49 protein-coding genes, 1 pseudogene and 1 riboswitch (1 of these 51 running past the window's edge) are annotated in these 57,230 nt (G+C 62.3%); of the genes and pseudogenes, 30 read left to right on the top strand and 20 right to left on the bottom strand.

Features of this window, described 5'->3' with window-relative positions:
• The 9 genes from SIN04_RS01255 to SIN04_RS01215 all read left to right on the top strand — a co-directional run.
• Positions 1-223, top strand: partial view of an efflux RND transporter permease subunit gene (locus SIN04_RS01255; RefSeq protein WP_322847422.1) — the 3' end only. The gene continues 3,041 nt to the left of window position 1, outside the view; the window shows 223 of its 3,264 coding nt (coding positions 3,042-3,264); its start codon lies beyond the left edge, outside the window; it ends in the stop codon at positions 221-223.
• 116 nt (positions 224-339) lie between these two features.
• Positions 340-645, top strand: a complete 306-nt coding sequence (locus SIN04_RS01250; protein ID WP_134493161.1) for an ArsR/SmtB family transcription factor — start codon at positions 340-342, stop codon at positions 643-645.
• Between the two features lie 16 nt (positions 646-661).
• A complete protein-coding gene (locus SIN04_RS01245; RefSeq protein WP_134493159.1) occupies positions 662-865 on the top strand; it encodes a YgaP family membrane protein in 204 nt (67 codons plus the stop codon).
• An 82-nt stretch (positions 866-947) separates the two neighbouring features.
• The gene (locus SIN04_RS01240) at positions 948-2,255 is read left to right on the top strand and encodes an NAD(P)/FAD-dependent oxidoreductase (protein WP_134493157.1); all 1,308 of its coding nucleotides are present in this window, start codon (positions 948-950) and stop codon (positions 2,253-2,255) included.
• A 148-nt stretch (positions 2,256-2,403) separates the two neighbouring features.
• A complete protein-coding gene (locus SIN04_RS01235) occupies positions 2,404-2,595 on the top strand; it encodes a YgaP family membrane protein (protein WP_134493155.1) in 192 nt (63 codons plus the stop codon).
• Between the two features lie 57 nt (positions 2,596-2,652).
• Complete coding sequence (locus SIN04_RS01230) at positions 2,653-3,039, top strand: DUF302 domain-containing protein (protein WP_134493153.1); 387 nt, start codon at positions 2,653-2,655, stop codon at positions 3,037-3,039.
• A gap of 245 nt (positions 3,040-3,284) precedes the next feature.
• Complete coding sequence (locus SIN04_RS01225) at positions 3,285-3,947, top strand: DsbA family protein (protein ID WP_322847421.1); 663 nt, start codon at positions 3,285-3,287, stop codon at positions 3,945-3,947.
• Between the two features lie 104 nt (positions 3,948-4,051).
• Entirely contained in the window at positions 4,052-4,846 is a 795-nt protein-coding gene (locus tag SIN04_RS01220) for a transcriptional initiation protein Tat (protein WP_322847420.1), read from the top strand.
• 170 nt (positions 4,847-5,016) lie between these two features.
• The gene (locus tag SIN04_RS01215; RefSeq protein ID WP_134493149.1) at positions 5,017-5,679 is read left to right on the top strand and encodes a class I SAM-dependent methyltransferase; all 663 of its coding nucleotides are present in this window, start codon (positions 5,017-5,019) and stop codon (positions 5,677-5,679) included.
• 25 nt (positions 5,680-5,704) lie between these two features.
• Here the strand turns inward: SIN04_RS01215 and modD are convergent, their stop codons facing one another.
• Positions 5,705-6,562, bottom strand: a complete 858-nt coding sequence (gene modD, locus SIN04_RS01210) for a ModD protein (protein ID WP_134493147.1) — start codon at positions 6,560-6,562, stop codon at positions 5,705-5,707.
• 271 nt (positions 6,563-6,833) lie between these two features.
• Positions 6,834-6,894: riboswitch (Fluoride riboswitch) on the top strand.
• Between the two features lie 386 nt (positions 6,895-7,280).
• On the opposite strand from modD, the gene crcB reads away from it, so the two are divergent.
• The 3 genes from crcB (at position 7,281) to eno (SIN04_RS01195) (ending at position 9,965) form a co-directional block, all read left to right on the top strand.
• The gene (gene crcB / locus SIN04_RS01205; protein ID WP_134493145.1) at positions 7,281-7,685 is read left to right on the top strand and encodes a fluoride efflux transporter CrcB; all 405 of its coding nucleotides are present in this window, start codon (positions 7,281-7,283) and stop codon (positions 7,683-7,685) included.
• Positions 7,686-7,711: 26 nt separating this feature from the next.
• Complete coding sequence (locus SIN04_RS01200) at positions 7,712-8,551, top strand: universal stress protein (protein WP_134493143.1); 840 nt, start codon at positions 7,712-7,714, stop codon at positions 8,549-8,551.
• Positions 8,552-8,669: 118 nt separating this feature from the next.
• Positions 8,670-9,965 (top strand): phosphopyruvate hydratase, encoded by a 1,296-nt coding sequence (gene eno, locus SIN04_RS01195; protein WP_134493141.1) that lies wholly within the window; start codon positions 8,670-8,672, stop codon positions 9,963-9,965.
• A gap of 47 nt (positions 9,966-10,012) precedes the next feature.
• Here the strand turns inward: eno (SIN04_RS01195) and SIN04_RS01190 are convergent, their stop codons facing one another.
• The 4 genes from SIN04_RS01190 to SIN04_RS01175 all read right to left on the bottom strand — a co-directional run bounded on the left by SIN04_RS01190 (position 10,013) and on the right by SIN04_RS01175 (position 18,415).
• Positions 10,013-11,635: an ABC-F family ATP-binding cassette domain-containing protein gene (locus SIN04_RS01190; RefSeq protein ID WP_134493139.1), complete on the bottom strand. Its 1,623-nt coding sequence runs from the start codon at positions 11,633-11,635 to the stop codon at positions 10,013-10,015.
• 248 nt (positions 11,636-11,883) lie between these two features.
• Positions 11,884-12,405, bottom strand: coding sequence for a (2Fe-2S)-binding protein (locus tag SIN04_RS01185; RefSeq protein ID WP_134493137.1), 522 nt, complete (start codon positions 12,403-12,405; stop codon positions 11,884-11,886).
• A complete protein-coding gene (locus SIN04_RS01180; RefSeq protein ID WP_322847419.1) occupies positions 12,402-15,143 on the bottom strand; it encodes a xanthine dehydrogenase family protein molybdopterin-binding subunit in 2,742 nt (913 codons plus the stop codon). The genes SIN04_RS01185 and SIN04_RS01180 overlap by 4 nt, the downstream gene beginning before the upstream one ends.
• A gap of 101 nt (positions 15,144-15,244) precedes the next feature.
• Complete coding sequence (locus SIN04_RS01175; protein ID WP_134493131.1) at positions 15,245-18,415, bottom strand: multicopper oxidase domain-containing protein; 3,171 nt, start codon at positions 18,413-18,415, stop codon at positions 15,245-15,247.
• Positions 18,416-18,716: 301 nt separating this feature from the next.
• Here SIN04_RS01175 and eno (SIN04_RS01170) point away from each other — a divergent pair.
• Positions 18,717-18,996 (top strand): annotated as a pseudogene (gene eno / locus SIN04_RS01170) (phosphopyruvate hydratase); the annotation flags it as partial.
• 1,447 nt (positions 18,997-20,443) lie between these two features.
• Here the strand turns inward: eno (SIN04_RS01170) and SIN04_RS01165 are convergent.
• Positions 20,444-21,043 carry a HupE/UreJ family protein gene (locus SIN04_RS01165; protein WP_134493217.1) on the bottom strand — a complete coding sequence of 200 codons (600 nt, stop codon included), beginning with the start codon at positions 21,041-21,043 and terminating at the stop codon, positions 20,444-20,446.
• Between the two features lie 502 nt (positions 21,044-21,545).
• Here SIN04_RS01165 and SIN04_RS01160 point away from each other — a divergent pair.
• Positions 21,546-21,740: a hypothetical protein gene (locus SIN04_RS01160; RefSeq protein WP_134493129.1), complete on the top strand. Its 195-nt coding sequence runs from the start codon at positions 21,546-21,548 to the stop codon at positions 21,738-21,740.
• 97 nt (positions 21,741-21,837) lie between these two features.
• Here the strand turns inward: SIN04_RS01160 and cysG are convergent, their stop codons facing one another.
• The 7 genes from cysG to SIN04_RS01125 all read right to left on the bottom strand — a co-directional run bounded on the left by cysG (position 21,838) and on the right by SIN04_RS01125 (position 31,542).
• The gene (cysG, locus tag SIN04_RS01155) at positions 21,838-23,328 is read right to left on the bottom strand and encodes a siroheme synthase CysG (protein ID WP_134493127.1); all 1,491 of its coding nucleotides are present in this window, start codon (positions 23,326-23,328) and stop codon (positions 21,838-21,840) included.
• Positions 23,300-25,972 (bottom strand): nitrate reductase, encoded by a 2,673-nt coding sequence (locus tag SIN04_RS01150; RefSeq protein ID WP_134493125.1) that lies wholly within the window; start codon positions 25,970-25,972, stop codon positions 23,300-23,302. Before SIN04_RS01150 ends, cysG begins: the two co-directional genes overlap by 29 nt.
• A gap of 1 nt (position 25,973) precedes the next feature.
• A complete protein-coding gene (gene nirD / locus SIN04_RS01145; protein ID WP_134493123.1) occupies positions 25,974-26,303 on the bottom strand; it encodes a nitrite reductase small subunit NirD in 330 nt (109 codons plus the stop codon).
• 5 nt (positions 26,304-26,308) lie between these two features.
• Positions 26,309-28,759, bottom strand: coding sequence for a nitrite reductase large subunit NirB (nirB, locus tag SIN04_RS01140; RefSeq protein WP_322847418.1), 2,451 nt, complete (start codon positions 28,757-28,759; stop codon positions 26,309-26,311).
• Positions 28,760-29,146: 387 nt separating this feature from the next.
• On the bottom strand, positions 29,147-30,379 hold the full coding sequence (locus SIN04_RS01135; RefSeq protein ID WP_134493121.1) for a CmpA/NrtA family ABC transporter substrate-binding protein: 1,233 nt from the start codon (positions 30,377-30,379) through the stop codon (positions 29,147-29,149).
• Complete coding sequence (locus SIN04_RS01130) at positions 30,376-30,978, bottom strand: ANTAR domain-containing response regulator (RefSeq protein ID WP_134493119.1); 603 nt, start codon at positions 30,976-30,978, stop codon at positions 30,376-30,378. The genes SIN04_RS01135 and SIN04_RS01130 overlap by 4 nt, the downstream gene beginning before the upstream one ends.
• 225 nt (positions 30,979-31,203) lie before the next feature.
• A complete protein-coding gene (locus tag SIN04_RS01125; protein WP_134493117.1) occupies positions 31,204-31,542 on the bottom strand; it encodes a hypothetical protein in 339 nt (112 codons plus the stop codon).
• A gap of 114 nt (positions 31,543-31,656) precedes the next feature.
• On the opposite strand from SIN04_RS01125, the gene SIN04_RS01120 reads away from it, so the two are divergent.
• Together SIN04_RS01120 and SIN04_RS01115 are read left to right on the top strand one after the other, a co-directional pair.
• Positions 31,657-32,604, top strand: coding sequence for a LysR family transcriptional regulator (locus tag SIN04_RS01120; RefSeq protein WP_134493115.1), 948 nt, complete (start codon positions 31,657-31,659; stop codon positions 32,602-32,604).
• Between the two features lie 115 nt (positions 32,605-32,719).
• The gene (locus SIN04_RS01115) at positions 32,720-32,896 is read left to right on the top strand and encodes a hypothetical protein (protein ID WP_166796068.1); all 177 of its coding nucleotides are present in this window, start codon (positions 32,720-32,722) and stop codon (positions 32,894-32,896) included.
• Between the two features lie 144 nt (positions 32,897-33,040).
• Here SIN04_RS01115 and SIN04_RS01110 read toward each other — a convergent pair whose 3' ends face one another.
• Entirely contained in the window at positions 33,041-33,265 is a 225-nt protein-coding gene (locus SIN04_RS01110; RefSeq protein WP_134493215.1) for an alkylphosphonate utilization protein, read from the bottom strand.
• Positions 33,266-33,622: 357 nt separating this feature from the next.
• On the opposite strand from SIN04_RS01110, the gene SIN04_RS01105 reads away from it, so the two are divergent.
• The gene (locus tag SIN04_RS01105) at positions 33,623-34,570 is read left to right on the top strand and encodes a transporter (RefSeq protein ID WP_134493113.1); all 948 of its coding nucleotides are present in this window, start codon (positions 33,623-33,625) and stop codon (positions 34,568-34,570) included.
• 46 nt (positions 34,571-34,616) lie between these two features.
• On the opposite strand, the gene SIN04_RS01100 is transcribed toward SIN04_RS01105, so the two are convergent.
• Positions 34,617-34,766, bottom strand: a complete 150-nt coding sequence (locus tag SIN04_RS01100) for a hypothetical protein (RefSeq protein WP_341263910.1) — start codon at positions 34,764-34,766, stop codon at positions 34,617-34,619.
• On the opposite strand from SIN04_RS01100, the gene SIN04_RS01095 reads away from it, so the two are divergent.
• From SIN04_RS01095 to SIN04_RS01075, 5 genes are all read left to right on the top strand, one after another.
• Positions 34,765-35,097 carry a cupredoxin domain-containing protein gene (locus SIN04_RS01095; protein WP_134493111.1) on the top strand — a complete coding sequence of 111 codons (333 nt, stop codon included), beginning with the start codon at positions 34,765-34,767 and terminating at the stop codon, positions 35,095-35,097. The genes SIN04_RS01100 and SIN04_RS01095 overlap by 2 nt on opposite strands.
• Before the next feature lie 10 nt (positions 35,098-35,107).
• Positions 35,108-35,941, top strand: coding sequence for an FTR1 family iron permease (locus SIN04_RS01090; RefSeq protein ID WP_134493109.1), 834 nt, complete (start codon positions 35,108-35,110; stop codon positions 35,939-35,941).
• Positions 35,942-36,295: 354 nt separating this feature from the next.
• On the top strand, positions 36,296-36,691 hold the full coding sequence (locus SIN04_RS01085; RefSeq protein ID WP_134493107.1) for a cupin domain-containing protein: 396 nt from the start codon (positions 36,296-36,298) through the stop codon (positions 36,689-36,691).
• A 431-nt stretch (positions 36,692-37,122) separates the two neighbouring features.
• A complete protein-coding gene (locus tag SIN04_RS01080) occupies positions 37,123-39,813 on the top strand; it encodes a lipase family protein (RefSeq protein ID WP_134493105.1) in 2,691 nt (896 codons plus the stop codon).
• 100 nt (positions 39,814-39,913) lie between these two features.
• A complete protein-coding gene (locus SIN04_RS01075) occupies positions 39,914-40,975 on the top strand; it encodes a patatin-like phospholipase family protein (RefSeq protein WP_134493103.1) in 1,062 nt (353 codons plus the stop codon).
• A gap of 11 nt (positions 40,976-40,986) precedes the next feature.
• Here the strand turns inward: SIN04_RS01075 and SIN04_RS01070 are convergent, their stop codons facing one another.
• The gene (locus SIN04_RS01070; protein ID WP_134493101.1) at positions 40,987-42,684 is read right to left on the bottom strand and encodes a SulP family inorganic anion transporter; all 1,698 of its coding nucleotides are present in this window, start codon (positions 42,682-42,684) and stop codon (positions 40,987-40,989) included.
• Positions 42,685-43,015: 331 nt separating this feature from the next.
• Between SIN04_RS01070 and SIN04_RS01065 the strand changes: the two genes are divergently transcribed.
• The 8 genes from SIN04_RS01065 to SIN04_RS01030 all read left to right on the top strand — a co-directional run bounded on the left by SIN04_RS01065 (position 43,016) and on the right by SIN04_RS01030 (position 52,827).
• Positions 43,016-44,188, top strand: a complete 1,173-nt coding sequence (locus SIN04_RS01065) for an isovaleryl-CoA dehydrogenase (RefSeq protein ID WP_134493099.1) — start codon at positions 43,016-43,018, stop codon at positions 44,186-44,188.
• A gap of 52 nt (positions 44,189-44,240) precedes the next feature.
• Positions 44,241-45,848, top strand: a complete 1,608-nt coding sequence (locus SIN04_RS01060; RefSeq protein ID WP_134493097.1) for a carboxyl transferase domain-containing protein — start codon at positions 44,241-44,243, stop codon at positions 45,846-45,848.
• Positions 45,849-45,854: 6 nt separating this feature from the next.
• Positions 45,855-46,661, top strand: coding sequence for an enoyl-CoA hydratase-related protein (locus SIN04_RS01055; protein WP_134493095.1), 807 nt, complete (start codon positions 45,855-45,857; stop codon positions 46,659-46,661).
• Complete coding sequence (locus SIN04_RS01050; protein WP_134493093.1) at positions 46,651-48,663, top strand: acetyl/propionyl/methylcrotonyl-CoA carboxylase subunit alpha; 2,013 nt, start codon at positions 46,651-46,653, stop codon at positions 48,661-48,663. The genes SIN04_RS01055 and SIN04_RS01050 overlap by 11 nt, the downstream gene beginning before the upstream one ends.
• The gene (locus tag SIN04_RS01045) at positions 48,660-49,595 is read left to right on the top strand and encodes a hydroxymethylglutaryl-CoA lyase (protein WP_134493091.1); all 936 of its coding nucleotides are present in this window, start codon (positions 48,660-48,662) and stop codon (positions 49,593-49,595) included. Before SIN04_RS01050 ends, SIN04_RS01045 begins: the two co-directional genes overlap by 4 nt.
• Positions 49,596-49,668: 73 nt before the next feature.
• A complete protein-coding gene (pdhA, locus tag SIN04_RS01040; RefSeq protein WP_134493089.1) occupies positions 49,669-50,751 on the top strand; it encodes a pyruvate dehydrogenase (acetyl-transferring) E1 component subunit alpha in 1,083 nt (360 codons plus the stop codon).
• Positions 50,744-51,724: an alpha-ketoacid dehydrogenase subunit beta gene (locus SIN04_RS01035; protein ID WP_322847416.1), complete on the top strand. Its 981-nt coding sequence runs from the start codon at positions 50,744-50,746 to the stop codon at positions 51,722-51,724. The genes pdhA and SIN04_RS01035 overlap by 8 nt, the downstream gene beginning before the upstream one ends.
• Positions 51,721-52,827, top strand: coding sequence for a dihydrolipoamide acetyltransferase family protein (locus tag SIN04_RS01030; protein ID WP_134493085.1), 1,107 nt, complete (start codon positions 51,721-51,723; stop codon positions 52,825-52,827). Before SIN04_RS01035 ends, SIN04_RS01030 begins: the two co-directional genes overlap by 4 nt.
• Positions 52,828-52,953: 126 nt before the next feature.
• On the opposite strand, the gene SIN04_RS01025 is transcribed toward SIN04_RS01030, so the two are convergent.
• From SIN04_RS01025 to repA, 4 genes are all read right to left on the bottom strand, one after another.
• Positions 52,954-53,247, bottom strand: coding sequence for a GYD domain-containing protein (locus SIN04_RS01025; RefSeq protein WP_134493083.1), 294 nt, complete (start codon positions 53,245-53,247; stop codon positions 52,954-52,956).
• A 275-nt stretch (positions 53,248-53,522) separates the two neighbouring features.
• Positions 53,523-54,755, bottom strand: coding sequence for a plasmid replication protein RepC (gene repC / locus SIN04_RS01020; RefSeq protein WP_134493081.1), 1,233 nt, complete (start codon positions 54,753-54,755; stop codon positions 53,523-53,525).
• A 202-nt stretch (positions 54,756-54,957) separates the two neighbouring features.
• Positions 54,958-56,019 carry a plasmid partitioning protein RepB gene (gene repB / locus SIN04_RS01015; RefSeq protein ID WP_134493079.1) on the bottom strand — a complete coding sequence of 354 codons (1,062 nt, stop codon included), beginning with the start codon at positions 56,017-56,019 and terminating at the stop codon, positions 54,958-54,960.
• Complete coding sequence (repA, locus tag SIN04_RS01010; RefSeq protein ID WP_134493077.1) at positions 56,016-57,230, bottom strand: plasmid partitioning protein RepA; 1,215 nt, start codon at positions 57,228-57,230, stop codon at positions 56,016-56,018. The genes repB and repA overlap by 4 nt, the downstream gene beginning before the upstream one ends.

The following is a 57,230-nucleotide window of genomic DNA, read 5'->3' as shown; positions in this document are numbered from 1 at the left end:
TTTCCTTACCGCGGCGGCGGCCATGATCGGCGCTGCGTTCATCTTGAACGACCCGATCTTTCAGGGCCTCGCCATTTCCCTCGTCTTCGGGCTCGCCTCATCGACGGCGCTGACTGTGCTCGTCATCCCGGCGATCTACGTCTGGCTGAGGGAGGATGGAAAAGGCTTCGGCGACGAACCGATGACGCCAGGCGTTCAAACTTCAAAAGAGGCGACACATTGATGAGAGCGAACCCCGCGGACTGCGCGAGAGAGCTTCCGGTCGCCCCACAGCCTTGAAAGTATTTGCGCGAAAGAGAACGCTTGACACATAAAACAGATAAACCTAATTTAGTAAAAATGAATTTAGATGAATTCGCATCGCGGGCCGGCAACGCCGAGACCTTTCTCAAGGCCCTCGCCAATCGTCATCGGCTGATGATCCTTTGCGAGCTGCACAAGGGCGAACAGTCTGTCGGCGTGCTGCATGAGGCGATCGGCCTCAGCCAGTCCGCCCTGTCGCAGCATCTTGCCCGGCTGCGCGAGGATGACCTCGTCAGGACCCGCCGCGAGTCCCAGACGATCTATTATTCGCTGGCGAGCGAGGAAGCGCAGCAGGTGATCGCCCTGCTCTACAACTTGTTCTGCTCGCCGGGATGCAAATGATGAGAGGACCAAAACCATGTCGATTGATCGAGCCGTCTTAGCGTTCGCGGGGACGGTCATTCTTTTGAGCCTTGCGCTGTCGCAATGGCACAGCCCCTACTGGTTGCTGCTCACTGCTTTCGTCGGCGCCAATCTTCTGCAGTCGGCTTTCACCGGCTTTTGCCCGCTCGCGATCATCCTGAAGCGGTTCGGCTTTAGACCGGGATGCGCGTTCGAATAGAGTTGAAGCACAGCGTCGCCCAAAGAGGCGGCCTGAAAAAACAATCCAACAACAAAAAATAGAACCACAAGAAGGAAACGCTATGCCGAAGGTTGTCATCATAGGCGCCGGAATCGCCGGAATTCCGGCGGCGTTCGAGCTGCGCGACTTGCTCGGACGCTCGGCCGACATAACCGTCGTGTCCGATCGCGACTATTTCCAGTTCGTGCCGTCAAATCCCTGGGTCGCCGTTGGATGGCGCCGCCCCGAGGATATCAAGATTTCCTTGCCGGAGGTCTTTGCAAACAGGCGCATCACCTTTTCCTCCGCCGGAGCCAAACGGGTCGTTCCTGACGAGAACAAGATCCTTCTGGGCGATGAAACTTCGCTCGATTATGACTATCTCGTCGTCGCGACCGGTCCGAAACTCGCCTTCGACGAGGTGGAGGGGCTTGGGCCGGAAGGCCACGCCCATTCGATCTGCGCTGTCGATCACGCCGAGGCGGCAGCGAAACGATGGGAGGCCTTTTGCCGCGACCCTGGGCCCATGGTCGTCGGCGCCGTTCAGGGCGCCTCCTGCTTCGGTCCGGCTTACGAATACGCCCTGTGCGCCGTCTCTGAGCTGCGCAAGCGCAAGATCCGGGACAAAGCGCCCATGACCTTCGTGACCTCCGAGCCCTATATCGGACATCTGGGACTGGGCGGCGTCGGCGACACGAAAGGACTGCTGGAATCGGTTCTGCGCGACCGCGACATCAAGTGGATCACCAATTGCAAGATCGAGCGAGTGACTGCCGATGGGGTTGAGGCGACCGAGGTCAACGAGGACGGCAGCGTCAAGCGCACGCACAAGCTCGCTTCAAAGTTCTCGATGTTCCTGCCGTCATTCCGCGGTGTCGACTGCTTCCGGACCGCTGACGGCGGATGGATCGAGGGACTGACCAACCCGCGCGGCTTTATCCTCATTGACAAACATCAACGCAACCCGAAATACCCCAACATCTTCGCCGCTGGCGTCTGCGCCGCCATCCCGCCGGTCGAGCAGACCCCGGTCGCGACAGGAACGCCCAAGACGGGCTACATGATCGAATCCATGGTGACCGCCACAGCGCGCAATATCGCGGATCTCATCGCCAACCGGGAGCCAACGCATGAAGCGACCTGGAATGCCGTCTGTCTCGCCGACTTCGGCGACAGCGGCGTCGCATTCGTGGCCCTGCCGCAGATCCCGCCGCGAAACGTTAACTGGTCGAGCCAGGGCTACTGGGTGCATCTGGCGAAGGTCGGCTTCGAAAAGTACTTCCTGCGCAAGATCCGCACCGGCTCGAGCGAGCCGGGCTACGAGCGCTTCGTCATGAAAACGCTGGGAATCGAGCGATTGAAGCCGGTGGCCTGCCGCCGCGCCTCCTGATGGCGTTATTAAGCGCTAATGAGAAGAATGCCGGCTGGCGGCCCAAGAAGGTCGCGCTACGCGTGATATGCGAATAAGATCCAAGACCATCGCAGCGCCGATTGCGCAATATAGAAGCAGGCTTTGCTTCTCATTCTAGGAGATCCTGATGAATGCGAACGTTGGAACAATTGATCGCACGCTCCGTGTTCTTGTCGGCGCGGTCTTGATCGGTCTTGCCGCCACCGGCACGGTTGGCCTCTGGGGCTACATCGGTGTCATACCGGTCCTGACCGGCCTGTTCAGCTTCTGCCCGGCCTATGCGCTGCTTGGGCTCAACACCTGCGGCCTGAAGAAATAGGACAGCGCGGCCTGCAAACGCTTGCCGGACCGCCTGCTGAACGGAGCGAAGAATATCATGAAATACTACATCAGCCGCAATATCACGGGCACATTTGAGGACGCAATCGGCCGAGTGACCGAGGGACTGAAAGCCGAGGGCTTCGGCATTCTCAGCGATATTGACGTCAGCCAGACGATGAAGGCAAAAATAGGCGTCGACTTCAGACCTTACCGGATTCTTGGCGCGTGCAACCCATCGCTCGCCCATCGAGCGCTCTCGATGGAAGACAAGATCGGGGTCATGCTGCCGTGCAACGTCATCGTACAGCAACACGAAAACGGCGCCGTCGAAGTCGCGGCGATTGATCCTGCGGTATCGATGGAAAGCATAGGCAACCCCGCCCTGACAGAACTTGCAACGCTCGTGCGCGAAAAGCTCGAGCGCGTTGTTTCGGGGCTTTGAGACGTCGCTTCCGCGTTCGCGTCTTCGCTGCGCGTCGCACTGCCCGGCCCGCGCATAGGGCCAAGGCGCGGGCCAGCCGAATTCATTATGATGAGGCGCAATTGCGAAGGCGTATCAACGCCCTGAAGATCAGTTCTCGAGGAGACCCTTCTCCGTCTCGTCGGCTTCACAAGAACTTCAATTGCTTTTTACCCAGAACAGACCGTTTTGGCGGCAGCCGATTTTAACGCCCCGGGATCTGTGGCATGATGCAACAAGCTGGACGCCTGATCGTCGCCATGCTCCTGGCCGGATTCGCCAGCCTGCCGCTCTCTCTTGCTGGGCCAGCCTTCGCGCAAGCAAAGCCTGGCTTGCAGGACATGCTGTTCGATGACCCCGATGCGCCGGTCGCAGGCAATCCGCGCGGGGACATCACGATTGTGGCCTTTTTGGATTACAATTGCCCGTTTTGCCGGCGCTCCACGGCCGACCTCGACAGATATGTCGCCAGCGATCCCAACATCCGCGTCGTCTACAAGGATTGGCCAATCCTTGCGCCTTCATCGGTTGTCGCCGCGCGGGTCGCGCTTGCGGCGAAATGGCAGGATAAATATGTCGAAGTTCATAACGCGCTCATGCGCATGAAGGGCCGCCCCGCGACCCAGAACGAAATCAATCAGGCCGTTCATGCGGCGGGCGCTGATATCGACCGGCTGAACAGGGACCTGGAAGCGCATGCTGATGAGATCGCGGCTCTGCTGAAGCGCAATCTCGCGGAGGCCGACGCCCTGCAATTGGAGGGCACGCCCGTGTTTTTGATCGGACCTTTCAAAGAGCCACAGGCGCTTGACTTCGAAGGGTTCAAACAGGTCGTCTCTGACGCCCGCGATTATTTGAAATCAAAGCCCGCGGCAGGCGCCGGAAAATAGCCTGGCTTATCCAAGGCGCCGCCCCGCTGCGGGCCGGAGGATGTCGCCAATCATGCAATTTCATTCTCAAATTCATAACTCTCGCCCGCGAAGGAAACGGCCTCATGAATAACACGAGCAATCGCCGGGAGGCGCTCATGCTAATGGGCGCCGCTTCCGGGCTCGGACTGGCGGCGATGGGCTCAGCTCCGGTCGAGGCTGAAGCCGCTGCCGGAAATACGCCGGCCGCGCCCGAAGGAACGATGCTGCGCGAATTTGGCGAGCGGCTCGCAAGGGCGCCGCGACGGCGTGATTTCAAGACCGTTCCGATGATCCTCACCGAAGAAGACCAATGGGATCATGACGCCTTGAAGGAGGTCATCAGCTACGGTGGAGCGCGCCGGCAGGTTTGGGACAACACCGACCTCGGAGGACCGTGGCTCAACGTGATGCGCAATTCGCTCAACGCCCAGGTCTGGTCGTTCAAGCACGCAGATTTCCTTGTCGTCTCGGCGACACATGGCAGCGCTCACCTTGCCCTGTTCGAGCAGGAGATGTGGGACAAGTACAAGCTTGCCGATCTGACGGGCGGCAAGTTCAAGACCAACACACTTATCAAGGACAGATCCGCGGCTTTGGCTGACGGCAACGCCTATGAGAATGCGAACGGCGTCTTCTCGGCGGCTAACAATTCTATACCGGCGCTGCAACGGCGCGGCGTCGTTTTCCTCGCCTGCCACAACTCCATCTGGGAGATCGCGGGAAGACTCGTCGAGGCGACGATCAATCCCGACGCGCTGTCTCAGGAAGCCCTCGCCGCGGAGCTCACGAACCACCTTATCTCCGGCGTGGTGGTGACGCCAGGGGCGGCGGCCACGCTTCCAGAGTTGCAAGCGGCTGGATTTCATTACGCCAAATAGGCAGGCCGTCAGGCAAATCATTTCCGCGGCCGGGTTCATAGATCCAGCCCCGGCACAGCCTATCGCCTGCTCATTTGGCGATTTCCTTGGTGCTGGCTTCCTCCGATGATACAACAGCGGCTAATGGTCGTGTTATCGAGCATTTGCCGCTCTCACCAATGCGATTGGCCATGAATTTCTACGAACGCTGGGTTCTCCCGCCGCTTCTCGATCTGACGATGCGCCAGCGCCAGCTCGGGAAGTATCGCCGCGAGCTGGTCTCGCAAGCGCGCGGCCGCGTGCTTGAAATTGGCGTCGGCTCCGGACTGAATCTGCCGTTCTATGGTGGCGGGGCCGAATCGATCATAGGCCTTGATCCCTCGGAACCGCTCCTGGCGATGGCGCACCGCCGAACGGCCGAAGCTGGCGCGCGGGCGGATCTTGTTCTGGCGTCGGCGACAAGCATCCCGCTGCCGAACGCCAGCGTTGACACGCTTGTGATGACCTGGACGCTTTGCTCGATTCCGGATCCACTTGCCGCGCTGCGCGAGATGCATCGGGTGTTGAAACCGGGCGGCGCGTTGCTCTTTGTCGAGCATGGTCTGTCGCCTGACCCGGCGGTCGGACGCTGGCAACGACGATTGACGCCGGTCTGGGGACACGTCTCCGGGGGCTGTCACCTCGACCGGAAAGTCGATGATCTCATTCGCGCGGCCGGTTTCGAGATTTCGGAACTGCGAACAGAATACGCCGCCGGTCCGCGCCTGATGACATACATGTATGCGGGCCGGGCATCGCCCGTGGCGTCGGTTCCGTACCCCGGCTCACGAGGGGACGGCGCGAAAGCTGTGTGAGAGTCCTCGAAATGCCAGAACGGATTTAAGCCGGCGCGGCAGGCGTCCGGGCTATCCGCACTTGCACGTCACGCGGGCGCGCCATGTAGGGCGATGAGGTGACAAGGACGTCGGCTCCCGCCGCGGCATAGGCGGCGGCGTTCCCGACGTTGACGCCCCCGGCGGCCGCGATCACGGGCCGACGTTGCGCCTTCGCAAGCCTTGCAACGAGCGCCGCGATCTCCGCCGGCGCGAACTTTTCAGCCTGGATTACGTCAAAGCCCGCGTCCGCCGCGGCAATCGCAGCTGCGATGGTCGGCGCCTCGATCACCAGCTTCTTCTCCGGCGCCGCAAGTCGTAGGCGCACGAGCGACGCGGCGAGCGGTTCCTCGAGAAAAGCGAGATGCTCTGGAAACACGAGCACTGTCTCCGAAAGACTGAGGCGATGCATCGCCGCGCCGCCGGCCCTGACCGCCGCGGCGGCGAAGCGCTTCGCGCCAGGCGTGTTCTTGCGCGTGCAGGCGATCGTTATATGCGGCGACGCCGTTTTCGCCGCATCAACCATCTCGCGCGCGGCCGTCGCGACCCCGGACCAGATCTCGATCAAAGTCTGGGCTACCTTCCAGCTCCGCAAAATCCCTGCGGCCGGGCCGCGCGCCATGAGGATAGGCGCGCCAGCTTGCAGCGCGTCGCCCGAAGACGCGAAAAGCTCAGCCCTGCACCCGGTGAGTTCGATGATCGCCGCCGCGTCCTCGGCAAGCGCGAGCGTCATTGCGTCGCGAGCCGCAAACCTCATCTCGCCCAAAGCCGCCCCGATGCCCAACGCGTCGGTCGTAAGATCCCCGTGGGGCGCATCGTCGGCAAGCAGGCTTTCCAGTTCAGTTCGGGTCGCTGCGGTCAGCATCAGGGCGTTCCTGCTCTTGTGGTCAGGACGAGAAGGGAGAAGCCGCGTGGCTCTCGCGGTCCCTTCAGGCCATATCGTTTGGCGCAAACAGCGTCCGGTTGGGCCTCGAACGAGCGCCAAAAGCGCCGTTCTCAAGCTCCGCTTTGATGGAGGCGGCATCGCTCGCGTGTCAACCATTGGCCGATCTCCGCACCGTCTCTTTGAAAGGCGCCAGCAGCTCACAAGCGGAATTTCCAGCCTTGCCAACGCTTGTTTCTTGAATACAATTGCCGAATTCGATGGGGATGGGGTTCCCCGAAATCGCCGAAGAGGCTGATGACTCCTGCCGCGCCGCCATAGCGGGAGGAGTTCTTTGTGCATTTTCCCAATATCACGGTCGGGACGACCTGCTTTCGTGGCTGTTTGCGCCCGGAAGGACGCCTATTCCAGTCGCGGCCGCCGCGGACGCGTTCTGGAGCCTCAATGGTCCCGCCAGCGCCGGAATGAATCGTGATCGCCGTTTGGGCGCTCGCAGCGCCATGGCTGGCTCTTGCATTGATCGCGAGCCTGTTCTCGATTCCGGTTCCTGATCTCAACGGCACGCCAAGCAGAGGGGCGCCCAACCGACTTCGGCAAGCGCAAGCCGCTGGCGACGCCAGGCGGCGCTGCGACCGGGAAAAGGGAAGGCAAGGCGGGAAGCCGCATCGGGTTCGATTCTGCTTTTGGAGACATCTATCACATGATCTTTTCGTATTTATGGGTCGCCCTCGGGAGCGCACTCGGGGGAATGGCCCGCTTCTGGTTCGCCTCCTTCGTCGCAAGCCTCACGGGGCCGACGTTCCCCTGGGGCACTTTGCTGATCAACATTGGCGGCTCATTTTTCATTGGATTGTTCGCCAATCTCACCGGCGCGGATGGACGCTTTTCTGTATCGCCGGAGATCCGCACTTTCGTCATGGTCGGCATTTGCGGAGGGTTCACGACCTTTTCGTCCTTCAGTCTCCAAACCTTGGAGCTGGCTCAATCGGGTGAACTCATCCGCGCCAGCGCCTATGTCATTTTTTCGGTTTTTCTCTGTCTGCTCTTTGTCTGGCTCGGCTATCTTCTCGCGACGGGCGTCAATCTGCGGTCAACCCATTTTTGAGGTCGGATAGGGCCGGAAGGAGAAAAATGACGCATGGCATTCTTGCAATTCTGACGCATGAGCGCTCCGCCGCCGCCACTCTGGCGATGGCCGACAGGGCGGCGAATGTCGAGCAGGCGGACCGGATCGACGTGCTTCACGTCAGGGTCGACCCGCTAGCGACCATTATTGTCGGGGAAGAAATCCTCTCCGATGCGCGTCGCGAGGAAATTGAAAACGTCAACAAGCACGAAGCCGCTGCGGTTAAAGCGATCTTCGATGCATGGTTGGCTGATCGCAAAGACTCCGATTACGCGGCTGCGACATGGCTCGACGTCCTCGGAGATCTGCGCGGCGAGGTCGCCGATCTCGGCAGGAACGCAAACCTGATCGTTCTTGGGAAGCCAGATCCAGCGCGGCGCCCTCATCATACCGCCGATGGCCGGGAGGCGCTGCACGCAGCGATCTTCGATACGGGTCGCCCTTTCCTGCTGACGCCGGAAAACGGCCAGGCGCCAAACAACCCGCGCATCGCCATCGCCTGGAAAGAGGGGCAGCCGGCAGCGCGGGCGGTGCTGGCGGCTTTGCCCTGGCTGGCGCACGCAAAAGCAATCTCGATCGTCGTGGTCGCAGAGGATGACGGCTCCGGCGAGGCGCAGGGCGCCAAGGCGCTTCTGCTGGAGCATGGCCTCGACGCCGTCGTCCTCAGTGTGAAGCAGAATCATCAAAATGTCGGCGATTGTATTTTATCCGCGGCAACCGAGCTCGGAGCCGATCTTCTCGTGATGGGCGTTTATCGTCGAAACAGATTGCTGGAGTGGGTTTTGGGTGGCGCCACTTCGCGAATATTGGAGGCGACCGCCATTCCGGTTTTGATGTGTCACTGACTGGAAACAGCAATGTCGGCCAACCGATCATTCTCTGGCTCAACGAATAAATGCACGATCGATGTCCGCCGTCCCGCGCGTTCGGCGCCGATGCCGACTGCCACCAAGGAGGTCCGCCATGAGTAGGATTTCTTCGATCACCGCCCATGAGATTCTCGACTCGCGGGGGAATCCGACCCTGCGCGTGCATGTGGGGCTCGATAACGACATCAGAGTGTCCGCTTCTGTGCCATCGGGGGCGTCAACCGGCGCGAATGAAGCGGTCGAATTACGCGACGCCGACAAATCCCGCTATGGCGGCAAAGGCGTCCTTAAGGCCGTGGCAAACGTCAACACACTGATCGCCCCGGAGCTTGTTGGCCGTGACCCGGTCCGGCAGGCTGAGATCGACGCCCTTCTCCTTGCGCTCGACGGCACGCCCAACAAGGCGAGGCTCGGCGCCAACGCCATCTTAGGCGTTTCGATGGCCGTGGCGCGGGCTGCGGCCGAAACCTCGCGGCTGCCCCTTTATGCCTATCTCGGCGGTCCCGGCGCGACACGGCTGCCTGTGCCGATGATGAACATTCTCAACGGCGGCAAGCACGCCGATAACAGCGTGGATTTTCAGGAATTCATGGTGATGCCGGTTGGCGCCCCGAGCTTTGCCGAGGCGTTGCGCTATGGCGCTGAAACCTTCCACATGCTGGCCAAGATTCTGACCAAGAAGGGCTACGCCACGTCGGTCGGCGACGAGGGCGGCTTCGCGCCCGACCTCAAGAGCAACGAAGAAGCCTGCGAACTCATCGTCGAGGCTATCGAAGCCGCGGGCTTTGCGCCCGGCAAGGATATCGCCATCGCCCTCGACCCGGCGGCCAGCTCTTTTTATGCGGATGGCGCCTACCATCTCGCCAAATCCGGCCAAGGCCGCAAATCGAGCGACGACATGATCGCGCTGTACCAACGCTGGATCGACGCCTATCCCATCGTCTCTATCGAGGATGGGTTCGATGAGAATGATTGGGGAGGCTTCGCCAAACAAACGGCAACGCAAGGCGGCCGCATCCAGATCGTCGGCGACGACATCTTTGTGACCAATCCCGTCTTCATTCAAAGAGGCATTACTGAGAAGACAGCGAATGCGGTGCTGATCAAGCTGAACCAGATCGGCACGGTCAGCGAGACGATCCAGGCCATCGGCCTATGCCACGAGGCCGGATGGCGCTACGTCATCTCGCACCGGTCCGGCGAAACCGAGGATACCTTCATGGCGGATTTTGCCGTCGCCATGGGGGGCGGCCAAATCAAGACCGGCTCCGCTTGCCGCAGCGAGCGCATCGCCAAGTACAACCGGCTGCTGGAGATCGAAGGGGAACTGGGAGCAGGCGCCGTCTTTAAATCTCCCTTCGAGCTGCCGGATCGCCGTCAGCTCAGCTGACAGTCTCGCCCGGCGGGTGATCGTCCGGCCGGGCGCCGTCGCCGGCCTCAGCTTCGTAGCCCTGGAGCCTCCTGGCCTGTCCGCGCAACATACTCCGTGTAGCCGCCCCCATACTGGTGAATGCCCTCCGGCGTCAGTTCGAGCACCCGATTGGACAGCGCCGCCAGGAAGTGCCGGTCGTGTGAGACGAACAGCATGGTGCCTTCGTACTCCGACAGCGCCGTGATCAGCATCTCCTTTGTAACGATGTCCAGATGGTTGGTGGGCTCGTCCAGCACCAGGAAGTTCGGCGGATCGTAGAGCATTTTGGCCATGACCAGCCGGGCCTTTTCGCCGCCCGACAGAACCCGGCATTTCTTCTCCACGTCGTCGCCGGAAAATCCGAAGCAGCCGGCCAGCGCCCGCAGCGAGCCTTGCCCCGCCTGCGGGAACGAATCCTCCAGCGACTGGAACACCGTGCGCTCGCCGTCGAGCAGATCCATGGCGTGCTGGGCGAAATAGCCCATCTTGACGCTTCCACCCAAGGCCACCGTGCCGTTGTCCGGCTGTGCGGAGCCGGCCACCAGTTTCAGCAGCGTGGACTTGCCGGCGCCGTTGACGCCCATCACGCACCAGCGCTCCTTGCGGCTCACCACGAAGTCAAGACCCTCATAGATGCTCCGATTGCCGTAACGCTTGTGCACGTTTTTCAAGCTCACCACGTCATCGCCGGAGCGCGGCGCCGGCGGGAACTCGAAGGCGACCGACTGGCGGCGCTTGGGCGGCTCCACCCGTTCGATCTTGTCCAGCTTCTTCACCCGGCTTTGCACCTGCGCGGCGTGAGAAGCGCGCGCCTTGAAGCGCTCGATGAACTTGATCTCCTTGGCGAGCATCGCCTGCTGGCGCTCGAACTGGGCCTGCTGCTGCTTCTCGTTCAGCGCGCGTTGCTGTTCATAGAATTCGTAGTCGCCCGAATAGGTCGTCAGCGCGCCGCCATCGATCTCCACCACCTTGGTGACGATGCGGTTCATGAATTCGCGATCATGCGAGGTCATCAGCAACGCGCCGTCATAACCCTTGAGAAAGTCCTCCAGCCAGATCAGGCTTTCGAGGTCCAGATGGTTGCTCGGCTCGTCCAGCAGCATCGCGTCCGGACGCATCAGAAGGATGCGGGCCAGCGCCACGCGCATCTTCCACCCCCCGGAGAGCGCGCCCACGTCGCCGTCCATCATCTCCTCGTTGAAGCTGAGGCCCGCCAGGACTTCTCGCGCGCGGCCATCGAGCGCGTAGCCTCCAAGGTCCTCGAAGCGCGCCTGCACCTCGCCGTAACGCTCAATGATGGCCTCCATGTCATCCGCGCGGTCCGGATCCGCCATGTCGGCTTCCAGTTCCTTCAACTCGGCCGCGACAGCGCTCACGGGGCCGGCGCCGTCCATCACCTCCAGGACGGCGCTGCGGCCGAACATCTCGCCGACGTCCTGGCTGAAATAGCCGATGGTGATCCCTCGATCGGCGACCACCTGACCCTCGTCTGGCTGCTCCTGCCCCGTGATCATCCGGAAGAGCGTCGTTTTGCCGGCGCCATTAGGGCCGACCAGACCGACCTTCTCGCCTCGCTGGAGCGCCGCCGACGCCTCGACGAAGACGATCTGCCTGCCGTTCTGTTTACCGATGTTGTCGAGACGAATCATGTGATGCCATCCAGAGAAGATCCCGCGCCATTACCCCATGGGGCGCGGACGCGAAAGAGTGGACTGGCCGCGGCCATCATAAGCGGCCGAGCGCTGGTTGATATTGGCGATGGCCGAGAAACTCGCCGGCGAGGCCAGCCTATTCGGACCGGTGCCCGACGCGGCTCACCCAGCTGCGTCAGCCGCCGCGACGTTGACCGGCATGAATGCCAGGATCAGGACCGGGCGCGGCCATTCGGGTCTCATCTTCAGCTACTTTTCAAAAAACGCCGGGGGTTGGCGAGAATCACGTCCCGCATGGCCTCGTGATATTTGACGTATCCTGTACACCGGCAAAGGTGGCCGTCGAGCGCTTCGGCAATGGTTGTTTCGAGATCGGCGCGGGCCACCGGCGTTCTCGCCAATCGCTCCAGCAGAACCTGACCCTCGTTGAGAAAACCCGGTGTGCAATAGCCGCACTGGAACGCGAAATGCTCGATGAAGGCTTTCTGCAGCACGGTCAGCTGGCCGTCCTCGGCGTGTCCCTCGATGGTGCGGATCTTCTTGCCGTGGAAGCTTGCCGCCGACGCGACACAGGTCGGGTTGGTCTCACTGGTCCCGTCCGGCAGATCGACGATGACCACGCAGCTCAGACACTGTGCGGCGCCACATCCGAATTTGGTGCCCGTCATCCCCAGGAATTCGCGCAGGAAATCGTTCATCGTCAGATCGTCGCGCACGTCTATGGGTCCGTGAGCGCGACCGTTGATCGTCAGGGCAAGTTTCGTCATGCGAGCGCTCGCTTCAGCATATCCTGAGTGACCGGCAGCAATTGGAAGCGGTGGCCCGTCGCGTCGAAGATGGCGTTCAGCAGCGCCGGAACGACAGGAATCATCACCACCTCGGCCATGCCTTTCGGCGGTTCGTTTGATGCGAGCGGAGGCAGAATCTCGATCTCCAGGTCATGCAGCGGCAAATCGGATCCGCGCGCCACGAGATATTGGCCGAGATTCCATTGCCCGTTGCCGGGGCCGTCCTCGAACGGGGGCAAAGTCTCGAGCAGCGCGTAACCGACGCCCATCGCGAACCCGCCGTGCGATTGCCCAAGCACCACCTCGGGAACGAGCGCCTTGCCGCATTCCAGGACGCTGTAGGCCTTCGCGATGCGGAGCGCGCCGGTCGCGCGCTCGATCTCGATGCGAACCAGCGTGCCGCAAAGCGACGAAAAGGCTGTGCCGATCCGATTGTAGTCGGTGGGCGGAAAGGCCACCTGCTTGCGATCGAGGCGCGTGAACTCGCCGCCTCCGTAACGCACCGCCAGCGCGTCGATGTCGGCCGACCAATCCTCGCCGGCAATGTCGAACGTTCCCTGCGACCAGGCCCAGCGCGAAAAGGCGTGCGCCATGGCGCCTGTCACGCCCTTCTGGGCATGCGCCTTTGCGGCAATCGCCGACAAGGGCAGCGGGGAAAGCCCGGCCATGATCAAAGTCTCCCCCTGCCAGTAGGCCTCATCCGACTGCTTGGCTCTCGGATCGGTCCGTTCGATGCCCCAAAGCGAGAGCGCAGCGGGCCACAGTCCGAAGCGAAATATGATGCGCGCCGCCTCCGCTACCGCCTGAGTTCCGACGTGGGCGCCGATCGAGGCGCTGGTAGCCGAACTGATCGCCGGCACCCAGCGCGGGTTCTTCGCCGCTTCGTCCTGGGCCGCCTGGGTGATCGTGTAGGCGTCGCCGGACGTCGTGAGTTCGAGCGTGTCAAACGCATCGACCTGCGCCACCGTCACCTCGTCGGCGATGCCGCCGATATGGAGCGCGGCTCGATGGGCGAGGGCGGTTCCGATGCCGTTACCCATCTCCACGGCGTCGCCGTGGATCGAAATGCGGCCTTCCGGATCCATCTGGATCGATCCGAGCGAACAATCCGCGCCCGTTCCGTAATCCTTGGCGGAGCAAGCAACACCGGCGCCGACGACGAACCCTGGTTTTGCACGCGCCTTCTCGTCAGCGCGCTTTTGCCAGATCGGATGATTGTCGAGCTTGTCGAGGATTTCCTGGGTGCGCACCGAGACCGAATAGGGATTGCCGGTCATTGTCCGGCCGCCGGGTCGCAATGCGTTGCGCCGGCGGAACTCGATCGGATCGATCGGCAGCGCGGTCGCCACCTCGTCGACCAGCACCTCAAGCGCGGTCATCGTCTGCAGCGTTCCATAGCCGCGCATGGATCCGGCGGTGACGCCACGCGAATGAACGGCCACCGTGGTCACGTCGACCTTGGGAATATCGTAGATGCCGATCGCGCCCGTAGCGCCGACCACGGCAACGCTGATCGAGTAGTTCATCAGGCCGCCGCCGTCGAGGACGTGGTCGGCCGCGAACGCCGTGATCATTCCGCTCGCCCGATCGACGCCGATCTGAGACCGCATCTTGAATGCGTGGCGCTTGATGCCGCCCTGGAACTGTTGAAGGCGATCATGCGCCAGGCGAACCGCATGGCCCGGATAGAACATCGCGGCCAGCGCCACGTAGAGCGGAAACGGCGTGTGGTCGCGGCCGCCAAAGCCCCCGCCAACATAGGCGAACTGGGCATCGATGTTCTTCGGCTTGAAATCGGCCTTCGCTTCACCGAGGAGGAACGCGACCGCCTCAGTCGCTTCCAGGGGCGATTGCACGCCCAGCACGATTTCGAGGTTCGCGGCATGCGGGTCATACCACGCAAGCCCGCATTCGGGCTCGAGAAACATCGGATCCACCGACTGCGTCTCGAATTCACGGTCGAGCGTCAGGACGGCCGGGTTCTTGGCGGCAAGCTGCGCGCGTATCGCCTCGCCATGGGTCGCGCCCTTGACGTACTCACCGCCCTTGGCGACCGGAAGCGGCTTCCAGATCGGCCGGCCGGAACTCTCAAGGATGCCGGGGCTTATCCAGCCTTCCTGAAGCGGCGAATAGATATCGGGAGCGTCAGGCGTCGCGCCGGCCACGCGAGTGAAACGGAACGCGCCGTAGTTCGGGACGGCGACCGGGCCGGTTTCAGCGCCGAATTTTAGGAAATCGCCGTCGTGCAAAACGAGCCGCGCCCTGTCGAAGGCGTCGAACGTCTCGAAAATCAGCAAAGCCACCGGCTGGCCGAGATAGGACGGAGTCTTGCCGGCCGGGCAGAAGAGATCGCCGGCGTAGAATTCCGGTACGCGCACCCCAATGCGCGCGAGATCCTCGGCCGTCACCACGACTATAGGCTGAGCGGCCTTGCCCAGCCGCGTCAGGTCGAAGCCCGCATAAACATGGGTTGCGTCCGCTGCGCGCACCAGCAGAGCATAGGACGTATTGGCCGGCCAACCGGGAAGATCGGAGGCCCGGAAGTCGGACGCATAGAGCTTGGCGCCGGTCACCTTGGCGACGCCGTCGACGCGACCGACCGCCGGCTTCAGGACGCCTCTTCCGGGCAGCGTTTCGCGCGCCAGAAAAGTGGACGTCTCAGCCAGGGCAAGGCGCGAAACGCCGAGCGTGATGCCGCTTACGGCGGCCAACTTCATGAATTCTCGTCGCGAAGCCTCTATGACCTTACCCTTTTCTTAAAATCCGGGGCGGCGTGGCGCCGCGCAGGTTGCGTAGAGTTCCTCAAAACCGGTTCCTCCTAGTCGCCACCGACGACGACCGATCGCGCGCCTTCCGGGGATACGATCTCGCCCAGGAGCACCGGCTGCAGAACCGTAGCCTTTGGGTCCGCCCTGACGAAATCGAACTTGAGGACGCGCGCGCCTTGCGGGGATGTTCCGCTTACCAGCAGGTTCGCGCCCATCGTCGTGCTCGTCGTGGCGACCTGTGCGCCAGAGGCTCCGGCAAACGGCTCGAAGCTCGCGATCTCGCGGAACTTGGCGCCATGATCGTGGTGCGCGGGATTTTCCACATACATGGCGGGACCTCCATCCAGCGCCGAACCGCTCGAATACACCTTGACGGCGCCCTTGTCCGCGAGCTGGCTGACGATGATGCGCTTGGCGCCGCCGAGCGATCCGGCGAGCCAGCCCGTTCCGATGGAAACGCCGCCACGGTACTCTGCGCCGAACGGCGCGAACGAGGTCGTGTTTACCGGCTTGTCGATCGCGGCCTTCTGCGCGTCGCCATGCGCAATCGGCGTCGTCAGCGGAAAGACGAACACCTTGACCATTCCGACGCTTCCCGGACCGGAAGCAGTGACGAGGCTGTTCCGGCCGGTCGAAAAATCGATGAAACCGGCTGCGAGGCTGACGCCGGACGTGTCGTCGCCATTGGGCTTGAAGGACGAAAAGAGCGGCGGCGCAACACCCGGCGACGCCGGCAGACTTGTGCCGTACACCCGCACTTCGCTTGGCGAACCGGGGCCCGAACCGACCACTATGTTGTCGGAAGTCGTCCCGTCGATCTGGGTGGCGGTCACGGAGACGCCGCCGCGCATTTCGGAGGGGAAGGCCTGAAACCGCGCCAGTTCGGTCTCGAAAGGCCGGGCGGCCGTGTTCTTGCCGGAATAGACGACCACCTCCGGCGCATGATCCTTGCCTGCGCCGACGATGAGGTCGAGGACGCCGTCGCCATCGACGTCGCCCAGGGCGATGCTGACATTGCCTTCGTAGCCGGGGAAGGGAACCACCGTGGCGATGTGGCGGTCGTCCTTGCCGTCGAACAGGCGCACCTCCGTCGGCTTGCCGGCGCCGCCCGGCGCCGCCACCGCGTAGCTGGACACCGCCGGTATGACGTTGATGAGCGCCATCAATCCGTTGTCCTCGTGGTTGAGGCGATGGCAATGCATAACGAACAGGCCGATATAATCGTCGAACCGCGTGCGGATCGACAGGATCCCCGGCTGGATCACGCTCTCGTCGATCTGCATGGTCGGGGCCGGTGCGTTGCTGTTGTCGGCGCCAAAATGGTCCGGGCCCGTGTGCACGCCTGTCGTTGGATCGAAATAGTCAACCACCTGGAAGTCGTTGACGTGGACGTGGATGGGGTGTTCGTCATTGTTATGGTTGACGAATTTCCATTCCTCGACGGAGCCGAGGCGCGGCTGGATCAGCGGCATGTTGGGGAATGCCGCGCTATCGAAGGCGTAGACAAAGGCCTTCGGGTCGGCCGCGGTCGCCTTGTCGTTCAGGAACCCGCCGGAAATCAGAATTTGCCGCTTTACGTCGGGCTTGGTGTCGGCAAGCTCGACGAAGGACGTGTAGGCGCCCAGCTTTTGCCCCTCGACGAAGGCCGTCGTCACCCCCTTCCCCTGTGAGGGGACCGCCCTCGCCAGCACCTGGGTGGGAAAGGCGAAGAAACCGTCGACATAGCTCACGGCGGAAGGCAGGACGCTGAGGCTGCCGAGCACCGCGGGAGGATTTTCCGTTCCATTGCTGGTGTAGAGCACGCCGGGCGCGGTAATCGTCTTTGCGCCTCCGCCCCGGGGCGGCATCTCGAGGACCAGATCGCCTTCGGCCGGCATCGTCACGGCGATCGCGTACCGGCTGGCGGGTGAGATGACCAGACGAGTCCCGTTTTCCGTGACCGGGTAATGCACGGCCGGATAGGGATTGCCGTCCTGCCCCACGATTGCGATCAGCGGGTGCCGGCCCGTCGCGGTTTCTGTCAGTTGGACGCTCATATAGGCAAAGTCGCTTACATTCGCGAGCACCCAGATCTCGGTCTGGCCCGGCTTGCTCCTGATGGTCGGTTCAAACTGCCCGTTGACCGTGAACTGTACGTCCCGCTTGCTGTCCGGCAGCGACGGATCGGCCGGAACATCCTTGTCGGTCTGGCCATTAGCCGCCGTGAAGGTTTGAAGATTGCTGGGAATCGTCTGAAAAAGCCCCCGGTCGTTGCTGATCGACAGCGGGCCTGCATACCAGACGGTGAAGTAGGTGGCGCCAACCTTGGATTGGGTGAAGTTGACGGGGGCAAGCAGCGGTCGATAGACGCCCTTCGCCAGTTCGTCGCCTTTGGGCGGCGCCATCGTGCTGACATATTGCGGCCAGTCGGGGTTGTCGAGTTGCGCCAGGCCTCCAGCGCGATCGAAAACGAAATTGTACTGAAGCAGCATGTTACGGATCGGGATCTGCTTTTCCGTCACCACCGGAAGGTTGCCGTCCGTGCGCCCGATCGACAGAAGCCCGGCCAGACCGGTATAGGTCTGCGGCCCCGTCAAGGTGTGAAGGTGGCTGTGATACCAGTACGCCCCCTGCGGCATATTCTTTGGAATGTTGTAGGTATAAGTGTTCGACATTCCCGCCGCGATGTGCAGCATGACGTTGTCGGAATTGCCTTTCGGGCTGACGTGAATGCCATGAATATGCAGATTCACCGGCGACGACTTCATTTGTATCGGGTAAAGCGGAACAACGCCGTTCACTGCTGTATATTGCGGACTGAAGTAGTCCGCGATGGTCAGGTCGGTCAGTGCGTTGTCCAGATGTACGATCAGGGTCTCGCCCGGAAAAACCTGCAAGGTCGGCGCTGGATAGAGGCCGCCGCCGGACATTTTTCCATCCGACGGCGCACCGCGGATGACTTCATAGTCGAAGAGCAGGAAGTTCTGGACGGGCTTGCTCACCGTATCCAGCGAGGCCGCCCCCTGACGCGCGGTCAGCCTAACCTCAAGGACGCCGTCCTTGCTCGCCAGCGTTACCGGCTCGCGAAACTCGGAAGAAACGCCCTGCCCCGGACCGTTGCCCGCAGCATTCGCTCGAACCGCCAAACCAGTCGCGAACAGCACCGACAATGCGGCGACCGAGCCGACGAGCGCGGTCCACAACTGGCGACAAAATTCGCGATAGCGGGGACGATGACGCATGATTTCTCCGTGGAACTTACGCAGCGCGGCGACTTACAGCACGCTTTTCCTAAGTTTCGCGGAAAAAGCATTCCCCGAAGCTTAGAATCGTTCTTCAATAAGCGCCAGCCTATATTTGCCTTTGCGATACTGGCGCGACCAAAGGCAGGCGCCGTTGGATGGCTGGGGAGTTTGGCGCTATTTGGCCGGCGTCATCGACCCGTTCGCCCGCGACGGCGTCGGCTGGGCTGTCGGCGCCCGCCCGCGCCAATCTTCTGGAAAGGCTTCGCGAAGCAGACGGCGGCCCAGGGCGACCGCAACGATCGGCGCCGTCAGCGAGACGACCCAGGCCATCGGCCTATGCCGCGAAGCCGGAGAGCGCTACGTCATCTCACACAGGTTCGGCGAGACCAAAGACGCCTTCATGGCGGATTTCGCCGTCGCCATGGGGCCGCCAAATCAAGACCGGCTCCGCTTGCCGCAGCGAGCGCATCGCCAAGTACAACCGGCTGTTGCAGATCCAAAGGGAAATGGGAGCAGGAGGCGTGTTCAGATCGCCGCGCCGCTTGATCACTGGGCGCGCCCGAGAAAGCGCTCTTTAACTCCGCTGCGTAAGCCCCGCGCTGGCGCCCCTACTGTTCGCACTGTCGAACGAACATCAGGACTGAATGGGCTTTCGCGCGCATACCACCACAGGTCGAGTGCGATCAGCATATGAATGCGTTAGAGCGCTTTGCGATCGAAAGAGTCATTCGATCGGAAAGCGCTCCAGATACAAAAACTGAGCATATTCTTGTCGATCAGATCGAAACGACCCGATCGGAATATGCCCTAGACCGACGGCTGCGTCTCCCGCAACTGTGTTCCGGGAGACGCTGGCCTCTGCGGGTAGCTTATTAGCTGCAGACGTTGAATGTATGATAGCCAAGGAGGCGACCATGCCCGTCACTCACAGGCCGGCTCATCAACATGCACCGTCCGTGGCGATTCGGGTTGGGAATTCCCTCGTTTTCCTGCACTAGAGAGGTCGCCCAGTCAGCGTCGCTATTATCGGCGCTAACTGTCATAGCGTAAGTTGATTCTGGCGCGGCATAAGCCCGCGTCGCATTGATAACCGTCGCGGACGGCGCAAGGGCCAGTGCGGCGGCGGCAAGACCTAGTATCTTCATTTTTGTATCTCCTCGTAGAGCTCGAAGTTTCCAAAATCGATGAGAGATACATAGTCCGCACCGAGCCTTGCGATAATAGCTTATAATATATTTTAATATATTGCTGGCGATAACAATGCGGGCGCATGTGTCCGCAGATTGACTCTGTTCAGCACATCAGGACGGCGCACGCAAAACACGATTTTTCAACTGTCTCATATTGTGTATGTTCTTAGTCATATAACACAATGGTGTTCGCGACACATTGCCGCGCGAACCGTCGGCGGCAATATCGGTGGTCCCAACTATGGCGTCTGTATCAGCGCGGCCGATAAGCCCTGGCCCTGATTGCGCGCCATCGTGAGCGTGACAAATCGGGAACGATGTCTCGCATTCTTCAACCGCCTACAGGACAGGCAACGCCCCCTCTTGTCTGTAGCCCGAAGCGCCGGCTGGACCGGCTACGCGAAGAGCTGTGCTCTGCTCTGATCGCGTGGGGAGGCAGATGACGCTCTTGTTGCCAGTTGTGGCGCACAGAGGATAGATTGCACCGGGAAGGCTGTGGCGCCCTTCGCGTGGAGGCGACGATCGGGGGCGCCCTATGGCGACTCAAGACGCCCCGCCGTCCGCGGATTTCGGCGCCCGCGGCGGCTGCTCCGAGACAGAATTTGCGACAGCTACAGGATATGCCGATGAGGCTGATCGGCCTGTCCGATCAGAACGCGCTCAACTCTTCGATTTCGAGCAGTTCCGGTCGCGCCAACTTTTGTTCCATCAGCAGATAATGGCCCATCGGTTACTGAACTGATCCTGATGGCGCGGGCGCGGGCGCCAGCGCCGCTTCCAAGCAACATCTGCGTAGACGGTCCGGGCGGCGTGACGCCCGGGCCTGAAAATCCGCTCAGAGGGCGCCGAGCGCCAAGGCGAAGCCGCTGATGCAGACCGCGGCCCCCACGTTGCGCAACCATACCGGACCCTTCCTGTCGCCGAGGCGCCCGGTGGCGAAGCCAAGCCCGACGCCGGCAAGATGCAAAAGAGCGGTTGCGAGCACGAAGCCCAGCCCATAAGCGAGCCCCGCGGCGTTCTCAGGCATTTCCGCGCCATGCGCATGGCCGTGAAAGATGGCGAAAAGCCCGACGAGGCCGACGCCGGCCGCGAGCGGCGCCTTGACGCCGAGCGCCACCATTGCGCCAAGCACGATGACGGAAAGCGCGATGCCAAACTCCACGAAGGGCAGACCAACTCCGGCCATTCCGGTCGCTCCGCCGAGCGCCATGACGATGACAAAGCTGGCCGGGACCAGCCATAGCGCGCGGCCGCCGAGCTGCCAGGCAAAGACGCCAACCGTCACCATCGCGAGCACGTGATCGATGCCTGTCACGGGATGCAGGAAGCCATGCACGAAGCCGTGAGTATCGCCGACGCCCGTGTGGGCGAAAGCCAGAGAGGGCGCGAGCGCGAGCGCGGCGGCAACCCATGTGGTGCGGAACAGGGAACGTATCATCAAGAGACTCTCCTTATGGCTCAGCTATTCATTCAGCAGATCCGGGGCGGTTGATCGCCGACGAGCATGCCGACGATGCGTTCCCCTCCGAAACAGGTTTCCATGGCGCGCCTGCGCGGCTTCGCATGGCTTTGATCACATGTGACGCGGGAGAAGTTCTGGGTACGCCAGATCTTCAATGGCCTCCCTCAGGCTCTCGCAAACCGCCATTTCATGCATGTTATGCGCCACTTTCGAATGTGAGGGTCGCCAGCGCGACGGGCCGTCATCAGAAGCGTTTGCCGCCTCGGCGGCCCGGCTGCCGCGACCTCCGCCTCGCGCCCGCGGCGAATTTCCGTTCGCTTTAGGAAGGCCATTGCCGAAACCAGTTGTCCGGAGAGACCGGGGGCGCCACATTTGCGGAGGTCCGCTCGCCTTCGAGGCTGGATCTGGCGCTCGGCTCTCCGCGTCGAAACCGGAATGACCGCGGGGACGCCATTTGAACATTAAGGAGAATAGAGTGGCAGAGATCGAACAGGTGGAATTAGATAGGCATCGCGCTCAACTCACCTCTGACGTGAAAGATCTGGTCGAGAAGTATCGCGCGATATTCGACTGGGATGTGCCGGACGTCGATCAAAATGCCGCTGATAAACTGATCCTAGACGCAATGCGGAAGGCGTTGGATGATGTCGAAAAGAATTTGCTAGGCTAAACGTCGCTTTTGGCATGCCGGCGCCGCAGTTTCTCGAGGCCGCCGCAACACATAAACGAACTCAAATTTGCGACGGGCGCGGCGCGCCTTGCTGCATTCATGAGAGCAAGGCTGTTTTCAGAGCTGAGCCAGGCAAAAAGCCGTTCGCGTCCGCCGTATCTTTTCTTCCGCTTCCAAATGCCGTTCCGACGCCGATAATGACGGGATCAGCTTCTGCGACCCCTTCCATTGTCGAAGAGAGAGTTTCGAGCGTACAAATCCATATGCGCTGTCCGGGCCGGCTGACGGCCGACGCCACCGCAACCGGCGTCGTGGCGGCGAGGCCTCGCGCCATGAGTCTGTCGGCAATCGGTCCGGCGGTGCGGCCTCCCATGTAGAAGATCGTCGTCGTCGAAGGGTCCGCCACCGCATTCCAGTCAAGGTCCTCTGGCAGTCCCCCCTTGCGCGAATGGCCGGTGACGAAGCGGACGGATTTCGCGTAGTCGCGATGGGTCAGGGACACGCCAAGAGCGGCCGCCATGGCGAATGCGGAAGTGATGCCGGGCACTATGTCGACCGGAACGCCTTCCGCTTCGAGCCGCGCGATCTCCTCGCCGGCGCGGCCGAAAATCAACGGGTCGCCCGATTTCAGGCGCACCACCCGCTTGCCGGCTTTCGCCAGCTTCACCATCAGCTCGTTGATGTCATCCTGACGGCAACTTGGGCGTCCGCCTCGTTTTCCGACGAGGATGCGCTTCGCTTCGCGACGGGCGAGCTCCAGCACCTCGTCGGAAATGAGATCGTCGAAAAGGATCACATCAGCGGATTGTAGCGCGCGAACGGCTTTGAGCGTCAGGAGCTCCGCATCGCCTGGCCCGGCGCCGACCAGCGTGACTTGCCCCATCCGCCACGCTCTGACCGCCGCGCATCGATCAGATTGGCCCATGAGCGCGGTCTCATCCTCTTTCGTCGGCGCGGGCCCGAACGCTCTTTCGACGAAGCCTTCCCAAAATGCCCTGCGCGCCATGCCCGGTTGCAGCCGCTCGTTGAGCGCAGCGCGCATCTTATGTGCGAGCGCCGCCCACGCGGACAGGGATTGGGGAAGAAGCGTCTCGATTCGCCGGCGTATCGCTTGCGCGAGGATCGGCGCCGCGCCATCGGTTGAAACGCCAACGACGACGGGAGAGCGGTTCACGATCGAGCCGAACTGAAAATCACATAAAGCCGGTTGGTCGATGACATTGACCGGCACGCCCGCTGTTTGAGCCGCCGCACGGAACGCCTGCGCATCCGTTTCGGCGCCTGCGACGGCGAGAGCCGCTCCGGCGAAACTATCAACGCCCCAGTTTCGGTCGCGATGGATGATCCGGTCCCCACTTCCTTCGGCTGCGAGGAGACGCGCGAACGCCTCTCCGAGCGTTTCGGTTGGGGCGTATAGATGGACGATAGCGCCAGCCGCGATCAACAGCTCCGCCTTCCAGGCCACGGCGTCCGAGCCGCCAGCGACAACAGCCTGCCTGCCCTGCAGCCTAAAAAAGACCGGCAGGACGGACAATGGCGCCATGCGCGCGGCTCTGCGGTCACTCGGCCGCCTGGAGACGATATGCATTGATGATCCCCTTGATTTCGGCCCTGCAGGACCCGCAATTCGTGCCTGCCTGCAGGGCCTGCCCTATCGCTTCAACCGTGACGCAGCCTGCCTTGGCGGCGACGGCGATCTGATTGGCGCCGACCCCGAAACAGGAGCAGACGGTGGCGCCCCGCTCGGCGAGGCCGCGCCCGGGACGGCCGGCGATAACGGCGACGCGCGCGCGCTGACTGGCAAATTCCGCGCTTAATTGCTCGACGGCCCAGTCGCGCGATACGGCAACCGGTTGAGGGGCGAGAAACAACGCTCCCGCGAGGCGCTGACCGTCGAAACATGCAAAGCGCTGCTGGCCTGCCGTCGCGTCATTGTAGGCGAGAAAATCCGCTCCGACCGCACGACCGAATAGGCCCGCTGCAAATAACGGCCAGTCTCGGTCCGCCTTTGCGAAAGCAAATTCGACGCGCCAGCCAGCCCGGCATTTGGCCAGCGCCCAATAATCGGCTTCAATCATTGGCGGATGCTCATTAACAACCGCAAAGCCGTATAAAGCGGCTTCGAAGCGCGCAACCCGAACAGGAACGTGCTTGGACGCGGGCTGACCCGAATGGGGATCGGTGAGGCCCGGGACGAGTATGTCGACGCGCGCCCTGGCCGCGAACTGATCGGTCCAATGAATCGGAACAAAGACGGATCCACGCGCCTGCCTGGTGGACAACAGGGCGCGGACGAGGATTGCATCGCCCATGGTCGAAACGCGGACGATGTCGGCGTCCACAATGCCATAGCGAGCCGCATCTTCCGGGTGGATTTCAACGAAGGGTTCGGCGAGATGCTGCGAAAGACGGGCGCTCTTTCCCGTGCGCGTCATCGTATGCCAATGGTCGCGCACGCGGCCGGTGTTCAGGATCAGCGGGAAGTCCCTGCTCGTTCGCGTATCGGCGATTGCGCTGATCGCGATGAAACGCGCCTTGCGGTCAGGGGTGAAAAATTGGCCATCGCCGAAGAAGCGGGTTTCCGCGGGCGCATCCCCGTCCGGGCGCGGCCATTGAAACGGTCCCAGCCCGTCGAAATGCGCCAAGTCAATTCCGGCAAGGGCGCCGATGTCGAAGGCCCGCGCACCATCATTCTCGAACGCGGACAAAGCGGCGTGCTCACTGAAAATTTCGGCCGGCGACGCGTAGGAGAAGGCATTGGCGAAACCCATCCGCTGCGCCACATCGCAGATAATCCGCCAATCGGGCCGCGCCTCGCCGGGGAGCGGCAGGAAGGCGCGCTGGCGCGAAATGCGCCGCTCCGAGTTTGTGACGGTCCCATCTTTCTCGCCCCAGGCCGCGGCGGGCAGCCTGACATGAGCGTGGCGAATCGTATCGGTCTGCGCCAGCACATCCGAAACGACGACGAAGGGGCATGTTCTTAAAGCGGCCTCGACTGATGCGGCGTCCGGCAAAGAATCGACGGGATTGGTCGCCATGATCCAGAGCGCCTTGATGCGTCCGTCGGCGACGGCGCGGAATAGATCGACCGCCCTCAGTCCCGGCCGATCGGCAATTGAGGGCGAGCGCCAGAAACGCTGCACGCGGTCACGATGATCGGGGTTGTCGATCTCCATGTGAGCGGCGAGCATGTTGGCGAGGCCGCCGACCTCGCGGCCGCCCATCGCGTTGGGCTGGCCCGTGACGGAAAACGGCCCCATTCCCGGCCTGCCTATCCGCCCGGTCGCCAGATGACAGTTGATGATGGCGTTGACCTTGTCCGTTCCGGTCGACGACTGGTTGACGCCCTGGCTGTATACGGTGACGACCTTCGAGGCGCCGGCGAAGAGCGCATAGAAGCTGGTGAGCTCGTCCGCCTGAAGGCCGGTCTGTTCGGCAATCTCGTCGAGACATACTAACCGGGCCGCCGCCAGCGCCGCGCCGAAGCCTGTGGTATGCGCGGCGACATAGTCGCGATCCACCGCCTCGTGGTCCGCAAGCCAGCCGAGGAGGCCGGCGAACAACGCGCCGTCGCCGTCGGCGCGGATCGGCAGATGAAAATCGGCGAGGTCGGCGGTCATCGTGCGGCGCGGATCGACGAGCACGACGCGCATTTCGGGCCGCTTTTCCTTCGCGGCGGCGATCCGCTGGTAAAGCACAGGGTGGCACCAGGCGAGATTCGACCCCACCAGGACAATGAGATCTGCGAGTTCTAGATCCTCATATGTTCCAGGCACTATATCCGCGCCAAAGGCTCTACGGTGGCCTGCGACGGAAGAGGCCATGCAGAGACGCGAATTGGTGTCGATGTTGGCCGAGCCGATGAAGCCTTTCATCAGCTTGTTGGCGACATAATAGTCCTCCGTCAACAGCTGGCCCGAGACATAAAACGCCACCGACTCCGGGCCATGCTCCGCGATGGTTCGGGAAAATGTCGAAGCCACGAGATCAAGCGCATCGTTCCAGCTCGCGCGGCGCGCGCCTATGTGCGGATGCAGCAAGCGTCCTTCGAGATCGATCGTCTCGTTGAGAGCCGACCCCTTGGAGCATAGGCGCCCGAAGTTGGCTGGATGTTCGCCATCGCCGCGAACGCTGACGTTTCCATCCGGGGCGATCTCGGCCTTCACGCCGCATCCTACCCCGCAGTAGGGGCACGTGGTGTTGACCACGCGCGCATCCGTCACCTCCGCCATTTCACGCAGCCTCAATCGCGAGCGCGTCGAGCGCGAGAAAAAGACTGTCGCCTTCGAGCTTGAGAGGGATCGTCCGCACGGAGCCCACATCGGCGCCGAGCGCCCGGCCCGTCTCCAGCGAAATGACCCAGTTGTGCAGCGGGCAGGTCACAGCCGCCCCATGCACGATTCCCTGGCTGAGCGGCCCCCCCTTGTGCGGGCAACGATCCTCCATGGCGAAGAATTGCTCTTCGGCCGTGCGAAACACGGCGACCCTGCCTTTAGGCGTCACCACGCAGCGGGCGCCGCGCAGAGGAATGTCGGCTGGCGATCCAATGGCGATCCAGTTCATCCTCTTCACTCCGCCGCTTGCGCCAGGCCGACGGTCGCCATCGGCCGGAACTCGTGCTTATCCTTGCCCGAGACGCGCTCAGACCACGGATCGACCTGCGCGAACTTCTGCGAGAAGACGAAACGATCGAAGTAGGTTTTGCGCCGCTCCAGATCGTCGACGATCTGCAGCCTTATTTCCGCGACGCCGACCCGTTTGGCCCATTTGTAGATGCGCTCGAGATAGCGCCCCTGCTCACGATACATCTGGACGAGCGCGACAATCACTTCCAACGCTTCATCCTCAGTCCTCACCAGGCCCAGCACCTCCGTGCCCTTGATGTCGAGACCCGCCGCCCCAGCGAAATGAATCTCATAGCCCGAGTCGACGCAAATCACGCCCACATCCTTGCAGGTTGCTTCCGCGCAATTGCGCGGACAGCCGGACACCGCCATTTTGACTTTGGCGGGCGTCCATGAGCCCCACATGAATCTTTCGATGCGAATGCCAAAGCCAGTCGAATCCTGCGTGCCGAAGCGGCACCAGTCCGACCCGACGCATGTCTTCACGGTGCGGAGCCCCTTGGCGTAGGCGTGGCCCGACACGAACCCGGCCGTTCCGAGGTCCGCCCACACGGCGGGCAAATCTTCCTTTTTTATGCCCAGCATGTCGATGCGCTGCCCCCCGGTCACCTTCACCGTCGGAATCGCGAACTTGTCAACAACGTCGGCGATCGCGCGCAGCTCCTTGGCGCTGGTGACGCCGCCCCACATGCGCGGCACCACCGAATAGGTTCCGTCCTTCTGTATGTTGGCGTGGACGCGCTCGTTGATGAAACGGGATTGATAGTCATCGGCATATTCGTCCGGCCAGTCGCAGACGAGATAGTAATTCAGCGCGGGCCGGCATTTGGCGCAGCCGCAGGATGTCTTCCATTCGAGTTCCTGCATGACGGCTGGAATGGTCTTCAACCCTTTCGCCTTTATGAGCCGGCGCACATCGTCATGGCCGAGCGTCGTGCATCCGCACAGCGGCTGCGCGGCTGCGGGATTGTAGGCGGCGCCAAGCGTCAGCTTCATGAGCTGTTCGACAAGGCCCGTGCAGGAACCGCAGGAGGCGGACGCTTTTGTATGGGCGCGGACGTCATCCAGCGACGTCAGCCCCTTCGTGATAATCGCGCCGGTGATTTTGCTTTTGGATACGCCGTTACAGCCGCAGATTTCCGCATCATCCGGCAAGGCTGCAACGGCCGCCATAGGGTCCAGGGGGGAGCCCCCCTGATAGGCCTGGCCAAAAATCAATGTGTCGCGCATTTCGGAAATATCGACCTCTTTCTTCTTGAGGTCGTTGAACCAGGCGCCATCGGACGTCTCGCCGAACAACACGGCGCCGATGACGCAGTTGTCCTTGATCATCAGGCGCTTGTAGACGCCGGCGGCGGCATCGCGCAGAACGATTTCCTCCCGGTCATCCCCATCGGCGAAATCGCCAAGGGAGAACAGTTCGATCCCGGTGACCTTAAGCTTCGTCGGCGTATCGTTGTGAACGAAGGCCGCCGTTTCATCTCCACAAAGACGCGCCGCCGCGACCCGCGCCATTTCATAGAGCGGCGCGACTAGGCCGTAGACATGGCCGCCAACTTCCGCGCACTCGCCGATGGCGAGGATATCCGGGTCGGAGGCGCGCATGCCGGCGTCGACCGATATCCCGCGATTGATCTCAAGGCCGGCGTCTCTCGCGAGACCCGAATTGGGCCGGATGCCCGCAGCCATAACGACCAGCGTCGCCGGAATGATGGAGCCATCGGCGAGTTCGACGGCCTCCACCCTTTCCTTGCCGAGAATGGCCTTTGTGTTGGCCCTGGTGATGACCTTGATGCCGCGCTCCTCGACGGCGCGTTGCAACAGATAGCCCGCCGCGGGATCAAGCTGGCGCTCCATCAGAGTCGGCATCAGATGGAGAACCGTGACATCCATGCCGCGGGCCGCGAGGCCGGCTGCGGCCTCGAGACCAAGAAGACCGCCGCCGATGACGATCGCCGTGTCGCGCGACTGCGCGGCAAGCAACATGGCGTTGACGTCGTCGAGATCGCGATAGGTAAGCACGCCCGGAAGGCCATGACCTGGAACCGGCAGGATCATGGGCGTCGAGCCGGTGGCGATCACCAGCTTGTCGTAGGCTTCGATTGCGCCGTGGTCCGACACGACTGTCTTTGCCACACGGTCGATGGCGACGATCTTGTGGCCCTTGTAGAGGGTGATGTTGTTCTTGATGTACCAGCCGTCGCCGTGGATGATGATCTGCTCATAGTCCTTCTCTCCGGAAAGCACCGGCGAGAGCATGATGCGGTCGTAATTGACGCGCGGCTCGGCGTTGAAAATGGTGATCTCGTAGCGGTCCGGCTCCCTTTCGAGGAGATGCTCCAGCATTCTGCCGGGCGCCATGCCGTTGCCGATGATGACGAGTTTCTCGGTCATGCGTTCGATGCCTTTGCAATTCAGTGTCTGATGCAGTCACAGCCGTGATCGGCGCCGGCGACGGGCCTTGCGGCTCTGTGCTGAAAAACAAAAAAAAGCCGCCGGCCAAGCCTTCGCAATCCGTTGAGTCCCGGATTGAGATTGCCCGATCAGCAGCTTTGCTTATGGTGCGCCCGCCATTGGACGCCGTATCTCGCGGCCTATTCAGCCTTGCCTACTATCATAGCAAGAACCGAGCCAATATTCAGGGAAGGGCGAATCCACAATGAAATCAGAAGGCGGCCATAGTGGCCACGAATCGCGGTCGTAGGCTCCGGTCAAATAACTGGCATTCTGCACTTCGCGGGCGCACAAAATCTGGACAGCAGGACATTGCCGTCCCGACGATCAGCGGATAGCGGCGCGACTTTGAGCGGAAATGTAAGCGTCGATCTCGTCGGGATCGAACAGGCCGCCGTCAAAGAAGCCATCGGGGCCGAGAGTCAGGCTCGCGCCCGCCGAGCCGACCGGGGTGGCTGCTCCGAGCGCCCCCTCCACCTTTGCGTTCGCCCCGGGCAGCGCCACGCCGAGCGGCTTCAGCGCCGAGCGGTAAAGGTCGGGACGGTAGGTCTCGCGCGCGACTGCCTCGTTGGACTTGTCGTGGCTCACCTGTCCCCAGCGCACCATCTGCGTATAGAACCAGAGCGCATGGCTTTTCCAGGGAAAGGTCGCGGCCTTTGCGAACGGAATGAAAAAATCATCCACGGCCAGGATGTCGCCGCCAGCGCGAATGCGGCCTGAGAGCGCCGGCGTCATCCAGTCCGCCGGCCTCGCAAGAAAGGCGGGACCGGCGATCAGCGAGGCCAGTTCTTCCCGGTTTGTCGCGTCGCCGCACCAGCGCGCCGCCTGATAGAGCGCTCGCAGCAAGGCGGCAAGCGCCTCGGGATTGGCCTCCGCCCAGCGCGCCTCAACGCCCAAAACCTTTTCGGGGCTGGACTTCCAGATGGCCGCCTTGACGGTGACGATGCGTCCGTAACCCAGAATGTCCGCCGCGGTGTTCCACGGCTCGCCGACGCAATAGCCGTCAATGCCGCCGGCGCCGATCGCATCCAGCATCAGCGGCGGCGGCACGACGACGATCTCGACATCGCGATCGGGCTCGACGCCGCAGGCCGCAAGCCAGTAGCGCAACTCGTAATTATGCCCAGAGTGCGGATGAACGACGGCGAAGCGCAACGGCGGCAGACCCTTCGCCGCTCGGCCCGCCAGCACCGCCTTCAGCGCGAGGCCGGATGACATTGGATCAAGATCGGCCCTTGCGCCATGCGCTTCCATAGCCCTCCAAAGCGTATTCGAAACCGTGACGGCGTTGCCTCCAAGGCCAAGCGCCATGGGCGCTATCGTGCGTGAGGCGAGCGGCGTTAATCCGAGATTGCTGGCGATCGGCATCGGCGCCAGCATGTGCGCCACCTGAAAATGGCCGACGGCCAGACGATCGCGGATGTTCGCCCATGACGTTTCGCGCATGAGGACCAAATCGACGCCTTCCGCCGCAGCAAAACCCTTCTCTTTTGCCGCGACAAGGAGCGCGCTGTCGAGCAAAGGCATGAAACCAGCCGTGATTTGATGAGCCTGGCTCATGGTTTCTCTCCGGGTCCGAGCAGCGCCGCGGCGGTCACAAGGCTTTGGGCGATCTCCACCATCTTGCGGTTCTGGTTCATCGCGGTCTTTCGCAAGAGCGCATAGGCCGCCTCCTCCGACAGTCCATTTGACTTGATGAGGATTCCCTTGGCGCGCTCGATCAGCTTGCGGTCTTCAAGCTCGCTGCGGGCTTCCTCGAGTTCGCGAGTGAGGCGGGAAAAAGCGTTGAACCGGCTGATCGCCATGTGAAGGATCGGCTTGACGCGTTCCTGCTTAAGACCGTCGACCACATAGGCGGACACGCCGGCGTCGACAGCCGCCTCTATCTCCGCGTGATCGGAGCGGTCCACGAACATGGCGATCGGCCGTTTCACGGCGCGCGAGAGCTGGAACATGTTCTCCAGCATGTCCCGATTGGGATTTTCGAGGTCAATGACGATGACGTCGGGATTGATCTCGGCGATCCGCCTCGCAATCCCGTCGATGTCATGAATGACCGTCACATTGTCATGGCCCGCTTCACGCAGGCCGGCCTCTATGATCGAGGCGCGAATGCGATTCGCGTCGATAACCAGAATGCGAAGAAATTTCGATGCCATCGCCAGATTTTGCGCAAGCTGATGATTTGCGCAATGCCGCAAGTTACAAATCGCACCCTTTGGCGCTGGGACGGAATGGACCTGAAGCGGGTCTATTGCCGTCAGCGGCCTGGCCGGAGGCCGATAACCGACGCTGGCGCCGCCACGGGGCAAGCGTCACGGCAAAAGGGACGCCTTGTCCGGCGTCCCTATCGCTATCTTTGCACATGCCGGCCGGCGCGGGGCTTAGTTTGAGAGCGCCGTCTTGTGCACGAGCACGTGGTCGTTCCACCGGCTGATCTCGACGGCTTCGGCCTGGGCGCCGGCGCCGCGAGGCGTCGAGAAAGTGACGCTCTGGCCGGGCGCGAGCACGCTCTTGACGCGCACCGGCGCTCCGTCCTCGCCCTCCTGCGCAAGCGTGGCGACGACGTGGAAACCATCGCTCTCCACCGTGTAGTAGGCGACGCCGGACAAGCCGCCGAGATCGATGGCCTGGCTCTGGATCGGTTTTAGTCCCTCGGCCTCGACTGCGCTGAGAGAGGCAAGCGCAAACGCGGCCGCTGCGAGTGTTCGATAAAAGTTCATGATCAAATCCTTCATCATCTGATTTTGCTTGGCGCCGGGCTCAAAACCCGGACATCCGCCGTTGACAGACAGATGCTATCCGCCACATCATTAGTCAAATAGATCGGATCAATGATGTCCATCGATTATAGTAATTTAGCGCGCCTCGATCTTAATCTGCTTGTCGCCCTCGACGCGCTGCTTTCGGAGCGCAGCGTCACCCGCGCCGCCGCGCGCATCGGCATTGGACAATCGGCGATGAGCCACAATCTCGCGCGTCTTCGCGCGCTGTTTGGCGACGAACTCCTGACGCGCGCGCCGGACGGCATGCGCCCGACGCCCCGCGCTCTTGGGCTCATCGATCCCGTGCGGGTCGCGCTCTCCCAAATCGAGGCGCTGGTGTCGCGGGAGCAGGCCTTTGATCCACGCACCGCCGATCGCGTGTTTCGCATCGGGCTGCCGGATAGCGTCGAGGTGCTCATCGGCCCCGCGCTCCTCTCCCATCTTTGCAAAACGGCGCCGGGCGTCAGGCTGCGGCTGCATAGCATCGACTCGTCGCAGATCCTCGACAATCTCGACGCCGACCGCCTCGACATCGCATTCGGGATCGGTTCGTTCGCGGAAGGACAGACGCACCATAAGCAACGGCCGCTCTTCACCGAAACATATTTATGCATGTTCAACGCCGCGCTGGTGGGACTGTCGCCGCCGATCTCGCTCGACGATTACGTCCGGCTGCCGCATGTGCTGACGAGCCTGCGGCCCGGCGAGCATGGGGTCGTGGACGACGCGCTTTCGAAGCTCGGGCTCAAGCGCACAATCGTCCTGACGACGCCGCGCTTCATCGCGGTGCCGTTCCTTGTGCGCGGCGCGCCGGTGGTCACCACCATGCATGCGCGTCTGGCGCGTTTCTTCGCCGAAACCCTCGGCCTGACCCTCAGCCCGCCGCCGGTAGAACTGCCGGAAATATCCATCTCCCTGCTTTGGCACGCCTCGTATGATCACGATCCAGCGCATATATGGCTGCGCCAGACCGTCGCGCGTCTCGCGGTCGAGTCGGCGAGAGATCAAGGAGCGGCCTGACGCTTTTGAGGCGGCGCATGGCGCCGCATTCGCGGAAAACATCTTGGAGGGCCTATCCGACCGTGCTTTGATCAGGGCCGCCAAGAATGGCTGGTCACGATGCGAGGAAAACGAGATGAACGGCAGCCGCTATTACGGGGTCCGGGTCGAGGGAGCCAAATATGGAATTGGCTTCGGCTCGGCGCTGGCCATCACGATTTCATATTCGGCGAACCACTCGATCCTGTGGGCGATCATCGACGGAATTCTGGGCTGGCTCTACGTCATTTATTTTGCGCTTTTCCGTGGATGATCGACGAATGAAGGTCAGACCAGCCACGTCTTGCGCATTTTAACCGATCAATCGCGCGGCGGCGCGAGATGGCCATTGGCGAACGACAAAAGGACGAGGATCAATTCCTCGCCTCGCGCGCGGCGGCCGCCCAGGGCCCCGCGGCTATGCCTTTTTGAGGAATTCGGTTTTGAGCACGAGTCCTTTCACCTGCTTCGTGCTGCACTCAATTTCGCCGGGCGCATCCGTCAGCCGAATGTTTCTGACCAAAGTCCCGCGCTTCAGCGTCTCGGACGTGCCTTTGACCTTCAAATCCTTAATGAGCGTCACGTCGTCGCCGTCGGCGAGCCTCGTTCCATTGCTATCCTTCACGATGATCTCGTCTGTCACGTCGTTCCTCTCCTGGCGCCGGCGTGCGGCGCGCACGCCGGCGCCTTATAAATCATAAGGCCGGACATTCCATCTTCTCCTTTGCAGGCTGCCGGTCGCCTCGAGGCTCCGGCGTCGGCGGCGACGCGACTTTCCGCATAATGCGTCGTCTCCCGCCTGTGCGGCTGCCGGACGCGCACCGAAAGTTTAGATTACTCATAATAAGCGCGATAATACCTTATAATCAAAGTGCATCTTTGTACACGCCCCTATTATAATGATTCTAAAGTTTCGAATGTTTATTGCAGGGGCGTTTTATTTACGCTTATCACACCGCAGCGGTGCGACATTGACTGCTCGGACCGGCGGGACTCTTCCATGCGTAACCTTCATCTGTACCTGCGCGCCGGCACGGCCCGGATAAATCCCTTCCTCCTGGCGGCCTTGACCTGTTCGCATGCCCTGCCCGCGCGCGCCGCTGATGCGCCCGCCCTGACGCAGGGGGCCTCCCCAACTGCGATCGACGCCTTTCATGAGCTTGAGACCAAGTATATTTTCGGGTTCACCGAGGGCAGCGACATTGGCGAAGAAGGCGAAAGAGCTATCGAATTCGAGACGACGGGCTCCTTCGCGATGCGCGGCGGATCGTTTTCCGCCATCGAGCAGGAGATCGAGTTCGAAAGCGTGCCGACGCAGTTTTTCGGTTATGAGTTGAGCGCTCATGGCCTGTTGCAGTCGGTCAACAACGTGAACGGCCTCGACAATTTTCATAACTTCAACTTTGGCGGCCTTTCGGCGGAATTTAGATTTCTTCTCGTCGATCGCGGCCCCGCCTCGCCGTTCGGCTTGACCGTTACCGTCGCGCCCGAATGGGCTCGCGTTAACGACGTCAGCGGCGCGGTCATGACAGATTTCAGCGCAGCCTTCCGACTGATCGCGGACACCGAACTCATTCCCAATCGACTCTATGCCGCCGCCAATCTGATCTATGAGCCCGACGTCGCCAGGGCCTACGGCGAAACCTTCTGGCAGCGAAGTTCCGATCTCGGCATGACGGCGGCGATGTCATATCGCGTCACTCCGAAAGTGACGCTTGGCGGCGAACTGCAATATTACCGCGCCTTCGACGGCCTCGGCATGCAATCCTTCCTCGGCAACGCTCTCTACATAGGTCCGACATTGCATATCCAGTTCACCAGCAAAATCATGCTGGCGGCGGCGTTTTCGACGGAGGTCTCAGGCCATGCGATTGGCGAGGGCCGCTCTTTGGACCTCACAAACTTCCAGCGCAGGCTCGCCAACCTCAAGCTCGAAATCGAGTTCTAAAGCGCGATGCCGAAAAGTGGCCAACTTTCTGGACAAATATCATGTGTTATAACAAAGACTTCACGAACAGCAATTCGATTTCGCTTAAACGCATTCTGCTCCAGGACGGCGTTGCCGCAGTCATATTCCAGCGGCAGCGCCGCCGCAATTGCAGGAGTTGAGAGATGAAGCTGTCTGCTTCGAGAAGATCGACCATGAGCGCCGGCGCACTGGCGATTTGCTTCCTCGCCGCCGGTTGGACCGCCGCGGTCCGCGCCGAAGACGCCGCGACCGTGCGCCTGTCGCTCAAGGATCACCGGTTCCAGCCCGCGGAGGCGCATGCGCCGGCTGGCAAGCCGATCACAATAGAAATCAAAAACCTCGACGCGACGCCCGCCGAATTCGAAAGCAAAACACTGCGCGTCGAGAAAGTCGTCGCGGGCGGTGGTGTGATCACCCTCCAGATTCGCCCGCTCGCGCCGGGACGGTACAGATTTTTTGACGACTACCATGAAGACACGACCGAAGGCTTCCTGGTCGTTCAGTGAGAAGGCTCCGATGCTTGGCGCGTTGATTATCGTTTTCCGGGAAGTCATCGAGGCCGGGATTATCGTCGGCATCCTGCTTGCCGTGACAAGAGGCGTGCCTGGCCGGGGCCGATGGATCGCCACGGGCGTCGCGGCCGGCGTCACTGGGGCCGGTCTCCTTGCGGTCTTCGCCGACCAGATCTCGAATGCTTTGGCCGGCGTCGGTCAGGAACTGTTCAACGCCAGCGTTCTCGCCGTCGCCGTCATCATGCTGGCCTGGCACAACATCTGGATGGCCCGGCATGGGCGCGAACTTGCGGCGCAAATGAAAGAAATCGGCGCCGCCGCTGCGAAAGGCTCGCGCTCGCTCGCCGCGGTGGCGATCGTCGTCGCGGTCGCGGTGCTGCGGGAGGGCTCGGAGATCGTGCTGTTTCTTTATGGCATAGTGATCGCAGGCGGCGCCTCGATGTCCGGCCTCGTGGCTGGCGGGCTCGCCGGCCTTCTGCTTGGTTGCGGGGTCAGCGCTTTGACTTTTCTCGGCTTGATCAAGATTCCCGGCCGATACCTGTTCGGCGTGACAACCGTTCTCATCACTTTCCTCGCCGCCGGACTTGCCGCTCAGAGCGTCGTCTTCCTTCAGCAGGCCGGCGTCGCAACCGCCCTCGAAGGAACGGTCTGGGATACGTCCGCGATTCTGTCCGATAGCAGTTTGCTCGGGCGCGTTCTGCATACGCTCGTCGGCTACACCGATCAGCCTTCGGGAATGCAGCTTCTTGTTTACGCGATCACCCTCATCTTGATCTTCGGCCTTACGAAGGCGTTCCAACCGCACCCGCCAGCAAAGCGCCTGGGCGTCGCCGGATAAGGTCGGTTCCGAACGCAAATGGCTGAAGCAGCGCATATTTGCTTCAAACGCGCCTTTTGAGGACGCGGACCCAATGCTCGGCAATGACGGGCTTTTCACGGCCAGACCGGCCTGAGCGCGCCCTCAACGGAGCATGACAGGCTTGGGGCGCCGTCGCTCCAGGGATCATGCAAAGGAGCCTCTTGCGGTAAGTTTTCGCCAAACGGAAACCATCCTCGCGTCCTCCGCCCATCTGAAGGCGCAGCCAGGCAAAGGAAAGCGGAACAAAGAAAAGGGCGCCGCCGTTGTCAGGTCGCTGGTATCGGCCAGCGTGACCGATCCCAAAAGGGCGTGGGACAACTCTGGGAGATCGCTATGACAACCTTGCGGCGCGCGGCGGCTTTAGTCGCTCTCCTGTTGCTCGGCTCTATACCCGCGGCGAGATCGGATGACGCGAAGTTCAAAGGCGCTGTATTGGACCAACAAGCCCTTGGAAGCCTGTCCGGCGAATACGCCATGAAGATGACGCTGCTCGAAATGGACCCAGGCGCGGCAATTCCGGAGCATACTCACAAAGGGCCCGGCATGCGCTACGTGCTCGAGGGCGCAATCGCCATAGCTTGGAAAAACGGCAAGACGGAAATTTTCAAAGCGGGATCCACCTATTTCGAGGCGCCCGGCTCCAGCCACCCGATGGGTCAGATGTCCGCTCGAAATGTGGCAGATGGCAAAACGCGCGTTCTCATCTTCGAAATCCTGCCAAAGCAATAAGGATGTGAAACAAGAGGTCTACGGCTGTTGCCCGCCGACAGCGTCCCACGGAACATTGCGCCGCCCAGAAGCCAGCTTACGGGCGCCATCGTGCTCTAACTTCTTGACGAAGACAGATTCAGACTTTCGCGTTTTGATATTGCCTAGGAGCCCAAATAGGAGGAGGATGAGGCCTAACATTTCAATGTTTCAGACGCTAAGCAAAGAACATACAAGGCCTGATCTCTTTGATTTTCAAGGCGCCCGTTTTATTCGCCTCGCAATAAAACGCGCCTTACTTATACACTATCAATATTAGTGTTATGATTATATAGTCTCGTCAACGGTTGCGACTCTTCTCCTTCGACGAAAAAGTAACTGAACTGAGCCTCTCTAAACCCGAACTAAATCCAGCATTCTCAAAGAAATGTTACTGGAACGGAGTAGAGAAGATGCAATCAGCGCGTCAAATCCTGCCGGGCAGCGCCCGCAGCGTTGTAGCCGGAGCTAGACTTGTCGGGAAGACCGATCCGGCTGCTAAAGTTGACGTCACCGTCGTCCTAACGCGCAAGACCGCGATTCCGCAGGGCGATCTGGCGGAGCACGCTTTGGCGACGCCTCACGAACGGCCGCTTGCCGATCCCGCGGCCTTCGCGGAGCGATACGGGGCGAGCGACGAAGCAATCGCCGCCGTGAGATCCTTCGCCGCCAGACACGGGCTGATCGTAAAGAACGTGGACCAGGGCCGACGCGTCGTCGAGCTTTCCGGCTCCGCATCCGACATGGAGCAGGCGTTCGGGACCGCGTTGCACGATTACGAAACAGGAAAATGCACATATCGCGGACGGCAAGGGCCGCTGCTTTTACCGGCCGACATCGCGCCCTATGTCGAAGCCGTGTTGGGACTCGACAACCGGCCCGCGGCGAAGCCTCGGTTCAGGTCACGCGCCGCTCAGCAATCCTATTATCCAAATCAACTTTCAGCTCTCTACAACTTCCCGCCAGGCGACGGCGCCGGACAAACGATTGCGCTGATCGAGCTTGGCGGAAACTATGGATCGCAGGATCTGCAGACATATTTCGCCGCCGCTGGCCTGACGAAGACGCCCACGGTCCGCACGGTCAGCGTCGTTCCGGGCGCGCCGGTTCCCTACGGACAAGACCCCGGCAGCGATGGCGAGGTCATGCTGGACATCGAGGTCGTCGGCGCGATGGCGCCGGGCGCGACGATCGTCGTCTATTTCTCGGATAACACTGATCAAGGGTTTTTTCAGGCGGCGTCGCAAGCTGTCCACGATCCCGCGACGACGGCGGTTTCGATCAGTTGGGGATCACCTGAGAAGGTATGGTCGCAGCAATCGATGAACGTCTGGGATTCGCTCGGACAAAGCGCGACGCTTTTGAATGTGCCGATCTTCGTGGCCGCGGGCGATCATGGTTGCGCCGATGAACAGCCAACCGACGAAGGCTTTGATGGTCAGCGACACGCTGACTTCCCCGGGACATGCCCCAATGGAGTGGCGTCTTGCGGCGGCACAAGTTTGCTCGGCGGCGGCCGCGCCAAAGCGAAGGAAACCGTCTGGAACGACGGGGACGGGTGGGCGACCGGCGGCGGCGTCAGCATTCACTTTCAGGTTCCTCGTTGGCAGAATGGCGTCAGCGCCGAGAAGGGCGCCGCCCTTTTGATGCGCGGCGTCCCCGACGTTGCGGCGGACGCGGATCCGGACACAGGCGTCAACGTCCGTTCAAACGGAGTCGATCAGGTGAGCGGCGGAACCAGCGCCGCCGCTCCCCAATGGGCGGCGCTCGCCGCCATCCTCAGTCAACAATTGGGGCGGAAGGCCGGCTTCTTCATCCCGCTGCTTTACGCACATATGAAAGCCGGCGCGACGAATGACGTCGTGACAGGAAACAATACCGTATTTGGCGTTGGCGGCTTCTCGGCAAAACCCGGCTGGGACGCTTGTACGGGATTAGGGTCTCCGAACGGCGCGCTGCTGTTATCGCTGCTGGGCTCGTCGCCCCTCGCCACCGGCCCCGTAGCCACCTCCGAACCGGTGAGCGCGACGGCGACGAGCGCGCCAGTGTGCGATGAGGAAATGGCGGCGGTGACAGGCGCAGGAGCCCGCATGGGCGCTCCATTCGATCCGGCCGCCGCGGTGCTTTACGGCAGGTTCATCGCGGCGGCCTACGCCATGTATGACGCCGACCCGAGTAATCTGACGCCGCAGCAGTCCTCGAATTTTCCGAGAGGTTATCAGCTCGCCGCATGGGTCGAGATGCGGGACTTTATCATCGAGAGCGGAGATCCGATTTTTTACGGGTTCATCGCGCAAAAGATGGACGAACCGCACCAGTTCATCCTCGCCATTCGCGGAACGTCGAATGGCGTCGAGTGGTGGGACGATTTGAACGCCTCCATATTGACGCCATTCAAGGCGCCGGGCTGCGGCTCGGTGGGCGCTGGCTTCGCCCGCATCTACGACACGCTTGAGATCGTGGAAGCGCCAGCCAGCGCGGCCGCAGTTCCGCGGTCGCTTCGATCAGTCGGCGGATTTTCGCAGCAGGTCGCCGCATTGGTCCATCGTCGCGCCGCGGCGGCCGCGCGAACAGAGATCCCATTCTCGCCTCCCGCGATCGCCGTCGCGGGGCACAGTCTCGGCGCAGCGCTCGCAACCCTCTACGTCGCGGACAACGCGCGGACCACCCAGATCGCGAACCCTTCGCTCTGCACATTCGCCTCGCCGCGCGTCGGCGATTCTACATTCGCGGCGACGTTCAACGGATCGGACCTGACGTCGTGGCGGATCGTCAACGTGCCGGATGTCGTTCCTAATCTTCCGCCTCAATTCTTGGGTTTCTCCCATGTCGGCGTTTTGCAGCCCTACAATTCCCTCGGAAAGGCGAAATCGTCACTGTCTTGCTGGCACGCATTGGCGACGTATCTCAGTCTGGTCGACCCGTCGCTGCAGCCGGAGCCCGCCTGCCAACTGGAGACGCTCCGGACGGCGGAACGCGCGATCGCGTCATTGCGGACCGCCGCGACGACAATCGCTCCTGCCGCTTCGGTGACGGTGAACGTCACCATCAATGTCGGCGACAATCACAAGCATTCCCTGATATCCAAGGCGTCGCCATCCTGACCGCCGTAGGCGATTCGGCGCCGCCGGCGGCGCCAAGGACGGTCCCGGCTGCGTGCGATTTTCCGGCTTTGAGCCCTTGTCTCGTGGGGATCGCGTGAACATGCGGCAAAGCTCTCCTTGCTCCGATGCTGACGCGTCCGGCCGCAAGCCCGTAAAGCTTGCGTTGCAGGGCGGCGGCGCCCACGGCGCGTTCGTCTGGGGCATGCTCGACCGTCTGCTTGAAGACGGGCGTCTGGGGGTCGAGGCCATAAGCGCGACGAGCTCCGGCGCGATGAACGCGGTCGCCCTTGCCTACGGCCTTGCAATCGGCGGCCCGGAGGCCGCCCGCGAGAAGCTGGCCGAGTTCTGGCGGGGCGTATCGCGCACCGGCCAGCTATTCAGCCCTGTCGGCGCGACGCCTCTTGATGCATGGCTCCGGATGTGCGGGGCGCCGGTCGAGCTGACGCCGAGCTTCATCGCGTTCCAGACGATGACGCAAACCCTGACGCCGCAACAGTGCAATCCGCTCGACCTCAATCCGCTGAAGACGATCTTGCTCAACACCGTTGATTTTGATCGGCTGAAGGCGTCGCCTGCTGCGCCGCCCCTTTTCATCAGCGCGACCAACGTGCGTACGGGGAAGATTAAAGTTTTCGAGAAATCGTCGCTGTCGCTCGAGGCCGTGCTTGCTTCGGCCTGCCTGCCGCAACTGTTCCGCGCCGTCGAGATCGACGGCGAACACTATTGGGACGGCGGCTACATGGGCAATCCGGCGATCTTCCCGTTGATCTATGCGGGCGGCTGCAAGGATGTGCTGATCGTTCACGTCAACCCGATCGAACGCCCTGACCTGCCGGTCACGGCGACGGCGATCGCCAACAGAGTGAACGAGATCAGCTTCAATTCATCGCTCATGCGGGAGATGCGCGCCATCGCTTTCGTCACGCAATTGCTCGACGAGAACCAGCTTGATTCCACAAAGTACAGCCGCATGTTCATCCATTGGCTCGGCAATGACGCGGCGATGGCGGCGCTCGGCGCGGCTACCAAAATCGAGACTGACTGGAATTTTCTGCATGGCTTGTTTGAAGAGGGCCGGCGAACAGCGACGAAGTGGCTCGATGCGAACGTTGACGCGATCGGAAGCCGCTCGACGGTGGACCTCGCCACGACCTTCATGTGACGTGCGCCGGCTCAGCGCGCCGGCCGCGCCGGGCCATTCGCGGACGCTTCGAGGGCGCCGCCTCGCACAGCGTCAATGGCTTCGTGAAGCGTCTCGAAAACCCGCGCCTCTCCGACCGCGGCCGTGACGCCGTGCCGGTCGAGATCCGATCGCAAATATGACCTGACGCGTCCGAACACCACGCCGACGCCGAGACGGCGTAGATCGTCGAGCAGATCGCGAACCGACTGCGCGGCGGAATAGTCGATATCGGTGATCGCGCCGGCGTCGATGACGAGCCAGCGAACCGGGCTCGGCGCGTGCTCCACGAGGGCGCGAATTTCATCGGCGAAGCGGTTGTCATTTGCGTAAAATAAATCGGAGCCGAATCGATAGACAATCAGCCCGGGTTCAGTCTCGGCGCCTGCCGTCGCGGCGGTCTGCTCCCAGCGCCCGGCCGCGTCCGCAACGAGCACCATGGTGTGCGGCCGATAGCTGTGACGCACATGCCTCAGCAGCGACAAGATAATCGCTAGCAAAATCCCTTGTTCGACGCCGATTGCGATCACCGCCGCGGCTGTGGTGATCGCGAGATAGTACTCGCCTGGGCTCTCCCGGCGGATGGCGCGCAATTGTCTGAAGTCGACCATTCTGACCGCAATCGTGAATACGATGGCGGCCAGCACGCACCGGGGCAGATATTGGAGGGGGCCTGTCAGATATAACAACACCAGCAACACAACGCCCGCGAAAGCCAATTGGGCGACCTGGCTGCGCGCGCCCGCGCTATCCGCCATAGCGGTCTGCGTCGGGCTGCCATTGACGACGAAGGCTCCGCTCAAACCGGCCGCCGCGTTCGCGGCGGCGAGCCCAAGAATGTCGGCGTCCTCATCGACGCGCTCGTGATGGCGCACGGCGAAAGCACGCGATGTCGCGGCGCTTTGCGCGATGATCATTACGAAGCAGGAGGCCGCGACCGGCAAAACCGCCAGCAACTCGCTCCAGCTCACCTCAGGAAGCCTGATTGGCGGCAGGCCGCCCGGAACCGGCCCGATGACTGCGATGCCGCGCTCGGCAAAATGGAGCCTCGCGCTCGCGACGATCGCCGCCAGCACGGCGAACAGCGATACCGGGACCTTGGGCAGATAGCGATGGCCGAGCAGAATCGTGGCGATCACCAGCGCCGCCAGAGAGAGCGTTGGCAGATTGGTCCCCGGCAGGCTTTGAAGAACCTGCCAAAGCTGAATGAGCGTGTGATGCGACGGCGCCGCCACCCCGAATATCTCACCGAGCATCGCGATTCCAACCTGAAATCCAACGCCGCCCAGAAATCCGACCAGCACCGTTCGCGACAGAAAATCGGCGAGAAAGCCTAGCTTGAAGAGCCGCGCCAGCAACAAAAAGCCTGCGGTGACCAGCGCCACCATGCCGACCAGCGCCATGTATTTTTCGCTGGCGGGCGCCGCCATGGGGGACAGTGAACTGGAGAAGATCGCCGCGGTCGCGGAGTCCGCCGCGACGACCAGATGGCGCGACGAGCCGAAGACGGCGAAGGCGATCAGCGGAAGAAGGACCGTGTAGAGGCCGGTCACGACCGGCGTCCCTGCGATTCGGGTATAGCCGAGCACTTGCGGAATGTTCATCGACGCCAGCGTCACGCCCGCAAGGGCGTCGCGCGCCGCGGCGGCGGCTCGAAAGGGCCTAAGGCCTGCAAAGAGACTGAGCCCCATCGCCGCGCGTCCTCCGTTTTCATCCTGGCGGCATCATGGCGCAAACGCGGCCGCAGACCAACGGCGCTCCGCTCCGGCCCGCCTCCAGCTGCGCAGTTGTCCATACACCGGCCCCCGGCGTCGCCGCCTGGTCAAAAAACCCCTCTCATCGGCAATTTTCAACGTCGAGCGGAGCCTTGCCCGCTTCCCGCAGGCTTGAACTCGGCTCATGGCGTCCGCCCCGCCGGCCGCGGCAAAACTCGCCCCGACTCGCTTGAAATCACTGCATATGTCGAAAGATAGGCCAAATAGGCCTTGTTGGCCGCAGTCCCAAAGGACAGAATTCGATTCCATGAGCCATAAGCCGCCGGTTCTGGATTTCGGTCTCGGTAAAACCGCCGATCTGATTCGCGATCAGGTCGAGGAGTTCGCCTCGCGCGAGATCGCGCCGCGGGCCGCGACGATCGACGCCGAGAACGCGTTTCCCCCCGAACTGTGGAAAAAAATGGGAAAGCTCGGGGTTCTCGGCGTGACGGTCGCTGAGGAATATGGGGGCGCGGGCCTCGGGTATCTTGAACATGTCCTGGCCATGCAAGAGATCAGCCGGGCTTCCGCATCGGTTGGCCTATCCTATGGCGCGCACTCCAATCTCTGCGTAAACCAGCTTCATCGCAACGGAAGTGGCGAGCAGAAGCGGCGCTATCTGCCGGGGCTCCTGTCCGGCGAGCATGTCGGCGCCCTCGCCATGTCGGAGCCGGGCGCCGGATCGGATGTCGTCAACATGCGTTTGCGCGCGCGAAGGCGCGGCGACCGCTATGTCCTGAACGGCGTGAAGATGTGGGTCACAAACGGCCCCGACGCGGACGTCATGATCGTCTACGCCAAAACCGACCCGGACGCCGGAGCGCGCGGCATCACCGCCTTTATTATCGAGAAGAGTTTTAAAGGCATTTCGACCGCGCCGAAATTCGACAAGCTCGGCATGCGCGGATCCAACACATGCGAGATCCTGTTCGAGGATTGCGAGGTTCCAGACAGCAATGTGCTGGGACTGCCTGAACGTGGCGTGAGCCTGCTGATGAGCGGATTGGATTACGAGCGCGTTGTGCTTGCGGGCGGGCCGATCGGCATCATGCAGGCGTGCATGGATGTTGTGGTTCCCTACCTGCATGAGCGAAAGCAGTTCGGCCAGCCGATAGGCGAATTCCAGATCATGCAGGCAAAGCTCGCCGATATGTACACCGCGATGAGCGCCGCGAAAGCCTATGTCTACGCGGTGGCGAAGGCGTGCGATCGGGGCGAGACGACGCGGAAGGACGCCGCCGGCGCCATACTTTTCGCCGCCGAAAGGGCGACCTCGATGGCGCTCGAAGCGATCCAGTGTCTCGGCGGCAACGGTTACATCAATGACTACCCGACTGGCCGGCTCCTGCGCGACGCCAAGCTGTATGAGATCGGCGCCGGCACCAGTGAAATCCGCCGCATGCTGATCGGCCGGGAACTCTTCAATGAGAGCGCCCGATGACAAAATCCCGAAAGCGCGCCCCCTGAAGCGCCTCCATTGCGGAAAATGATCGATGCCCCTCATCGAAACAGCCGTCGATACGCGCTCAACCGAATATCGCTTGAATCGCGAAGCCATGACGGAACTGGTTTCCGACCTCCGCCACACCGCAAGCCGCATCCGCGAGGGCGGTGGAGCGGCGGCGCGGGCGCGCCACCTGGCGCGTGGAAAAATGCTGCCGCGCGAGCGGATCGACGCGCTGATTGATCCCCTCTCGCCTTTCCTCGAGATTGGACAGTTCGCCGCGCATGGAATGTACGACGGCGAGGTCCCCTGCGCCGGAGTGATCGCCGGGATCGGACGCATTTCCCGCAGGGAATGCATGATCGTGGCGAATGACGCGACGGTGAAGGGCGGCGCTTATTTTCCGATCACCGTGAAGAAGCATTTGCGCGCGCAGGAAATAGCCGCGCAAAATCGCCTGCCATGCGTCTATCTGGTCGATTCAGGCGGCGCCCATCTGCCGAGTCAGGACGAAGTCTTTCCCGATCGCGAGCATTTCGGACGCATCTTCTACAATCAGGCCAGTATGTCGGCGGCCGAAATCGCCCAGATCGCCGTCGTCATGGGAGCCTGCACGGCGGGCGGCGCCTATGTGCCGGCGATGTCGGACGAAACCATCATCGTTCGCAACCAGGGAATGATCTTTCTCGCGGGACCGCCGCTTGTCCGGGCCGCGACCGGCGAAGTCGTGACGGCCGAAGAATTGGGCGGCGCAGAGGTGCATTGCCGTCAGTCCGGCGTCGCCGACCATTACGCCGAGACTGACGCCCACGCCCTCGGCGTCGCTCGCGCGATCATCGCCAATCTCAATCATACGAAGCGTCCTTCCGTCGCGCTGCGTAGGCCGGCGCAGCCGCGATATGATCCGTGCGAGATCTATGGCGTCACGCCCGCGGATGGGCGCAGGCAGTATGATGTCCGCGAAATCATCGCGCGCATTGTCGACGACAGTGAATTCGACGAGTTCAAACGCCTTTACGGGCCGACATTGGTCACGGGCTTCGCTCATGTCTGGGGATACCCGGTTGGCGTCATCGCCAGCAATGGGATCCTGTTCTCGGAAAGCGCGCAAAAAGCTGCGCATTTCATTCAGATCTGCGCCCGGCGCCGGATTCCGTTAATCTTCCTTCAGAACATCGCCGGCTTCATGGTCGGACGCAAATATGAAGCCGGAGGCATCGCCAAGGAAGGCGCGAAGATGGTCGCCGCCGTCGCCACGGCCGCCGTGCCGAAATTCACCGTGGTCATCGGCGGCAGCTTCGGCGCCGGAAACTATGCGATGTGCGGACGCGCCTATTCGCCGCGGTTTTTGTGGATGTGGCCAAATGCGAGGATCGGCGTGATGGGCGGAGAGCAGGCGGCGAGCGTTTTGAGCCGCGTGCGCCGCGACAGCCTCGAAGCGCGCGGCCTCGTCTCCTCGAGGGAAGACGAAGCGGCTTTCGAAGCCTCGATCCGCGATCAATATGGGCGGCAGAGCCATCCCTATTACGCCAGCGCCCGGCTCTGGGACGACGGCGTCATCGATCCCGCCGACACGCGCCGCGTGCTGGGTCTGGCGCTTTCCGCGAGTTTCAACGCGCCTATTGACGAAAGCCGGTTTGGCCTTTTCCGCATGTGAGGCGAGATGAGCGACCTTCTGGAATCGATCGACGCCCGTGGGGTCGCGACGCTCACATTGAACAAGCCAGAGCGGCATAATGCGTTCGACGATGGGCTGATCGCGGCGATGACCGCGTCGTTGAAGCGCCTCGACGGCCAATCCGCCGTACGCGTCGTCGTCCTCGAAGCCGCCGGCGAAAGCTTCTGCGCCGGAGCGGATATCGCATGGATGAAACGAGCCGCGCAGGACAGTTTTGACGCCAATGTCGCCGACGCTGGCGTGCTCGCCGAACTCATGCAAAGGCTCGACCTTCTGTCAAAGCCCACCGTCGCCGTGATCGGCGGCCCGGCCTATGGCGGCGGCGTCGGCCTTGTCGCCTGTTGCGACGTAGCGGTCGCGTCCGACCGGGCGAGTTTCTGCCTGAGCGAAGCAAGGCTCGGCCTCATCCCGGCCGTGGTCGGGCCCTTTGTCATCCGGGCCATCGGCGCGCGGCAGGCCCGGCGCTATTTTCTGACGGCGGAATCGATTTCGGCCCCGCGCGCCAAGGAGATCGGGCTCGTTCACGAGGTCGTGGCGGAAGCGGCCCTCGAAACCGCGCGAGACACGATTATCGAGGCGCTTCTGGCTGGCGCTCCGGGCGCCCAGACCGAGGCGAAGGCGCTGGCGTCTTGGTGCGAGGGGCGTCCCATCGACGCTGAACTCGCGCGGGAGACAGCGAGAAGGATTGCGACGCGGCGCGCTTCCCCGGAGGGAAGGGAAGGCTTGAGCGCCTTTCTCGGCAAACGGCTCCCCGCCTGGCGCACGGATCGGAACAATCCAGATGTTTCGTAAGATCCTGATCGCCAATCGCGGCGAGATCGCCTGTCGCGTGATAGCCACCGCAAGGCGGCTCGGCGTCGCGACGGTTGCGGTCTATTCGGATGCGGATGCGCATGCGCTCCATGTCGATCTTGCCGACGAGGCCTGGCCGATCGGCGCCGCCCGCGCGCAGGAGAGTTACCTTGCGATCGACAAGATCGTGGCGGCGGCCCGGCAATCGGGAGCTGAGGCGATCCATCCCGGCTATGGCTTCCTTTCGGAGAACCCGGCCTTCGCCACAGCCTGCGCGAAAGCGGGAATTTGCTTCATCGGGCCGCCGCCGGAAGCGATGCGCGTGATGGGCTCCAAGGCGGCGGCCAAAACAATGATGGAGCGCGCGGGCGTTCCCATCCTGCCGGGCTATCATGGCGACGCTCAGGACTTGGCGCTCCTCGCCGGCGTCGCCGCGGACATCGGATTTCCCGTCCTGATCAAGGCCTCGGCCGCTGGCGGCGGCAAGGGCATGCGGATCGTCGAACGCTGCGAGGACCTGCCGGAGGCCCTCGAAGGCGCGAGGCGCGAGGCGCTGGCCTCTTTTGGCGACGATCGGCTATTGATCGAGAAATACGTGCCGGAGGCCCGCCATATCGAGGTCCAGATCTTCGCCGACCAACACGGCGAAATCGTCTCCTTTTTCGAACGTGACTGCTCGATCCAGCGGCGTCATCAGAAAATTGTCGAGGAGACGCCGGCGCCGGGCATCGACCCGCTGCGCCGGCGCGCCATGGCCGAAGCCGCGATCACGGCCGCCCGCGCCGTTGGTTATGTCGGCGCGGGAACCGTCGAGTTTCTCGTGAAAGGCGATCGCTTCTATTTTCTGGAAATGAATGCGCGTCTGCAAGTCGAGCATCCGGTCACGGAAATGATCTCGCGGCAGGATCTGGTCGAATGGCAGCTGCGCGTCGCCTCTGGCGAGAAACTTCCGTTGACGCAGCAGCGGTTGAGCATGCTCGGACATTCGATCGAGGCTCGCATCTATGCGGAAGATCCGGGCCGCGGCTTTCTTCCGTCTACGGGCCGGATCAGGCATCTGCGGGAACCGCGAGAAGCAGAAGGCGTCCGGGTCGATACGGGCCTGCGCCAGGGCGACCCGATCACGCAAGACTACGATCCTCTGATCGCTAAACTGATCGTCTGGGGCGTTGATCGCGCAGCCGCCCTGCAAAGGCTCGAGAGCGCGCTCGCTGAATATGAAATCGTCGGCGTCGCGACCAATCTCGATGTGCTGCGCGCCATTGCGACGCATCCCGCCTTTATGAGCGGCGAAAGCGACACCGGCTTCATCGAGCGCCATATCGACCAATTGCTCGCTCCAGCCTCGCCGGCGGGGAGCGAGGAAACGACGATCCTCGCCGCGGGCGCGGCGGCGCGGCTCGGCGATTTGCGAGTGAAGGCGGCGGCGGAGGCAGCGAACTCCGGCGATCCCTGGTCGCCCTGGGATGTGAGCGACGCCTGGCGGATCGACGGGCAAGGCTGTCAGACTGTCATTTTCGACCGCGAGGGAGAAAGCATAACGCTTCGCGTTCACGCTTTGCCGGATGGGTCAATCCGTGTGGAGACGCCGGCCACAGCCATGCTCGTCAGCGCCGAGGAAACCGGCGACGGGATGCGTCTGCGCGTAGACGGAGTGCTGCGCCAGCTTCGGGTGGTCAGGGAGGATTTTGGGCTCGTCGTCATTCTCGCCGGGCGAAATCATTTTCTGCGTTACGTCGATCCGCTGGCGCCGCCGCGCGTCGAGGCCTCGGGAGCGCTCCAGCTGACCGCTCCCCTACCCGCGCGCGTCACGCGCGTTCTCGTCGGGACCGGCGATTTCGTAAAAAAAGGCGCTCCCGTCATCGTTCTCGAAGCCATGAAAATGGAGATCACTCTCACGGCCCCGGACGACGGCGTCATCGCCGACATCCGTTACGCCGAAGGCGATGTGGCGCCGGAAGGCGCCGAGCTGGTCGTCCTCGCCGCTGGAGAGGCGCCATGACCCTTCCCGCCCGCGTTCGCATCGTCGAAGTCAGTCCGCGCGACGGGCTGCAGAATGAATCCACAATTCTACCCGTCGAGACCAAGGTCGCCCTGATCGAACTATTGGCGAAAGCGGGAGTGAGGGACATCGAGGCGGGGAGCTTCGTATCGGCGAAGCGGGCGCCTCAGATGGCGGCGACGGCCGAGGTTCTCGCAAAGCTCGACATGAAGCTGCTTTCGCGGTCCAGCGTCCGATTGTCCGTCCTCGTCCCCAACCTCCAAGGCCTCGACTGCGCGCTCGCCAGCGGCGTGAAGGATGTGGCGGTGTTCGCCGCCGCCTCCGAGACCTTTTCGCAAAAGAACATCAATTGTTCGATCGCCGAAAGCCTCGCGCGGTTCGCGCCGGCGGTCGAGAAAGCCCTTTCAGCCGGGATAAGGGTGCGCGGCTATATCTCATGCGTCCTCGGCTGCCCTTACGAAGGCGAGATCGCGCCGGGCGAAGTCGCGTCCCTCGCGCGCGATCTGACCGCCATGGGCTGTCATGAGATTTCGCTGGGCGACACCATCGGCGCCGGAACGCCGCTGCGGGCGAAACGATTGATCGAGGCGGTGGCGCGGGACGGGCCCATCGATCGCCTCGCTCTTCATTTCCATGACACTTACGGCCAGGCGCTGGCCAACATCTTCGCCTGTCTCGAACTCGGCGTATCCGTCGTCGACGCTTCGGTCGCAGGTCTCGGCGGTTGCCCCTACGCTCCCGGCGCCACCGGCAACGTCGCGACCGAGGATGTCGTCTACATGCTGGACGGCATGGGCGTCGAAACCGGAATCGATCTCGCCGCCCTGGCCGAGGCCGGAGAATTCATCTCGGGGCGGCTGGGCCGGCAGTCCGGCAGCCGGGCGTCCCGCGCAATCGCCGCGCAGAGGCGAACGGGGTCTCAAAAAATGTGATCCGGCGGCGAAATCCGGAGCCGGCATATTGGGATATATTTAAGTTCTGGCGCTGAGCATCGGCGGGGAAAGTATGGACGACGATTTTCATGTTGGCCCTGCCCGGTTTCTGTCCTCGGAAGGCGAATTGGACCAATCCGCCGGATCGCTCTCGCCGGACCCCGGCTTTCTGCTCCAGCTCTACAGGGCGATGACGCGAACGCGGGTGTTCGACGGCAAAGCGATCGCCTTGCAGCGCACCGGCAAGCTCGGGACTTTCCCGTCCGCTCTCGGTCAAGAGGCGATCGGGGTCGGAGTGGCGCACGCCATGCTGGCGAAGGATGTGCTGTTCCCTTACTACCGCGATCATGCGGCGCTGTTTTTGCGCGGCGTCACCATGGCGGAGATGCTGCTTTATTGGGGCGGCGACGAACGTGGCGGCGATTTCCGCGTTCCGAGGCAAGATTTTCCGATTTGCGTGCCGGTCGGCTCCCAGGTCGCCCACGCGGCCGGCGCCGCCTATGCTTTCAAGCTTCGCCGCGAGAAGCGGGTGGCGGTCTGCACGATCGGAGACGGCGGCACCGCCAAGGGCGATTTCTACGAAGCGCTGAACCTCGCGGGCGTATGGAACGCGCCTCTTGTCGTCGTCATCAACAACAACCGCTGGGCGATCTCGACGCCGCGCGAACTCGAGAGCGCGGCGGCGACGCTGGCGCAAAAGGCCGTCGCCGCAGGCATTGAAGGACGGCAGGTCGACGGCAATGACGTCATCGCGGTTCATGAAATCGCTTCTCAAGCGATCGGGAAGGCGCGATCGGGCGGCGGCCCGACCTTGATCGAAGCGCTGAGTTACCGGTTGGGCGACCATACGACGGCCGATGACGCCACACGCTACCGCGATCCCGCAATTGTTCAGCGCGAGTGGGCGTTCGAGCCGATCGGCCGCCTGCGCGCCTATCTGACGAGGACCGGCGTCTGGAACAGGGAACTCGAAACCGAGCTTTTGAAGCAATGCTCCGAGGAAGTCGAGAAGGCCGTCGAAACCTATCTGACGACGCCGCCGCGAGACAGCGACGCCATGTTCAAACATCTTTTCGCATCGCTTCCGCGCGCCATGCACAGTCAGCGCGATGAGGCGCGCCGCTTCGACCCGCTGCGGGGCGCGCGCCATGAGTGAGCTCACGCTCGTCGAAGCCGTCAATCTTGCGCTGGCCGGCGAAATGGCGCGCGACCCCGAGGTTCTTTTGCTTGGCGAGGATATCGGCGTCAATGGCGGCGTGTTTCGCGCAACCATTGGACTGGAGGCGCGCTTCGGGCCTGAGCGCGTCATCGATACGCCGCTCGCGGAAGCGGCGATCGTCGGCGCCGCTATCGGCATGGCGGCGATGGGATTGAAGCCCGTCGCCGAGATTCAATTCACCGGATTCATCTATCCGGCCATCGACCAGATGATCAATCACGCGGCGCGCCTGCGTCATCGCACCTGCGGCAGGCTGTCCTGTCCGATGGTTTTGCGGGCGCCCTGCGGCGGCGGCATTCATGCGCCCGAGCATCATTCGGAGAGCCCCGAGGCCTTCTTCGCTCATATGCCGGGGTTGCGGGTCGTAATCCCGTCCTCGCCTGCGCGCGCCTACGGCCTTCTGCTCGCCGCCATCCGCGATCCCGACCCGGTCGTGTTTCTGGAGCCGACCTTTCTCTATCGGCTCTTTCGCGAGGAGGTCGCGGAAGACGGCGAAGCTCTGCCGCTCGACGTTTGCTTCGTCTCGCGTGAAGGCGCCGACGCAACGCTGGTCGCGTGGGGCGCGATGGTTCACGCGGCGCTGGCGGCGGCGGACCGCCTGGAACAGGACGGGATCGACGTCGAAGTGATCGACGTCGCGACTTTGAAACCGCTGGACGCCGATACGATCCTGCGCTCCGTAGAGAAAACGGGCCGTTGCGTGATCGTTCATGAAGCGCCCCGCACAGCAGGTTTCGGCGCCGAAATCGCCGCGGAAATCGCCGAGCATGGGCTTTACTCGCTGCTCGCCCCGGTGAAGCGCGTCACCGGATATGATGTCATCATCCCGCTTTCCAAAATGGAGGCCCAGTATCTTCCAGACGTCGAACGCATTATCGACGCCGTCCGCATGGTCATGGAGGCGCGATGAAGATCTTCAGACTTCCCGATCTCGGCGAAGGGCTCCAGGAGGCCGAAATCGTCGAATGGCATCGGAAGGCCGGCGAGACCGTGACGATTGATCAGCCGCTGGTGTCGGTGGAAACCGCAAAAGCCGTGATCGAGATTCCTTCTCCCCAATCAGGCACAATCAAGCGTTTGTTCGGCGCCGCCGGCGACATCATCCGCATCGGCGCTCCACTGGCCGGCTTTGAGGGCGAGCCTGACGTCTCTGAAGATTCCGGCGCTGTCGTCGGCGTTGTCGAGACTGGCGCGCGCGTTCTGAAAGAGGCTCCAGCGGCCATCGCACGCGGCGGCGCTTCGATCCGCGCGACGCCCGCGGTCCGCGCCCTCGCGAGCCGGCTCGAGGTCGATCTCGCCATTGTGACGCCATCTGGTCCCGACGGCGTGATTACCGCCGGCGATGTGCAACGCGTCGTCCGCATTCTCACTGAGGCCGGACCCGCCGAACCCTTGCGCGGGTTCAGGCGCGTGATGTCGCAGAATATGGCTCTCGCCCAAGCGGAGGTTGCGGCGGCGACCGTCGTGGATGACGCCGACATCGAGGCGTGGCCGGCGGCGGCGGACACGACGATCCGTCTCATTCGCGCCCTGGTCGCCGCCTGTCAGGCGGAGCCCGCGCTGAATGCGTGGTTCGAGAGCCGGTCGCTGGCGCGCAGAGTCTTGCGGACGATCGACCTCGGCGTCGCGGTCGATCTGCCCGAAGGGCTGTTCGTGCCCGTCTTGCGCGATGTCGCCAATCGCGACGCCGCGGATTTGCGCCGGGGCCTTGATCGGATGCGGGCGGATCTCGCCGCGCACAGGATGCCGCCCGATGAGCTGCGCGGCAATACGATCACTCTATCGAACTTCGGAGCCATCGCCGGCAGATATGCGGCGCCCATTGTGCTGCCGCCGACGGTCGCCATTCTCGGCGCCGGCCGGATCCGCAAGGAAGTGGTCGCCTGCAATGGCGCGCCCGCCATTCACCGCATGCTTCCGCTGAGCCTGACCTTCGATCACAGGGTGGTGACGGGCGGCGAGGCCGGACGTTTTCTCGCCGCCGCGATCGCCGATCTGGCGCGGGCGGATTGATCAAAAAATTGCGCGATCTCAATGCGGGCCGAAGACGCGATCATGGCGCCGGAGGCGAATGAGGATCTGCTGCAAAGCCATCTTCCTCTACAACCATGCCGGCGTTAGGCTCGAAGGCCAACGCCTTTACTTGAGCGTATTGATGATCTCGCGATAGGCGGCCTCGGGGAAAGCCTTGAGCGTTTGCGTCCGCACATTGCCCATCATGCCAAGCTGCATGGTGAAACGCGCCGCCACGGCATCGTCCGGGGCCTCGTAAACAGCGATAAGATCGTAGGCGCCCATGGTCAGGAAGACGTGCTTGAACTCTCCTCCCTCGTCCTTCAGCGCCTTTTTTGCGGCATCGAGGCGCCCGGGCGAATCCTTCACATGGCGGACGCCCTGGTCCGTCCAGTTCATCAGCAGGATATATGCGGACATCATGGCTCTCCCGACGGTTTGGCGCGGCGAATGTGCGCGCGTCCTCGACTTTGCGCGGGAACAACGGCCGGCCCCTGTCGCTTCGGCAGGCATGAGCTGAGGTTTGGTGATGCGCCATCCACAGTTCCAGGCGAACACGGCGATCAGGGCGCGCAGCATGACATGGACGCGCAATAGCATCATACGCCTGCCAAACGGATGCAGAAACATTTTCTGCTCACCCTGGCGCGCCTACTCCGCGGTCGATGTTCAATGCGTTTTCATGATCCTTGGCGCTATGCCCGCTTTTTCTCCCGCTTTCGAGATCCTATGAGCGCCATCAACATCGGTCCGAGCGAGAACTCCCCGGTTTCAGCCTTTCGCGTCAGCTCGCGCAAATAGCCGCCGGCGCTGGCGATGGCTGAGCCTCGTTGCAGGATCGCCGCGATGACGATCGCCGCCGGGATATCACCCATGACATTTTGGGCCTCCTCGAAGGCGCTTGGGCTGACGCCCAGCATTGAGCGGACGACTGACGCCGTGGCCAAAAAATCGCGCCAGTTGGAAATCCCGCCCTTGGCGTAATCAGAAACATCCGGGCAAGCGTCCAGCACCATGCCGAGTGGAAAAGATCCCTCGGACGATCGCGACGACGGGGGATTTGGCGCCGGTCTCGCCCCCTGGCTTTCTGGAAAGCGAGGTTCAAGTTCAGGTAGGGTATTTGGGTTTGAATTTTGTTTGTGCCGCTCAGTTTGAGACTCATTGGCGCTTGGAATCTGCGATTTTATATGTGTTTCCAGCAGGATGAGTATTTCATCCGCGAGCACGGAAAGTTCTTCCGCGATCGGCTCGAGAACGGCCGGCGGCGCGGTGCGCGGAATGCGTTCGATGAGGCCGCGATAGAGGGCGTGAACCTCCGCCCAGTCGGCTGGCCCCTGCCCTCCCTGGCGCGTCGGCACACCTTCCTCAATGCCCGTCGCGATCATCTTGGCGATGTCGCGCCTGCACAAAGTGATGCGCTCGCGAACCAATTTGAGGGCGCGCTCCTCGGCGCGAACTGCTTCTGCAAAAGCTTCGAACTCATCGGCCCGGGCGACGAGCGGAGAAAGGTCGAAACCGAAGGCCGTCTCAACCTCCCCTGCCCTGCCTTTTCGGGCATAGCGTTTGCCGTTGGGACTGTCGCGCCGGACGATCAGGCCGGCGTCGACCAGCACGGCGAGATGACGGCGCAGCGTCGCCGGCGCCATGCCATGCGCGCGTAGCGACAGTTGGTAATTGGACGGAAAGACGATGAGGCCGTCGCCGGTGAGGACGGTTTCGGGATGAAACGTCAAAAGCGCGTCGAGCACGGTCAGCGCCCGCTCGGAGACCCCGATGCGCGTCCTCGCCGTGCAAATGGCGCGGAAGACGTTCCATTTATGAACCGCTCTTTCGGGCGGGCGCGCTTTTGCGATCGCCTGGCTTGCCAGATGGGCGAGCGTCAGCGATCGCCGCCCAAAGGGCGTCGTTGGATGATGCTGTTCTTCCATTTTCCTTGGCCTCGCTCGGGCAAAGGAAATCAGCTCGCCGAATCGACGCTAAATCTCAGACAAGACTCTTGACTGTGATTCGCGGAAGTGAGATTCTCGAATTCGCCAAAACACGAGAAGGGCTTCCGGAACTCCGTTTCGGGGGCCTTTTTCTTTTGCCTGTCACTCTCCTGATTGCTGGTTCTGAAATACGCTCACGTCATCAAGGCCGCTCTTTGGACGCGGCCTCGAATTCAAGATAAAGATCGCGCAGCCGGTTCAGCACAAAGTCTGCGAACTCTGGCGATTTCCGCCGATCGATCGTCAACGAAATGCGTGCGTCGCTGCGTGTAACCTTTGCGAGGCTGCCGCCCCCCGCCATGGGCCAGACCTCCATTTGGCTTTGATCCGAGCGCGGCTTCAAGGCCGCGAGCGCCTTTTTGAACCGCTCATCGCTGTCGAGACCTTGAAAGCCCGGGTCTGCGATCATCCGGCGGATGGCGGCGCCTGACTTTCCATCCGCGAAGCGCTCGGCGAGCTCGATCCAGCCGCGCCGACCCGTGCCGGGAGCCGGTCCGATCGCATCAATGACTTCCGCCGGGATCTTGCTCACCACCGACAGCATGTTGGACAGATCGCTCTTGTAGATCGACAGCGCCGCCATGATCGTCGCGCGGCTGAACCGCTGCTCGAGGCGATGTGCGAAGCGCGCCTTTTCGACGTAAGACAGATCCTTCCGCTCGTGATTTTCCTGGCCTTGCGCAATGACGAGCTGCTCGTCGGTCAACTCGCGCACGACGGCTTTGATCGACTGTCCCAGCGAAGCGACGGCTCGCAGCCGCCGATGGCCGAACGCGACCTGGAACCGCCCCGCCTCGCCGGGATCCGGCCTCACGAGGATCGGATTAAGCTGCCCATGTTCGCGAATGGCCTCCGCCAAATTCGCCACCGTCTCCGCCGACGCAGGCATGCGATCGGCGATGAATGAAGGAGCAATCAATGCCGGATCGAGTTCGACGATGACCTGCCCCGCCGTCAGTTTCCTCTCGATCTCGTCGGCGCGTTTCGCCCGTTCGCTGAACTCGCCAAGCGATTGACCAATCGCTCCGACGGGAGTCGCCGCCGGGTCCGATATCAAATCCGGAGACCCAAGGATCGGCCGCATGCGAAGCCGATTGACGCGAGGCGGCTCGCCGGCCGAGGATGGATCGGCCGACGTCGTCGCGGCGGGCTCGCTCGTCTTGCCGCCGGCGCCGAGATTAGTGAAAAGTGCTTTTCGGCTCATGCCGCCCTGCCCCAGGCCTGACGGATCAGACCTTCGATTTCCGCGTTGACGTTATTGACCGATTCCATGGCCCTGTCATAGGTCGCCCGGGTGAACTGGTTTCTCTCAACCTCGAAGATCGTCTGATTGGTGAGGCCGGCGTCGGATATCGCCGTGCTTTTCAGCATCGGATGGATCAGGACGTGATCGCCAAAGATCGAACGAAGGAAAGCGACCATCTGGTTCTGCGGACCGTCACCCGGCTCGAAGCGCGTGACGAGATACTTCAACCAGTCATAGCTTGTCGACGCGCCGGCTCGCGAGACCTCGTCCAGCAGGTCTCCCGTCATTTGGAGGAACTGCCCCATCGACATGACGTCGAGCATTTGCGGGTGGATGGTGATGAGGACGGCGGTCGCGGCGGTGAGAGCCGAAAGCGTCAGATAGCCGAGCTGCGGCGGGCAATCGATCACGACAACGTCGTAGAGATTTTGCGCCTGCGCTATCGCCTGCCCGATCCGCGCGAAGAACAAGGTGTCGCCGGGGGCGCGCCGCATAAGCGCGCGAGGCGTGTCATGCTCGAATTCCATCAATTCGAGGTTCCCGGGAATGATGTGAAGGTCGGGAATGTAAGTTGCGCGCACGATCTCCGCGATGGGGCGCTGGCGTTCATCGTAGCGGATCGCCCCATAAAGGGTTTCGTTCTCGCCGACATGAAGCTCCGGCTGGTGGCCGAACAAGGCCGAGAGGCTGGCCTGCGGGTCGAGGTCGATTGCGAGAACGCGATAACCATGCAGCGCCAGATACTGCGCGAGATGGGCGGAGGTCGTCGTTTTGCCGCTGCCGCCCTTGAAATTCATGACGCTAATGACCTGAAGATGCTCTCCCGCGGCGCGGTGGGGAAGATAACGGCGGCTTCCGCGTGCGCCCTGGTCGAGATGCTTCCTGATCTCCTGGATCGCGTCGACGGAATAGCTGCGGCGGCCATTCTTGACCGTGGGGGAAATGCCCTTTCCTTCCGCCGCCACCTGGCGCAAATATCCTTCGTGAATGCCAATCAGGCTGGCCGCCTCGGCCGGACTGAAATGCCGGATCGACTTTTCGGCTTCTGGCGGAAATATGCTGCGGTGATGGGCCTGGAGCTGGCTCGACAGTTCGGCGCCATGCTGCTGGATCAGCGCCCTCAACTCGGCCCGGGTGGGGGCTATGTCTGCTACGGGCGTCTTCGCCAT

Source organism: Methylocella tundrae (assembly GCF_038024855.1).
GTDB classification, from domain to species: Bacteria; Pseudomonadota; Alphaproteobacteria; order Rhizobiales; family Beijerinckiaceae; genus Methylocapsa; species Methylocapsa tundrae.
This window is presented reverse-complemented; position numbering and strand designations above follow the sequence as displayed.

What these genes read in the sequence shown, in the direction of transcription:
- SIN04_RS01250 (WP_134493161.1), top strand. Translation starts at nt 340, where the DNA reads ATGAATTTAGATGAATTCGCATCGCGGGCCGGCAACGCCGAGACCTTT.
- SIN04_RS01245 (WP_134493159.1), top strand. Translation starts at nt 662, where the DNA reads ATGTCGATTGATCGAGCCGTCTTAGCGTTCGCGGGGACGGTCATTCTT.
- SIN04_RS01240 (WP_134493157.1), top strand. Translation starts at nt 948, where the DNA reads ATGCCGAAGGTTGTCATCATAGGCGCCGGAATCGCCGGAATTCCGGCG.
- SIN04_RS01235 (WP_134493155.1), top strand. Translation starts at nt 2,404, where the DNA reads ATGAATGCGAACGTTGGAACAATTGATCGCACGCTCCGTGTTCTTGTC.
- SIN04_RS01230 (WP_134493153.1), top strand. Translation starts at nt 2,653, where the DNA reads ATGAAATACTACATCAGCCGCAATATCACGGGCACATTTGAGGACGCA.
- SIN04_RS01225 (WP_322847421.1), top strand. Translation starts at nt 3,285, where the DNA reads ATGATGCAACAAGCTGGACGCCTGATCGTCGCCATGCTCCTGGCCGGA.
- SIN04_RS01220 (WP_322847420.1), top strand. Translation starts at nt 4,052, where the DNA reads ATGAATAACACGAGCAATCGCCGGGAGGCGCTCATGCTAATGGGCGCC.
- SIN04_RS01215 (WP_134493149.1), top strand. Translation starts at nt 5,017, where the DNA reads ATGAATTTCTACGAACGCTGGGTTCTCCCGCCGCTTCTCGATCTGACG.
- modD (WP_134493147.1), bottom strand. Translation starts at nt 6,562, where the DNA reads ATGCTGACCGCAGCGACCCGAACTGAACTGGAAAGCCTGCTTGCCGAC.
- crcB (WP_134493145.1), top strand. Translation starts at nt 7,281, where the DNA reads ATGATCTTTTCGTATTTATGGGTCGCCCTCGGGAGCGCACTCGGGGGA.
- SIN04_RS01200 (WP_134493143.1), top strand. Translation starts at nt 7,712, where the DNA reads ATGACGCATGGCATTCTTGCAATTCTGACGCATGAGCGCTCCGCCGCC.
- eno (WP_134493141.1), top strand. Translation starts at nt 8,670, where the DNA reads ATGAGTAGGATTTCTTCGATCACCGCCCATGAGATTCTCGACTCGCGG.
- SIN04_RS01190 (WP_134493139.1), bottom strand. Translation starts at nt 11,635, where the DNA reads ATGATTCGTCTCGACAACATCGGTAAACAGAACGGCAGGCAGATCGTC.
- SIN04_RS01185 (WP_134493137.1), bottom strand. Translation starts at nt 12,405, where the DNA reads ATGACGAAACTTGCCCTGACGATCAACGGTCGCGCTCACGGACCCATA.
- SIN04_RS01180 (WP_322847419.1), bottom strand. Translation starts at nt 15,143, where the DNA reads ATGAAGTTGGCCGCCGTAAGCGGCATCACGCTCGGCGTTTCGCGCCTT.
- SIN04_RS01175 (WP_134493131.1), bottom strand. Translation starts at nt 18,415, where the DNA reads ATGCGTCATCGTCCCCGCTATCGCGAATTTTGTCGCCAGTTGTGGACC.
- cysG (WP_134493127.1), bottom strand. Translation starts at nt 23,328, where the DNA reads ATGCATATCGTCTCCAGGCGGCCGAGTGACCGCAGAGCCGCGCGCATG.
- SIN04_RS01150 (WP_134493125.1), bottom strand. Translation starts at nt 25,972, where the DNA reads ATGGCGGAGGTGACGGATGCGCGCGTGGTCAACACCACGTGCCCCTAC.
- nirD (WP_134493123.1), bottom strand. Translation starts at nt 26,303, where the DNA reads ATGAACTGGATCGCCATTGGATCGCCAGCCGACATTCCTCTGCGCGGC.
- nirB (WP_322847418.1), bottom strand. Translation starts at nt 28,759, where the DNA reads ATGACCGAGAAACTCGTCATCATCGGCAACGGCATGGCGCCCGGCAGA.
- SIN04_RS01135 (WP_134493121.1), bottom strand. Translation starts at nt 30,379, where the DNA reads ATGAGCCAGGCTCATCAAATCACGGCTGGTTTCATGCCTTTGCTCGAC.
- SIN04_RS01130 (WP_134493119.1), bottom strand. Translation starts at nt 30,978, where the DNA reads ATGGCATCGAAATTTCTTCGCATTCTGGTTATCGACGCGAATCGCATT.
- SIN04_RS01125 (WP_134493117.1), bottom strand. Translation starts at nt 31,542, where the DNA reads ATGAACTTTTATCGAACACTCGCAGCGGCCGCGTTTGCGCTTGCCTCT.
- SIN04_RS01120 (WP_134493115.1), top strand. Translation starts at nt 31,657, where the DNA reads ATGTCCATCGATTATAGTAATTTAGCGCGCCTCGATCTTAATCTGCTT.
- SIN04_RS01115 (WP_166796068.1), top strand. Translation starts at nt 32,720, where the DNA reads ATGAACGGCAGCCGCTATTACGGGGTCCGGGTCGAGGGAGCCAAATAT.
- SIN04_RS01105 (WP_134493113.1), top strand. Translation starts at nt 33,623, where the DNA reads ATGCGTAACCTTCATCTGTACCTGCGCGCCGGCACGGCCCGGATAAAT.
- SIN04_RS01095 (WP_134493111.1), top strand. Translation starts at nt 34,765, where the DNA reads ATGAGCGCCGGCGCACTGGCGATTTGCTTCCTCGCCGCCGGTTGGACC.
- SIN04_RS01100 (WP_341263910.1), bottom strand. Translation starts at nt 34,766, where the DNA reads ATGGTCGATCTTCTCGAAGCAGACAGCTTCATCTCTCAACTCCTGCAA.
- SIN04_RS01090 (WP_134493109.1), top strand. Translation starts at nt 35,108, where the DNA reads ATGCTTGGCGCGTTGATTATCGTTTTCCGGGAAGTCATCGAGGCCGGG.
- SIN04_RS01085 (WP_134493107.1), top strand. Translation starts at nt 36,296, where the DNA reads ATGACAACCTTGCGGCGCGCGGCGGCTTTAGTCGCTCTCCTGTTGCTC.
- SIN04_RS01080 (WP_134493105.1), top strand. Translation starts at nt 37,123, where the DNA reads ATGCAATCAGCGCGTCAAATCCTGCCGGGCAGCGCCCGCAGCGTTGTA.
- SIN04_RS01075 (WP_134493103.1), top strand. Translation starts at nt 39,914, where the DNA reads ATGCGGCAAAGCTCTCCTTGCTCCGATGCTGACGCGTCCGGCCGCAAG.
- SIN04_RS01070 (WP_134493101.1), bottom strand. Translation starts at nt 42,684, where the DNA reads ATGGGGCTCAGTCTCTTTGCAGGCCTTAGGCCCTTTCGAGCCGCCGCC.
- SIN04_RS01065 (WP_134493099.1), top strand. Translation starts at nt 43,016, where the DNA reads ATGAGCCATAAGCCGCCGGTTCTGGATTTCGGTCTCGGTAAAACCGCC.
- SIN04_RS01060 (WP_134493097.1), top strand. Translation starts at nt 44,241, where the DNA reads ATGCCCCTCATCGAAACAGCCGTCGATACGCGCTCAACCGAATATCGC.
- SIN04_RS01055 (WP_134493095.1), top strand. Translation starts at nt 45,855, where the DNA reads ATGAGCGACCTTCTGGAATCGATCGACGCCCGTGGGGTCGCGACGCTC.
- SIN04_RS01050 (WP_134493093.1), top strand. Translation starts at nt 46,651, where the DNA reads ATGTTTCGTAAGATCCTGATCGCCAATCGCGGCGAGATCGCCTGTCGC.
- SIN04_RS01045 (WP_134493091.1), top strand. Translation starts at nt 48,660, where the DNA reads ATGACCCTTCCCGCCCGCGTTCGCATCGTCGAAGTCAGTCCGCGCGAC.
- pdhA (WP_134493089.1), top strand. Translation starts at nt 49,669, where the DNA reads ATGGACGACGATTTTCATGTTGGCCCTGCCCGGTTTCTGTCCTCGGAA.
- SIN04_RS01035 (WP_322847416.1), top strand. Translation starts at nt 50,744, where the DNA reads ATGAGTGAGCTCACGCTCGTCGAAGCCGTCAATCTTGCGCTGGCCGGC.
- SIN04_RS01030 (WP_134493085.1), top strand. Translation starts at nt 51,721, where the DNA reads ATGAAGATCTTCAGACTTCCCGATCTCGGCGAAGGGCTCCAGGAGGCC.
- SIN04_RS01025 (WP_134493083.1), bottom strand. Translation starts at nt 53,247, where the DNA reads ATGTCCGCATATATCCTGCTGATGAACTGGACGGACCAGGGCGTCCGC.
- repC (WP_134493081.1), bottom strand. Translation starts at nt 54,755, where the DNA reads ATGGAAGAACAGCATCATCCAACGACGCCCTTTGGGCGGCGATCGCTG.
- repB (WP_134493079.1), bottom strand. Translation starts at nt 56,019, where the DNA reads ATGAGCCGAAAAGCACTTTTCACTAATCTCGGCGCCGGCGGCAAGACG.
- repA (WP_134493077.1), bottom strand. Translation starts at nt 57,230, where the DNA reads ATGGCGAAGACGCCCGTAGCAGACATAGCCCCCACCCGGGCCGAGTTG.